Genomic DNA, 57,671 nt, shown 5'->3' with positions numbered 1-57,671 from the left:
TAATACAGCACCTTGATCAGCTGTTAATGTGCTACATGAATCAGCACTGCCACCTTGTAAATATGCTTGTAATGAACCTGGTTTTGCAGGGCGAGAACTATAGCCACAATCACCGTTACCACTTCCGCCACCGGTGTTACTACCTTCACCAAAATTGACTGTTAGATCGTACCAACCTGTACCCGAGTAACGCGTTACTTTTACATAATAAGTACCCGTTGATTGCGCGTTATAACTGCCTGTTTCTGGTACATTACTGGTCGCTCCTTCGGCTAGGGCCGAACCCGTTTCTTGATATAATGCCCAGTCAAAGTCATCACGAGTATGATGGTCAAGATTAACTTCAATAGGTCCGGTTTGCGTTAGTTCGAATCTAAACCAATCAGTATCATTTCGACTCAACGAGCCTGCAATGGTGGTATTACTACAAAGTGGGGAATTTGCATTGCTTTCAGTGTCGTTTGATTCAACTTCGTTTGTTAAACAAGCATTACTTGCAAACGAAAAAAACATGCACGCGGCTAGTGATCCATTAAGAATTGAGAGTTTTCTTTTCATTATTGTTACCTGAATTTTAATTACATAGAAGCCTTCCTACTGCGAGGCATTATTGCTTTTAAATTATTCAGGTTTTTTTATTCGTCGAACCATTCACTTAAATGATAGTCGACAGAACATTCTTGAGGAGCACTAGGAGTGATAATAAATAGTTTGTTCATTTATGCCTCCTAAGTGATTATTGGTGTGTTTCAGCATTGTTGCTGAATGTTCAATATTACAGTTAGGTGTTTAGTTTGCAACTATTTATTAACTTTTATTTTACTTTTGTTCCAGGCTTTTGTTTTTATTGATTTATAAACATGTTTCATCGTTTATAGACTCTATTTGCTGTTCTTGAGCCAGTAATGCTAATTTTTCACGTTCAGCTTTAGACACATAAGCAGGTTTATTACTTTTATGTAATTTTGCATTTGCGCGCTTATCTTTGTTATTAAACTTTGTAATGATCTTTTTTCTGCGATTCATGATTAACCCCGTAATTTTAAGGTGCGCATTATACAGGCATCTTTAGTAAAGCTGTTAGATAAATATAGTGGCGGTTTTACGCTCTGTCGCAAAGCGTTGTTTGTTATTAAACAAGGGCGTTATAATTATGGTTCTTGGTTGTTAATTAAATGGGATTTGTTTTGAAAAAGTTAGCTTTAGCTAGTATCGCTTTATTGGCCTTTAATACTCATGCACAATTAAATAAAATTAATGACAGCGTGGCTGATTACGCTGTAAATACATACCAAAGTGCGCAAGTACATACACTCACAAATTTGGTGTCTTTTCCAACGGTTAATAAAAGTGATGTTAGCGCACCACAAAATCCCGACTTTATTGGCTTTAAAGCGTTACTAAAAATGAAAGCGGCTGAGCTTGGTTTTGATTATCAAGATTTAGGTTACACCGTACTTATTGGTATGGGGCAACAAACTGAAAAGGTAACCATAGTAACTCATGGCGATGTACAACCTGCTAATGCCAGCAAATGGAAGCAAAGCCCATTTGTTATTGACACCTCAGAGGCGGGTAAGTTGGTTGGTCGAGGTACCGAAGACGACAAAGGCGCTATTGCGACTGCAATGTACGCCATGAAGGCGATAAAAGATAAAGGCATAGCGCTTGATAATCGTATTGAATTAATGATTTACCTAGCGGAGGAGTCTGACTGGGGGCCGTTAACTGAGTTTATGAAAACTTATCAGCAACCAAAGTATGCGGTAACCATTGATGCCTCTTACCCTGTAGTGGTTGCTGAAAAAGGCTGGAGCTTAATTGCGCCAACATTTGATGCAACATCACCACAAACAGGTGTGTATGTCAGTGATGTAACCGGCGGCGCATTTGCCAGTCAAATCCCTGAAGATGCCAGCCTATTATTACATAACGCCAACGAAACATTAATTAATCAATTAAAAGCAAAAGCTAACACACTTAAGCAAGTTGAATTTAATTTTACAGAGCAAAATAACGCGCTGGCCATAAGTGTTAAAGGCATGTCGGCTCACTCATCTGAACCGGAATCAGGCGTTAACGCCATTGCTTATTTAGCTGAAATATTTAAAGACGTTGAGCTTGAAAACAACAGTGATGGCCAGCTCATTGATTTTGTTAATCAGCTTATTGGTTTAGATATTCACGGTAAACAGTTTGGCGAAATTGCTTATGAACATGACTTTATGGGGCCAATGACCGTAGCGCCTACGGTTATTGAACGTGAGGGTAATGCGCTTACTTTAGCGGTCAATGCTCGCCGTCCGGTTGGTAAAGATGAGACGTTACTTAAACAACAAATTGATACTGCGCTTGCTAATTGGCAAACGGCTAATCAGGTTACGTTAGCTAACATTAAAACCACCATTGGCACGCCCATGCTTTTAGATAGCGCACCCCATGCGCAAAAGCTACTTGATATTTTTAAGCATTATACGGGTGATAAAAACGCTGATTTTGTTTCAATAGGGGGCGGTACAAATGCCAAGCTATTTGATAATGCCGTGTCGTTTGGCCCATCTATGCCGGGCAAACGCTACACCGGGCACTCAGAACATGAGTTTATTACCCTTGAGCAATTAGCACTTAATTTACGTATGTATACCGCAATGATGATAGAGCTGGGGAATATGTAATTTTGGATATATAACCTATATCTAATACGAAAAAACCGCCGTAACGGCGGTTTTTTTATAGCAACGGTGTGCTATTGAAAATCAACTTCTGGCAAGCATTCAAACCCTGGTTTTGCAAATAAGTAACCTTGCATTAGCTCAATACCTGCGTGTTTTAACCACTGATATTCTTCAACGGTTTCAATGCCTTCAGCCAGAGCTGTAACATTTAGCGCGCTAAACATGTTTAAACAGTGAGTTACGATTGCCTGGCGATTTTTATCTTTGTCGATATCTCTGATCAGCGCCATATCAAGCTTGATAATATCAGTTTGAAAATCGGCTAATAGGTTTAATCCAGAATAGCCTGAACCAAAGTCATCGGTGGCTGTTTTAAAGCCTAATTCTTGGTAATAGCTCACAACACGTTTTACATGTGCGCTGTCTTCTATTTTTTCGACTTCTGTAAATTCAAACATAATATTTGTTGTAGGGAAGTTATACTTTTTAGCGGCTTCTAGGGTGGTACGAATACAACGCTCTGGCTTGTAGATAGCGTTTGGTAAAAAGTTAATACTAAGCATCGAATCTACACCTAGCTTTGATGCAAGTGCAATCGCTTTAATTCTGCATAACTGATCAAACGTATAGCGGTTAGTATCGTTAACACGAGAAATAATAGAGTAGGCCGATTCATTATTTAAACCACGGACAAGTGCTTCATATCCAAAAATAGTATTATTTTGACAATTTACAATAGGCTGAAATGCCATGGTAAAGTCAAAATCTAGTTCATTCGAATCAACGCAATTGCTACAAGATACTTTTTCGCAATTTAGTGATTTATCATTCATTCATCGTACCCTTTGTTTTAACCTACAAAATAAGGTGTGGTTAAGCCTGCCCTTAATCCTAACAAAGTATTGATATTTTACATAATCTATTTAACTGTTTTTGTTTAACCTTTTTGTAACTCACTGCGATTAAACAGTGCCTTTATTTCTATGATTAATGAAAAAGTAGCAATAAGGTTATGGCTTTTTTACATGCGCATAACCTTACTTTTCATGAGCTTTAAGCGCTTTGCGCCTAGCTTAATACACTCGGTATTTACTTAAGTGTGGCGTTAAGCGAAATCTCAGTATTTAATAATTTTGAGATAGGGCAGCCTTTTTTGGTTTGTTCGCACAATGCTTGAAATTGCTCATTTGAAATATCTGCAATGGTTGCATTTACTTCAAGGGCAATGTGCGTCACGGCAAAGCCATCATCCACTTCATCTAAACTAACCACTGCTTCGGTGTTTATGTTCTCAGCGGTAAAGCCCGCTTCACCAAGTGCCAGCGATAAAGCCATACCAAAACAGGCACTATGTGCTGCACCCACTAATTCCTCTGGGTTTGATCCTGGCTTATCTTCAAAGCGGGTATTAAACCCATACGGCTGGTTATCTAATGCGCCACTTTGCGTTGAGATATAACCTTTCCCTTTTTTAATATCACCAGACCATGTTGAACTTGCAGATTTTTTAATCGTCATTATGTTCTCCTTGTTGAGGGTGTAGGCTTTTTAGGTTAATTAGTCATACCGTGTAGTGTTTGCAATACGTTGTAAACACTACACGGTAAAACAGCTAAAAAGCGTTATTTACATAGATAGTTGCAAAATAGAAGCCAAATAATTTAATAAACAAGGTCCACGTTATGTTTGGGATTATTTATTATCCCGAATTTAGGTTATATCAGCTATTTGCAGGTGATAAGGCGGGGCGCTTTCACGGTTTTGAAACGCTAAAATAGCGTTGTTTTTAATTATTCCGTGTTCAATATTGATAGCGCGGCGAATGGTTTCGTCTTTTTGCCATTGCTCTGGGCCGGCTAAAACAGTTGGCAAGTATACAATGAGCGCGGCAGAAATAGAGCGCGTTGCACTTTCCCATAAGTAGCTAGGGGTATGATCAACCGCGTAATAATCCGTGGTTTTATAGCTAAACATTGGGTGTTTAAATGTTGTTGGCTTTGCAAAAAAGAATCCCATTCCTTCATCACAGCTTACATCTATTATAAGGCTATTGGGTTTTAAGCAATCGGCTTCAGATTCAATCACAAAATTGACGGGGTTTGCGGTTTCTTGGTAGGTGCCATTAACAATAATGTCAGCTTCGCTAATAAGCTCAGTAAGCGGACGCTGCGACCCATCGTGCTCAACCACTATCATACGAGCTTCGCCTTCAATGCCTGGGCGTACTTTAACATAATGACAATCAAGTACTTCTTCACGCACTTCATGATCGGGGCGCTGTATACAAATTGTAATATCTCTAAAACCATGAGCTTTTAATGCATAAATAGCGCCTCGGCTAACAGCGCCAAAACTAAAAATAATGGTTTTACGTTGATTACCGTAATGGCCATCAATGCCTTTTAGTTGCAGAGCATGTAACACCGCACAATAACCAGCCATTTCATTGTTTTTATAAAAAGTATGACGGCCCACATTCCCCTGTGGTGACCATACAAACATGTCTTCAAAGGCAATAAGAGTAAGCTTTCTATCAAGGGCAGCTTGGGTAATTGCTTGTTGTTGTACGCAATGTACATAGCCCCAAATTGTGCCGCCTTCTTTAAGCTCTTGTAAATCAGCAAGCACTGGTTTGGCAATAATGACGGTGCCTAATTGGGTTAAAATATCACTGCGGGTGGCAATGCCGCCTGTCAGTGCTGCAATTTCTTCGTCGCTCATATTAAATGCCGCGCCATAACCTTGCTCAAAAATCATTTTTTTTCTGAGTTTTTCAGGTATACGCATTAAATGCGCAGGATGAATAGGGTAGCGTCTTTCATCTGTTTTACGTGATGTTCCAATTACGCCAATAGTTAATTCACTCATGCTATATCCTTGATTAAAGTATGCTGAGTTTATAAACGAATAATGCTACATCGCTAACAAACAAAGAGGGGTTTTACAGGCAAGCTCACGCCATGGCTGTAAAAATAATGCTTGGTAAAGGGTGTTCTTTTAATTAGCTGTGCTAGGTGTAATGAATGTTGAGCAGGCAGAGGGTAGAGTGTTAACTTGCATTGAATAACAAGTTGAAACGTTAACCACTATAACAGCTATGTAAGATATAAAGTGAGATTAAAGCGAATATGCGTGTATTGGTTTTTATAAGCGGCTATTTGCTGCGTTTGCACCGCTCTGAGCAATAAATAACGTTATCCCAATCTCGTTGCCACTTTTTACGCCACGCAAACGGCTTATTGCATACTGGACAAATTTTTTGCGGTAAGTTAAGTTTTTTGTGCGCCATAATTAGGTGTTCTCTTTATTGCTGTTACTGCGAGTTTTGCGTTTTACACGGGTGATTTTTTGAGTCGGAGCCACGTGTTTTTTAAGAATTTTACCTATGGCGCGTTTTACATCGGGCCGCTCTCGGTATTGCCATAGCCGTTCGCGGGCTTCTTTTGAGGCGGTGGTTAAATCAAGCATCGGCTCAGGGTAGTCTTCACCTAGTTTAAAGTCGTTAAATAGCGCTTCCATGGGCGTTTGCTCCCAAGGTTGATGTAAATATTCAATGGGGAGCTTTTCAAGTTCAGGGCACCATTTTTTTATAAACGCACCGGTTGGGTCTTGATCCTCCGATTGCTTTATTGGATTGTAATGACGAATGGTATTAATACCGGTGACAGAGGCTTGCATTTGAATTTGTGGGTAATGAATTCCCGGTTCAAAGTCTAAAAAGTAATTAGCCAGCGGAAAACTTGCCTGTTGCCAGCTGATGTTTAAATGATGCGTTACAAAGCTAACTAGCATAGCGCGCATTCTAAAATTAATATAACCGGTGGCTTTTAAACAGCGCATGCAGGCATCAATAATAGGAACACCAGTTTGCCCCTGTGCCCAGCGTTCAATATCGCTAGTAACCTGGGCGTCATCACGATACGGAAATGCATGGTAACCCGGATTTAGCGCTTTAAATTCCATGGTGCATTCGCTTTCAAACTTTTGCATAAAATGGCAATGCCAATGCAAGCGTGATACAAACGCGGCAAGTGGGCGCTTCCACCCTTTTTTATCAGCAGAAGTGCTATGGTATGCGTCAATCGCCATTTGATACACTTGCCTCAGGCTGATATTCCCCCACGCTAAATAGGGCGATAACCTAGAGCAATGTGTACGGCTTAAGCTTGGGCTGGATATTCCTTTTTGATAACCCTTACCGCGTTCAGCAAAAAAGCTTTGCATTACTTCACGGGCAAGTCGAGGGCCCCCGTGCTGAAAATGTTCATTATCTTGCGTGTAGGCGCTCGGCAGTATAGGTGTTTGATAACCAGTAAGAGCAAGTGGTTTTATTTGCTTCCAATTAGGTATAGCAATAGGTGCTTGCATGGTTTGTTGCCAGCGCTCGTTCCAATTACTGCGATTTCTTTTGCCACGTATCACAGCCCCCGTTGGCGACTCTAACCAGTTAATATGATGGTGTTGGCACCAGGCTTTAATTGCTATGTCACGCTCAAAGGTATTGTTTAGCCCTATTTCTTGGTGGCTAAAGAGGTTTGTGATTTCAAACTGCGAGTGAAGCGATTCAAGCAAGGTTTGCATATCTTCATTAAATATATATACGCGGCTGTTAAAGCGAGCCAACTGAGTGTTTAAGTCGCAAATAGATTGATATACAAAGCGCCAATGCCGCTCGTTGTAATGCGCATCATCAAGCAGTAAAGGTTCGAAATTATAAACTAAAAGGGTAGGCAGGCCGTTACTAAACGCATTTTTTAAAGGCTGATGATCGCTTAGGCGTAAGTCACGTTTAAACCAGACTATGTTTATTTTTATGCGCATGGATTCAATGTATTATTTAAAAATGCTATGAAGTAATTATTTAACTTGTACGCAGCGTAGCGATTTTCCGATTTAGTTTTTTAAGATTAAAAGTGAGAAACCATGTTTTTAAATTTAACCGATAATAGCAATCACTCTGTTTATAGCTACTTAGTGGGCGGTATAAGCCCAAGACCGATTGCGTGGGTAAGCACGTTAAATGAGGAGGGGGTTGCTAATATTGCGCCTTATTCGTTTTTTACTGTTGCTAGTTGTAACCCGCCGGTTTTAAGCGTAACGCAGGTAAACCCTCGCGATAATGCAAATAAAGATACGTTAAATAATTTACTCGCTACCAAAGAGTGCGTAGTTAATATTGTTAGCCATTCGCTTGTTAAACAAATGAACCAAAGCTGCGCTAACTATCCACGTGACGTGAGTGAGTTTGATGCTGCAAATATACAGCGTACCCCCAGCCAATTAGTCAGTGTGCCAAGTGCTGCTGCGTCAAAAGTGCGCTATGAATGTAAGTTGCGAGAGGTGATTACTATTTCAGATGAGCCAAGCGGTGGGCAAATGATGCTGTTAGATGTAGTGGGTATTTTTCTCGACGACACCGTTTTAGTGAACGGATATATTGATCCAACGCGTTTAGATGCGGTGGGTAAAATGGGCGGCGATTATTTTAGTACCACGAAAGACAAATTTGCATTAAAGCGCCCACAGTTATAAAGCAATGTTGGTAACCTATTATTCGGTTTGTGGTAAAAAGAATGCACTTATAGCACCTAAAAAACCAAGGGTACTATAAAGTAAAATTAGCTCAGCGGTTGATAAAAAAGCCTCGAGTAAACCTATACTACCCAGAAGTAGTAATAACACCCCAATTACCGTGTTACTTACCGATACATAATCGGTGCGTTTATTGCCCTCAGCCATATCAACAAGGTAAGTTTTTCGCCCTAAACGCACGCCTTGGTGTGCAACTGAGAGTAAAAAATACAATATAGGTATAACCCACCAATTTAGCAGTAGTGCGCTATACCAAGTGGCAATAACAAATACGGCTAAGCCATTAAATGTGACTAATATAGCGCTAAGCACTAACACACGCTGGCTGGATAAGTCACTGAGCCTGCCCCAAATAGGCGCCGAGACTAAACTAGCAAAGCCAGAAACGGCAATAAAAGTGGCAAGCAGAGAAAATTCAAAAGACTGTTTACTGGCTAAAACTATATAAAAAGGGGCGCTCAGAGCTGAGCATAAAAGTAGCGCACGGGTAACAACAAAATGGGCAAATTGTTTATCTTTATAAAGCAGCTTAAGTTTAGAAAACGCATGCAGCAAGCCATTTTCACCGCCATCGGTTGCCCCTTTATATTCATTTATTTGGCTGTAAAAAAAAGCCGCGATCACCCACATTATTGCACCGAGTGCTAAGGCTATAATGACGGTGTTTTGATCTTTTTGTTGTGAAAAAAACCACATGAGCAAGCCAAACGTTAAGGTGGCAAAACCGGCAATACTGGCAGCTAAGCCACTAATATTACCGCGCTGTTGCTTAGGAATAACTTTTCCAAGCACATCTTTTGCGGCCACCGAGTTAAACCCTCTAGCTAAGCTAAATAAAATTAATAAACCAATAATGGCGTAACCCGCAAGCTTGCCCTCAAGTGTAAACGCGACACCAACCATAGCCAAAATACATAAAGACTGCACAATAGCGCCAATAACCCACACCCATTTACGAATAGGCAATTGGCGGATAAAACCAGCAATGGCCAACTGCGGCAGTAGTGAACCCGACTCTCTAATAGGTACTAGCCAAGCAATAAAACTCGCTGGCACGTTTAAGCTTTGCATTAACCACGGCAGCGTTATTTTGGGGTTGAGTAGCGCATCAGCAAACTTACTAAACAGTTGGCTTAGCAGTAAAGTAATAAAATTACCGGGGACTTCTTGGCATGCGTTATCGTCAATGGCCTTACACGCGCGAGCATCTTCTTCGTTATTTAAGCGTTTATAAATTTGCTCTTTTGTTAGTTTTTTCACTCTATTTTACCGCTGTATAAGTACAAATATTTATATATATTAAGATGATATGGTTAACATATCTACTTTACTCATTGTTTTTAAGCTCATATGGCAACCACTTTAGAAGTTTTTTAAATAATATGTCTTGTGCAATGGGCTTAGAAATATAGTCGTTCATTCCAACCTGTAAGCACTTAGCTTTATCGCCCACCATAGCGTTTGCTGTCATAGCAATAATAGTAATTGGGGGATTTTTACTTCCAGCTTCATTTACTCTTATATGGGTTGTGGCTTGGTAACCATCCATCACTGGCATTTGGCAATCCATTAAAATGAGTGAGTACGGGTTATGGGAAGTTGTTTGTTTTAAATATTCGAGCGCGTGCTGGCCATTTTCTGCAATATCAATGCTATTAATTCCTATTTTTTTAAGCGTGGTAGAGGCGACGATTTGATTAATGTTGTTATCTTCAACCAGTAAAATACGAATGTTTTTGTCCCACACAATATCATCGCTCGACAAAGGCTGAGTGTCAGATAAATCCTCAGTAATGAGGCTGCTATTACTATGCTGTTTATCGCTAAAGCAGGTCGATAGCATCTTAAAAAGATTTTGTGTGATTATGGGCTTTGTAACAATGGCTGAAAACCGAGACGCTTGATATAAATCGCGCTGTTTATTTAGCTCACCCGTGGTCATTAAAACAACATGCGCAGCCATAAGATCTACTTCTTTATCAAGGGTTTTACTTAAGGTTAAAGCATCGCCGTCACTTAGCTGCATATCAATCATAATTAAATCAAAACAAAGGTTTTGTTTTTCGATATATTGCTGACATATTTGCACAGCCTGCTTTGCGGATGGGCTGATTACGGCTGTTGCTCCCCATTTAGTAAACTGCTTGTGTAAGATAGAAGATTGAGTTTGATTGCTGCACACAATTAAAATATTTAACGATGATATATCTACAGGGGGTAATACTTTTTGTGGGTTTTTACTGCGTTTTAGAACAACATTAAAGCTAAAGTTACTGCCCTTATTTTCTTTAGATTGTACCTGTATATCACCTTCCATTAGGTGGCATAACTTTTTAACAATCGCTAAGCCTAAGCCCGTGCCTCCATATTTTCGTGTTGTTGAAGAGTCAACTTGAGAGAATGATTTAAATAGCTTGGCTTGTTGGGCTGCAGAAATACCAATGCCAGAGTCTATTACTTGGCAGTTAAAACGCATTTGATTATTGTTAATCGGTGTGAGTTTAGCAATAACTTGCACTTCGCCTTTATGAGTAAATTTAAGCGCATTATTTACTAAGTTTGTTAAAATTTGTTTGAGGCGTCCGGCGTCACCAATGACAAAAGCGTATTCAAGATGCTCTATATCTAGCATTAACGGAATATTTTTACTGTGGGCATGAATTGCTATTGTTTCGATAAAATCGTCGAGCATGTTACAAAGGTTAAACTCTAACTCCTCAAGCTCAAGCTTACCGGCATCCACTTTTGAAAAGTCTAAAATATCGTTAATAATATTTAATAAGGAGTTTGCACTATTGAGTGCAATGCTTACCTGATGGTGTTGTTTTTCATTTAATGAGCTATCTAAAATCAAATTAAGCATGCCTAATACGCCATTCATAGGCGTGCGAATTTCATGACTCATTGCTGCTAAAAACTCGCTTTTGGCAATGTTAGCCTGTTCAGCCGCCGCTTTTGCTTCAATTAATAATTGATTCGCTGCTTTTTGCTCAGTGATATCTTGCTGAATTCCCACATAAGCTGTGAGCTGTTGCTGCTCGTTAAAAACAGGTGAGATTTGTAGGCTATTCCAAAAACCCGTGCCATCTTTTTTATAATTTAGTATTTCTATACGTTGAGTTTTTAATGTTTTTATTGCATTAGTAATAATATCTATTGCGTTCTTATCGGTGTTTGGCCCTTGAAGTAAGCTGCAATTTATTCCTAGCATTTCCTCTTTACTATAGCCTGTTATTTTTTCAAATTCAGAGTTTAAAAAGACTAAAGGAAAGCCTTGCACACTCGCATCGGCTATAGTAATACCCACATTACACGATTCGATTGCCTGCGCTAATAAATCATTTTGCTCTTTTGCTTGTTTTAATGCTTTTTGAGAACGTTTTTGCTCAGTAATGTCAGTTACAGAGCCTGCCATTCTAATTGCTTTATTATGCTCATTGCGCAGTGCCATCCCTTTTACTGTAAAATAACGATAAGCGCCTGATTTAGTTTTTAATCTATAATCGTAATTAAAGGGAGTGTTGCTAATTAAATGATTTGCTATTTGCTTTTTATGCTTGGTTATATCATCAGGGTGAAGTAACTTATAAAGTGCATCAGCACAGTGAGGCAAAGCGTTTTTATCGTTTTCGTCGTAGCCAAGCAATACGCTAATACGGGGAGAAAAATATACTTCATTTGTAACAATATCCCAATCCCAAATACCATCATTACTGCCCTTAACCGCCAGTTCGTAACGCGCTTCACTTTGCTTTATCGCTTCTCTTGAGGATTCTAAAAGCTTAAACGGGTTTAGTAGTAAGTGCCGACCAAATACAAACAGGAATAACGACGATAAAGCCATACTTACAATAATTGATATAGCAATATCGATTATGAAGCGAGTAGTTTTAGCAGCAATTAAATTGCTAGTAATGTAGTAGTTTAATGTTATATCTGTATTGCCAATGAGGTTTTGGTTAATACTGACATACTCGTCATCTTGATTTAAATTAGAATAATAAACCCATGGGCCTGCTAAAGTCAGTCCATGGCTTTCACGGTCAAAGTCGGTCGGTAGTAACTGGGTCATTGGCGTATTAAATTGCACCATAAGCACGCCCTCAGTAAAGTTATTATATTTTATAGGCACCGCAATGGTGAATAGGTCGGTATTGGTTGGCTTATTTAATATCACCGCCTTTTCTGTATGCTCTTCAAGTAAGCTATTTATCCATGGTTGCTCAATTATGCTCAGCTCGTTAAGCGAAGGGTCGTTACTAAAAACCACCTCTTTTAATACGTTTATAATCGTTATTTTTTCGGTGCTACCCATTATTTTATATTGAAAAAGGTAATCTTGGAGTAGCGCTTTTGAGGTGTCTGACCCCATTATGGCGTTAGATAAAATAGGTTGACGAGCAAGGTCATTAAGAATTTGTGTTCTTGTTTCTAAAAATAGTGTGAGGTAGCTGGTGGTGAGTTTAGATTCAATCTCAAGACTTTTACTTTGCAAATCATAAATAGCTGTATTTGCGCGATGACCAACAAACAGTAAAGAAATAGTCACTGATAATATTAAGCTCAATGCTAAAAAAGTATAAAAAGCATTATTTGTTGAGAGCTTAAGTTTTTTATTTATTAATGCTCGCATTACTCAACATTGCCTATTGGGTTTTCGATAATGTGTATTTTTCCATCTGGCTGATAATTTGCCATGCATAAATCGTCAAAACCAAGCGCTTCATGGGCATCAATATTATTAGCTGACCACACAGCAAAAGGACGTTGGTATTGTTTTATTAAGCCATTAACTGGCATGGTTAAGTTTTCAAGTGCATGTTTAATTTTTGCTCTGTTGTGCTCTGTATTATCGGTTAAAGTTATTTGTGATATGCCCTGTAACAATAGTTTTGTTAAGTCGTAGGCATGAATAAATCCAGCCGGAGAAATTAACTCAGTGGGTGCTACAGGGGTAGGCTTGAGGGATAAGCTTTGTGCTATAACATTTTTAGTTAAAGCGGTTTGCGGCGTTTTTAAAAATGAAAAACAGCTTTGTATAAAATGTAAGCTCAAGTTTGATTTTATGGCTTGCTCAACGTTGGCAAAAAAATCCCCACCCGTTATTCCCCAATGACTAACAATAGGAAGGCGTTCATTTTTGGCAAAACTTGCCATCGCATTTATAAATACAGCCCCCTCAATGGCATTTCCAACAAATAAAATACACTCTGCAGGTGTATTTTTTATTTGATGCAGCATTAATTTGGCGTTATTTATTTTTGTGTTCCAGTTAAACCATTTTACTTGTGGTTTTATATCACCAAAGGCCTTAAGCATGGTGTTGTTGTTTGATTTTCCCCATGGCGTGTCTTCTAAAAGTAAGAGCGGATTTTTGCAATTTAGAGTTTGCGTTGCAAATTGGGCCATTCTATAACCGGCTTTTGTATCATCTACCGAGAGCCTAAATACCCAGTTATCATCACTAGGGTAGCGCGTAATAGACCCTCCGGCAGCCCAAGGTAGTAATAGTAATAGTTTGTTTTTATTGATGAACTCTCTGTTTTTTATATAGGGCGGGGAGTGCAATCCACCAATAAAAACCAGTGCATTGGGGTCTTTTAGAAACTGCTGCATGTGCAATAAGCTGCGATTCGAATTACCTCGGTTGTCTTTTTCAATCAGTGTCAGCTGATAATCTTGTACGTTATTATTAATCTCAGCTAAAGCAGTCAGCACCCCCATCTTCATTGCATAGGCCGATTCGTAATGGTTTGAATAGTCTGAGTCATGGTAGAGCGTTAATGTTTTCAGATCTTCGCTGCGTGCACTTAAAGGAAGTGCTGCAATATAAAGTACACTTAAGAGGAGTACACAAACCAAAGATTGCATAATAAACTTTATGTTAGTAATTTTTATTAAAGTTAGTCTATTTTGGCGTGTTTTCCTGTTTTAAAAGGAAATTATTTAATTTTTTATAAAAATATAAAACTGAAATATGATTCAGTATTTTTTTATTAATGGACATAAAAAAGCCAGCTAAGCAGCTGGCTTATTGAACTTTTTTGACTTTTATTTAAAGTCTTGGGCCGTGTGGCGCTCTGCCATTTGCTCTTCTTCCGGGCCCCACGTACGATTAACGCGACGACCTCGTTTTACGCCTGGGCGTGCAGCCACTTGTTTAGCCCAACGAACCACATGGGTATAAGATGCAACATCTAAAAACTCTGCCGCGTCGTATAGGTCACCTAAAACCAGTGAGCCATACCACGGCCAAATAGCAATGTCGGCAATTGAATATTCACTGCCTGCCATGTATTCATTGTCACTTAAATGGCGGTTTAGTACATCAAGCTGGCGCTTAGTTTCCATGGTAAAGCGGTCAATCGGGTATTGCATTTTACTCGGTGCATAACTGTAAAAGTGGCCAAACCCACCGCCTAAGTAAGGTGCTGAGCCCATTTGCCAAAATAGCCAGTTACGACACTCTGTTTTGGCTTTGAGATCATTAGGAATAAAGGCATCAAATTTTTCGCCTAAGTATTGTAAAATAGCACCTGACTCAAATATGCGTGTTGGCGGTGTGGTTGAATGATCCATCAGCGCGGGTATTTTTGAGTTCGGGTTGATATCAACAAAGTCAGAGCCAAACTGATCGCCTTCACCAATATTAATTAAATACGCATCGTATTCGGCATCGGTTAAACCAAGCTCTAAAAGCTCTTCAAACATAATACTAACTTTTTGGCCATTGGGTGTTGCCAGCGAATAAAGCTGAAATGGATGTTCGCCAATCGGTAATGTTTTTTCATGAGTAGCGCCTGCAATGGGGCGATTTATACTAGCAAATTTACCACCACTTTCACTGTCCCATGTCCATACTTTAGGCGGGATGTATTCGTTGTTTTCACTCATAAATAACCTCTATTTTTATTAAACGCGTGTTTTAGTTGTTGCTTGCTGATTTTTTAATTTATCTGCTTTTGCTAGTTTATAACCTAAAAACAATCCACTTAATGCACCAAAAAAATGGCTCTCAAACGAGATATGAAAACGCTGCGGTAATACGCCCCAGATAAAGCCACTGTATAAAAAAGCTACGATAACAGCAATAAAAATCGATTTAAATGAACGTCTTACAATGCCATAGCATAAAATAAATCCCCATAATCCATAAATAACGCCACTTAAGCCGACATGAATATTACTGCGGGCAAACATCCAAACGAATAAGCCACCTACTAAAGCGGTGAATATAAATACACTATAAAAGCGCTGTACGCTGTACTGGCAAATTAACCAGCTTAATACAGCAAATGGCAACATATTACTGGCAAAATGCCACCAGCTACCGTGTAAAAAGGGAGCACAAAGAATACCAACCAACCCTTGAATACTTCTTGGATAAATACCTAAACCGTTTAAATTAATGCCAGGTAGGCTATTAATAAGCTGCAATACAAAACAAATAATAATAATGCTAAAAATAGCAAAACGGGTACTGGTAATAAGTGAAAGCGTGTTTGGTTTAGTGGCCATAGTGTGATCCTAATTTACCGAAAGTGTTGCCAGTATAGGAATTGTATAAGGTAATGAAAAGCAATTAAAAAAGCACAGCATAAAATGCTGTGCTGATTTGAGTTGTTGGCTGCTATTAACCTAGTTTAGTTAATAGCTTTTTAGCTGCAAGTTCTGAGCTTGCTGGGTTTTGACCGGTGATCAATAAACCATCTTCAAGAGCAAGCACGCCCCAATCGTCGGTTTTTTGGTAATCGCCACCTTTTTTGATAAGTTCGTCTTCAACTAAAAATGGAACAATGTCAGTAAGTTGTACAGCAGCTTCTTCGCTGTTAGTAAAGCCCGTTACTTTTTTACCGGCGACTAATGCATTGCCATCAGCGTCTTTAACATTTAAAAATACCGCACTTGCATGACACACGCCAGCGACTGGCTTTTGCTCTTTAATAAAGCTTTCAATGAGCGATACAGAATCGGTGTTATCGACTAAATCCCATAAAGGGCCGTGACCACCAGGGTAGAATACGGCGTCGTAATCAGAAGAGTTTACTTCGCTTAAAACTTTGGTATTTGCCATCAGTGTTTGTGCACCACTGTCTGCATCGTAACGTTTGGTTGCCTCAGTTTGAAAATCAGCAAGTGTACTAGTTGGGTCAATCGGTGGCTGACCGCCGTTTGGAGAAGCCAATGTTACTTCAATACCTGCATCAACAAATGCGTAATAAGGGGCTGCAAATTCTTCTACCCAAAAACCAGTTTTTTCGCCTGTGTTACCAAGCTCTGCATGTGATGTAAGAACCATTAGTATTTTTTTAGCCATGTAAGGTATTCCTTATGATGATTTAAATTAATTAATCTTGCTTGGTAAATACTATATGCACTAAGAGAGCTTTAAACAACGATGATAAATTTAACTTAATTGATTCAATAATTGATACAATAAGAGGGTTGAAGTTAAAACCGCATTGGAGCACCTATGAAAGTCTCGTTTGAACAGTTAAAAAGCATGGTGGTATTTGCACAAATTGTAGAGCAGGGCAGCTTAACTGCAGCGGCAAAACAATTAGGGCTGACCCGTGCCGTAGCGAGTTATCACTTAAAAAAATTAGAAACACAGCTCGAAGTGACGCTACTTAACCGTTCTACCCGCACTATGGCGTTAACCGAAGCCGGAATGGCCTATTATGAGCGTTGCCGTGTTATTACAGAGCAAGCTAATGCCGCTAATCAGCAAATAGAAAATATAAAAAGTGAACCTCAAGGGCTATTAAAAATAAGTTGCCCAGTAAATGTAGGGATGCAGTTAATTGTACCGGCAATAAATACCTTTAAACGTCAGTACCCTAAAATTGATATAGATTTACAGCTAACTGATGATGTGGTGGATATTATTAAGCACGGGTTTGATTTTGCAATTAGAGGGGTTGCACTGCGCGATTCGAACTTACAAGCCACTAAGCTCACCACTATGAGTACCTGTATTTGTGGTGCGCCCGATTATTTTGCGCATTTTGGTAAACCCACCACACCCGATGAGTTGGCAAAGCATCAATGGGTGGTTTATCAATTAGGCAGTAAAACGCTGACCTTACAAAAAGAAGGAAAAAAGGTCGATATTACAATGCAAGGTAGTTTAAGCACCAATAACGCTGCTGCACGCACTGCGTTTGTAGAGGCGGGGCATGGTATTGGTCGTATTCCACTTTATGATGCATGGCCAAAAGTACAAGCGGGTTTGCTACAAATTATACTCGATGATTATAAAAGCAAAGACATTGAGCTTTATGGGGTGTTCCCGCCTGGGGCGGCGGGCTCTAAAAAACTGCGTTTGTTTATTGATTATTTAAAAGCGTATTTTGTAAAGCAACATACCGCATTAGGTATGCTTAAATAATAGCGCTTAAAGCACTCGGTTAAACAAAGCAACGGCTTGTTGATACATGGTGATAGCAAGTGCTGCATCGTACCGCTCGCCTTCATCACGCATAAAGGCATGTTGCGCGTTCACTTCTTGCCATTGGTAATTAATACCCGTACTAACCGCTTGTTGATAAATTTTGTCGCGACCTTGTTGTGGCACATGAGGGTCTTGTTTTCCCCAAATAAAGTGGATTTCACCTTGTATATCGGCCATACGTTCAAATGAATTATTCCCTTTTTGTGCGGGAAGTGTATCGCTATGAATATCAGTGGCATATAAGCAAAAAGCAGCTTTTATTGCTGGGTTTAATGCGGCCCTATACGCTAAATGCCCACCAATACAAACACCCATTGCACCCACAGAGCCAGTACAGTAATCGTGTGTTTGCACAAAGTCGATTAACGCTTGGGTATCGCTGTCGTGGGATTCAAGCGGTTTTGCCCATTTATCGTTATTGCCTTTATCTTTACCCGCATCATCATAAGCACGCACTGTCCCGATAGGGTTAAGTTCATGAAATACTTCTGGCACAAGTACTACAAAGCCATGGCTTGCTAAAATAGCAGCGCTGCGAGCAATAGGCGCGGTTTGCTGAAAAATCTCAGAGTAAAAAATAATGGCTGGGAATTGCCCGTGAGCGTGTGGGCGATAAACTGTAGTGCGCATTAACCCCGTTGGGGTAGGCAAGTCAGCATGGTGGTGTTGGATGATCATAAAAGCGCTCAATTAAATAATATATAAAATATATGGTAACTGAGCGCGATAAAATAAACACGCCTTAAAGTCTAAATACTTGCAGGCATGTTATTACAGCTAGCATAGTAGCTTACGGTTGCAGGCCAATCGGAAAAGATACCCATTACACCTACGTCTTGCGCTAACACATCAACCACAGTGAACATATCGCCATCGTTATCTATAACATCACTAATTGACTGATAATAATAACCGCCGCCTTGATTTAGAGGGCCAGAGCGCTCAAGACTCCATGCAATGATATTAAGCCCCGCGGCTTTAGCGTCAATAGCGTACTGTGAGGGAACAATATTACTGTCGTTATCTATGCTTAATAGCATCCAAATGGGGGGTGCAATAATTTTAACGCCGTCGTTTACGAGCTCTGCCATACTTGGCTGCCATGTTGCTGCGTTGTTTGGATCAAACCCTGCATTGCTGTCGCGCCCATCTAAATAGACACTCTGCGCTGCAAATTCAGGATTAGTGTTAATCCAATATTCTACGTCGGCTAAATTAAATGATTGCGGATACACTCGCGAAGCGGGTACCTCCATTTGCGTGTATTCATCCAGCATTTTTTGTGCGTATTGTGTTTGGGTCATACCGTTAAAGGGCATACTCACTTGAGGGGATTTAAGCTCCGGGGTCATTTTTACTCCCAGCTCTTTAAAGAGTGCAATACTTTGTTTGTGGGTCATGAGTGTACCTGAGGTGGCGTATAAGTCAGTGCGCCAACTTGGTGTACCTTTCATGTAATCGCTAACATTGGTGGCACTGGTGTTTGCGCCATCCATCTTGCCCTCAAGGGTTAAAAATTCTGCCAAACTAATATCACTGGTACAACATTTAGCTGAAGCAGGCGTGCCACTGTTAGAGTTTGCTGGGGTAAATGGTTCACTGCATTTAGCAGCTAATGTTGGAATGGCTAAAATATTAGTGGTGGTGTGCAAGTCGCACTGAGAATGGCGACATACTAGCTCTTTATCATTGGTAAAGGTTACATCGCATTCGACAACACCTGCTCCCATACGAGCGGCTGCAATATAAGATTCTTTAGTGTGTTCGGGGTATTGCATTGGAGCACCGCGGTGACCAATTGAAAAATCAGTACGATAAAAAGGGCCTTCTTTGCACGATTCTAATTTTGTTTTTAGTGCGCTGCTAGCCATATCGTCAACTAGGTAGTCTGGGCGAGTACCTAGTTGAATATTAGTGCCTTGTGCTACTTCAACAATTTCAACGTCAGTGTTGGTAACAACCACTTCTTTTTCGACTATTTTTACATCGTCATCACAGCCAGTAAGTGAGCTTAATAATAAAAAAGTTGTTAGAAAAGGTATGCGCTTCATTATTTGTCCTTAAAAATAAAAGTGGACGCTACCTTACTAATTATTAATGACAATTTCACTACAGAGTGATTAATTTGCTGATTTAGTCATTATTTGGTTTACCACTAAGGCAACCAGCATCACTCCCCCCCCAATGCTTAATCTAAGTAGGTCTGCGTCTCTATTCCAAATAAGCACATTAACAATAATACCGGCAGGAATAAGCAAGTTGTTCATCACCGCCAGCGCACCAACATTAACAAGCGTCGCGCCTTTATTCCACATAAAGTACCCTAAACCGGATGCCACAATGCCTAAATAAATTAGTATGCCCCATTGAGTTGAGGTACTTGGTAATTTGTTAAGATCACCAAATAAGGCGTAACAGGCGCTTGCAACAATCAGTGCGCCAATAAAAAACCAACCAAATACGGTTTTATCATCGAGTTGTTTATTAAGCATTAATCGTTTGTAGGTTACTTGGCCGATGGCAAAACTAATATTAGCGCCTTGAACCAGTAATAATCCGACTAAAAAGTTACTGTCTAAGTTTTCATAACGAATGGTAATAGCACCTAATACGGCAATAAACGCAACGATAAAAAACTGCGGATTAAACTGTTTATTAAGCGCATCGTTTAAAAGCGTAATGTAAAGCGGGGTCATTACAGTAAATAACAGCACCTCTGGCACACTTAAAAACAAAAATGAGTGGTAATAAAAGCCATACATAACCCCCAGTTGCAGTGCGCCTATCAGCATGAGTTTACACGCAAGCGGGGTGGGGATTTTCTTTAAAAAAGGCAAAAATACTAACGCTGCTAAAGCAACACGAATTAACACACTAAACCATGCGTCAACTTGGCCTGCTAAATACACACCAATTAAACTAAACGAAAACGCCCAAAGAAGGGTAACTGCAAATAAATAGCCCATGGTGTTGCTTGCTCCAAATTAAAAACGCGAGTGTATACTACACCGACTAACAAAGGGAGGGCTCAGCTAACTGAGCCCAATAATTAACTTACTGCTGTGAGCTTACAAATTGTTTTGCTTGCGCTTTAAGGTCTTCCAGTGCGGCTTTATTATAGTAGCGGTTATGGCTGATCACCCCTTGTAATGATTGCGTGTTACGCACATCAATTAATGGATTGCGCTGTAAAATAATAATATCTGCCACTTTACCAACTTCTAAAGAGGTAAATTGCTGGGTTTTATTTAAAAATGTTGGCCCCGCCACAGTCGCACTTTGCAGTATCTGTTTTGGAGTTAGGCCATAGTCACTAAAAAGAGCTAATTCTTGATGAAGCGACAGCCCAGGGTAAATATAAGAATTTAAAAAGCCTGCATCGGTGCCCGCAATAATAGGCACACCCGCCTCTTGTGCCCAAGGTAGCAGTTGAGCGGTTTGAACAAAGCGTTGTTTGCGCTGTTTAATTTGTGCAGGGGTATCTTTATTTGCGCGATCAACGCGCCATTGATAGGTGTCTTTTAGGCCCTTAGCTAAGTAATTTAGAAACTCGTCCTGCTGGTGGTTATCTTCGTCAATATAAGCCGTAACTTGGCCGCCAATTAAGGTTGGCACAACCGCGGTGTTGTTTTTGGCTAATAGACGGTATTTTTGCATTGCGGTGTCTTTATCTATGTTATTCATCACAATGGGTAAGGCGCTGCGGTAACTCAGTTCACCGGTTTTTACTTTAGCTGAAATTTCATCTTCGTTTTTAGCTGCCGCCTTAAGTAAATATGTCATATGTTCTATCGCGTCTAAACCCGCGCTAGATACATCAGTCACTGATAACGAAAACGGAATATGCCCTGATATTTTGTAACCACGTTTTTTAACTTCTTTTACTGCCTGTAAATAAAGCGCAGGGGTTAATGCGCTGTCAGTAATTTTAATAAAGTCGACATTCATCGCGTCTAGTTTATCAATAGCAGCATGCATTTCTTGGGGTGTTTCCACTTCAAGGTCGCCCGGCCAAATAGAGCCTTTACCTTCAAGCTTAGGGCCTGAGGTGTAAATAGTGGGACCTATCAGTTCACCTTTGCTTATTTGCTCGCGCCAGCTTAGAACTGATTCACTTAAATCGGCGGCGGCATCGCGTACCGTTGTTACGCCGTAGGCCAAATATAAAGGCAGTAGCTGCTTATTTTCTTCAATTAATTGTTCGCCACCGCCAAAATGCACGTGCATATCCCAAAGGCCTGGCATAACAAAGCGCCCTTGTGCATCAATTTGCGTGGTGGCACTGTAGTTTAATTTAAGTGAGTTATCGCCGCGGGCAATAATTTTAGAGTCAGAAATGGCAATTGTTTGATTGGGGATCACCACTGCATTTTCGATATCAACAATATTCGCGTGGTTAATAATAATATCGGCATGTTGCTTTTCGTTAGCAAAACTCAATGTGCCTAGCAGCAATGAGAGAGGGAGGAGAAACGTGTATTTCATAAAGGCACCTTAATTTTTTATTAAGGTTAACATAGCCAAGTTATATTGTTTAAGTGTTTGAGTTAAATAGCGTTTTAAATAAGTTAAAAAAGCCCGCAAGCGGGCTTTTATTAACGATTGAAGTAATCGATTAGTCAACTAAACCACGGCGCTTAAGCAGGGCGTCAGTGGTTGGTTTTTGGCCTCTAAACTCAATGTAGCTTTGCATTAAGTCACGGCTATTACCTTTTGATAGGATCTCTTTACGGAACTTATCGCCATTTTCGCGCGTTAAGCCACCGTTGTTTTCCATGTGAGCAAACGCATCGGCTGCAAATACTTCAGTCCACAGGTAAGCGTAGTAACCCGCTGAGTAACCACCTGCAAACGTATGGCTAAAGTAGTTTGATTTATAACGCGGTGGAACAGGGTAGTAATCAATACCATGTGCCTTTAATGCGTCACTTTCAAACTGCTGTACGTCAGTTATTTTCTTATCAGAACCAAATGAATGCCATTCCATATCCAGTAGTGCTGCTGCTAAATATTCAGTGGTACCAAAACCTTGGTTGAACTTTTGCGACTCAAGTACTTTATCAAGTAGTGCTTGAGGAATTGGCTCTCCAGTTTTGTAATGTTTAGCGTAGTTAGCAAGTACCGTTGGTTCAATCATCCAATCTTCGTGTGCTTGTGATGGAAATTCAACAAAGTCACGTGCTGTTGCAGTACCTGCTAGGCTTGGGTATTTAACGTCAGAGAATAAACCGTGTGCCGCATGACCAAACTCGTGGAACATAGTTGATACTTCGTCAAAAGTCATGAGCGTTGGCTCGCCTTCAGCCGGCTTTGGAATGTTTTGTGCGTTGTAAATAACAGGTTTAGTGCCTTTTAAGCCGCTTTGGCTTACGTATGCACTCATCCATGCACCGCCACGCTTACCTTCACGTGCATATGGGTCCATGTAAAATAAACCAATGGCGCTGCCATCGGCGTTAAATACTTCAAATGCCATTACATCGTCGTGGTAAACCGGCAGGTCTTTACGCTCTTTAAAGGTAATACCGTAAAGTTTTTCCATAGCGAAGAACAGGCCGTTATGGATAACCGACTGCATTTCAAAATAAGGCTTAACTAAGGCTGGATCTAGGTCGTATTTTTCAGCGCGTACTTTTTCTGCGTAGAAAGACCAATCCCATGGTTTAAGTTCAAAGTTTTCACCCGAATCATTAATTACTTTTTGAATTGCTTGTGCTTCTGCTTTCGCTTTTTCAACGGCTTTTGGCGCTAAGTCATCTAAAATGCCGTACACGTTATCAGTAGTTTGCGCCATGCGTGAAGTCATTACATAAGAAGCCCAATCTTTAAAGCCTAACAGTTCTGCTTTTTGTGCGCGCAGGTTAGTTTCTTTAATAATGATAGGGCCATTTGTTTTAGCAGCACGATTGGTTGATGCTTTAAAAATTTGCTCACGTAGTTCACGATTTTCAAGGCTTGCTAAAATAGGTTGTTGCGTGGTGTTCACTAAGGTGATCATGTAGCCATCTTTGCCTGCTTTTTCAGCAGCGGCTGCAAGGCCTGCAATTTCACCTTCAGATAAACCCGCTAATTTGCTTTTATCTGTTACTAAAATGACATCTTCTTTAAACGATTTTAATACGTTTTGAGAAAACTCAGTTGATAGTTTTGCAAGCTCAGCGTTGATTTCACGCATTTTTGCTTTTTCAGCATCGTTTAATTTTGCACCGGCTTTTACAAACTGTTTGTAGTAAAAATCGACTAGGCGTTGATCTTCAGCGCTTAACTTATCTTTATTGTCGTATACCGTTTGTACACGTTTAAACAATGCACCATTTAAATAAATGTCATCAGAGTGAGCCGAGAAAACTGGCGCCATTTTTTTATCAATACGTTGGTATTCATCGTTTGAAATAAGGCCTGATAGATTATAAAACGCAGCTGATGCGCGGTTTAGTAGCTCGCCTGCCAGCTCCATTTCAACTAAGGTGTTTTCAAAAGTGGCTGGCGCTGGGTTGTTGGCAATTGCCAGTATTTCTGCATTGTGCTGTGCAATACCTGCATCAAATGCGGCTTCGTATTCAGTCGTACCAAACTTATCAAACTCAGGTGCCATGTATTGAAGTGGACTTGGTTTGAACAATACATTGCTTGCGTTAATGTCTTGAACTTGCGCTGCGGTTTCTTGTGTTGTTTCTTTAGTGCTCTCAGAAGAGCAGGCAGATAATAAAAGTGCACTAGCAATCGTAGTGGCAATCAGTGTTTTACGCATAATAACTCCATAGAAAAAATAGCCGAAATAGGCTTAGTGAGTCGAAAACACAGTTAACTTACCAAATTTTGACTTATATACAACAAAGTTTATCGATTTAAAGCAGGATTTAAACGCAAATTAGATTGCAAAAACAGCTTTAGTAGATAAAAGCAGCAGTAAACAGCCCAAATTACCCCAAGGTCAATGCAAGCATGCCGACACGAGACAATCACGGTTGTTTTACCGTCATTATTTTAAACAGACTGTTACTTATTTAATTTAACCACATGCTAGACTCACTCAATTATTAGCATTTACTGATTTACTAACTGCTAGCTTATTTTTATATGGAATAATCATGAATATAGAACAAATTAACGACATACTAGGTTTTGTGCTGTTTAGTTATAACGACGTACATATTACGGTTGCTAAAGTCATTCAAGTCCCACTGATTTTATTTACTATGTGGTTTGTGGTTACACGTATTGGTAAATTGATTAAGAAGTCATTACTTGCTCGAAAAATGAGCCCAGATGCAGTGCATTTATTCACGCGTTTTTATTTTATTTTAAGTATTGCGATTTTACTTTTTACCTCACTTGAGGTGCTCAACATTCCACTAACTGCATTTGCCTTTGTATCGGGTGCGATTGCCATTGGTGTGGGGTTCGGTGCACAAAATATTATTAATAACTTTATTAGCGGTTGGATATTAATGTGGGAGCGGCCAATCCGTATTGGCGATTTTCTAGAAGTTGGCACTGCAAAAGGGGTGGTTGAAACTATTAACACTCGCTCTACCCGCATTCGCAGAAACGACGGGGTGCATATGTTGATCCCTAATAGCCAGTTATTAGAAAACACTGTAACCAACTGGACGCTTATTGACGGTAATGCACGCTCATCTGTGAGCGTAGGCGTAGCTTATGGCTCTGATGTATTACTGGTTAAAAAGTTAATTCAGCAAGTATTAGATGAGCATGAGGCAATATTGGCAACGCCTCAATCAACCGTATTGTTTGATGATTTTGCAGATAGCTCGCTGGTCTTTAATGCTATTTTTTGGGTGTGCGCTGAATCTGAAACTCGCTTAAGACAAGTGCGCAGTGATATTCGCTTTAGTATTTATGAAGTGTTTGAACAACACGATGTGGTGATTGCATTCCCGCAGCGAGATATTCATATTGATGGTGAAATTGCACTGACGCGTTCATTAGTGAAAAAGTAGTATTTAAAAAAGTGCCGCGTTATTTTGCTATATTTTTTAACAATTCATTGTAAGGACATATGTCCGCTTTTTGGTTGTTTAGTTGCGAAAAGTACACTAAAAGTCGGGATAGTGCGCTTAAGTGTTAAAAATAAGTTTATATTTTTAACACTCAGCATGCGGTAAATTAATTACAGCATGGTATAATCTCGCGCATTCAGTCAGCCTTATTTATGCCGTTTTTGTACTCTCGGTAATAAGGTCCGCGCCGCATAGAGCAAGTCGCGAAAAATTGACTGAATCCGTAATTATTTAATTGCGCAACACATCAACCGTTGAACAAGAGTGCACTAAAAAGGTTAACCCCGACATGAAAGCAATGAAAAGATCTACGTTAGCAACCCTTATCAATGCAACGTTGTTCTCTGCCGTAGCAGGTACTTCAATTTCAGCCCTAGCTGCTGAGCAAGAAACTACTGCTAAGAAGAACCAACTAGAAGTTATTCAAGTAACTGCTCGTAAACGAGTAGAAAACGCTCAAGAAGTACCTGTTGCTGTTTCAGCCCTACAAGGCGACAGTTTAGATGCTTACAGCTCAGCTGGTATGGATATTCGTTTTATGAATGCGAAAATCCCAAGTTTATCTATTGAATCTTCATTTGGTCGTTCATTCCCACGCTTTTATGTACGTGGTTTAGGTAACACTGATTTCGATTTGAATGCTTCACAGCCTGTGTCACTTGTGGTTGATGAAATTGTACAAGAAAATGCTATTTTAAAAGGTTTTCCTGTATTTGACGTAGCCCGTGTTGAAGTGCTTCGTGGCCCACAAGGTACGTTGTTCGGCCGTAATACGCCTGCTGGTCTAGTTAAATTTGATACCGTTAAACCAAGTCAAGAATTTGAAGGTTATGGCTCTGTATCATACGGTAGCCGTGGCGCAGTTGATTTTGAAGGCGCAGTTGGTGGTTCATTAACAGACCGTTTATCAACGCGTGTTTCAGTACTTTGGCAAGACAAAGACGATTACATTGATAATCGTGCACCGGGCTTTGAACAAAAAGATGCCTTAGGTGGTTACACTGAACAAGCTGCACGTATTCAATTTTTATATGAAGGTGACGATTTCACTGGATTATTTAACTACCATGTCCGTGATTTAGATGGCTCTCCAATTGCCTTTCGTGCCAATACTATCAAGCCTGGCACTAATGACTTAGTTGATGATTTTGAAAATGATGTGGTTTACCACGATGCCGCATCGCGTGCGACGCAACAAGTGGAATCACAAGGTGCAAGCCTTAAACTTGAGTGGGACTTAGCTAACCACACAGTAACTTCAATCTCTGGTTGGGAAAGTGCAGAAATTTACTCTCGTGCTGACATTGATGGTGGTTACGGTGGATTCTCTATCAATGATGTTCCAGTAGCTATGGGTCCTGGTTTTATTCCTTTTTCTTCAGAAAGTGCTGATGGTATTCCAGACCAAGACCAATACACGCAAGAGTTACGTTTATCAAGCAACTTTGCTGGCGATGTAAATTACCAGGTGGGTGTTTTTTACTTCGACGAAGCATTAACGATTGAAAACTTTAGCTATGATACGGCTAATAATGGCGTATTAAATGGGTTTGTTAGCCAACAGCAAGACACTAAAGCATGGGCTGTGTTTGGCTCAGTTGATTACACCATTACTGATGATTTAAAAGTAACCGCGGGCCTTCGTTATTCAGACGATGAGAAAGAGTTCTCAGCAAATCGTACGCTTAGCCCTGTAGGTGGTGCTGCTACTTACATTGAAAAAAATGTAAGCGATGATCACGTAAGCTGGGATTTATCGGCTAACTACAAAGTCAATGATGACGTAAACTGGTATGGCCGCATTGCTAACAGTTTCCGTGCACCGAGTCTTCAAGGTCGTATCTTATTTGGTGATGAAGTAACCGTTGCTGATTCAGAGACTGTTACTTCGTTTGAAACAGGTATTAAATCTGATGTGTTAGATGGCCAAGGCCGTGTTAACGCAACGGTATTTTATTACACCATGGACGACCAACAGCTAACGGCTGTAGGTGGTGGTGCTAACTTTAACCGCTTATTAAATGCTGATAAAACAACTGGCTACGGTTTCGAAATTGATTCTGAGTGGGTGTTAACGGATGAGCTAAATGCCACGTTTAACTTAAGCTACAACAAAACCGAGCTTAAAGACAAAGATTTAGCCGTTGCTGTGTGTGCACAATGTACTGTTACTGATCCTACGTTCCAAGTACCAGGTGCATTTGGTCCTGAAGACCGTGCTATTTTAGATGGTAACAGCTTACCGCATGCTCCAGAGTGGATCTCTAACATCACACTTCGTTACACTAAAGAACTCGCTGAAGGTGAATTCTTCACTTACGCTGATGTGTCGTACCGTAGTGAAATTGACTTTTTCTTATATGAATCAGTTGAGTTTGAAGGTAAGCCACTAACAGAAGTAGGCCTACGTGCTGGTTATGCATGGGCACAAGGCGACTACGAATATGAAGTATCAGCATTCGTGCGTAACCTATTTGACGAGCAACAAGCGATTGGTGGTGTTGATTTCAACAACAACACAGCAATGGTTAACGAAGAGCGTTACATTGGTGCTGAATTTAAAGTTAACTTTTTCTAATCGAAAAATTTAACGTTAAATTGTAATTATTGATAAAAGCCTGCCTAGTGCAGGCTTTTTTATTTTTGTAGAGCTGCTAAAGTAGCGCTCATATGTTTATTAAAGAGAAAAAATAATGGCTGGATTTTGGAATTACCGTGTAATTTTTTGTGAAGCAACCAAAGATGAAGCGGCGCAATATCAAATACATGAAGTGGAATATAACCTAAATGGTAAAGTAACTAACTGGTCAGAAACGGGGGCAGCGCCGTTTGGTACTTCGTTAGATGAACTAAAAGATGATGCTGAGCGCTTAAAAACAGCATTTGAAAAACCCGTACTTAAAGTGATGCGCAAAGCCCGTGGTTACGAGTTAGTTGATGTAAATACCGGTGAAGACGCTTATGCTGAGCCGCCAGCAGGCTTGACTGAGTAACACACATTAATGAAAGGTGCTTAGGCACCTTTTTTAATATTCAGGGCATAGGCTAAACAGCTAAACAGCTAAACAACAAGGAGAAAGTATGTCTATTGAAGCGGTATTATTTGATATGGATGGCACGTTAGTTGATTCTGAAAGTGTGCATTATATCTGTTGGAGCCAATTACTTGCGCCTTTTGGTGTGCGTTATGACGAAGATGATTTTTGCCAGTGCTTTTCTGGGCGCCCCACGATTGACGCTGCAAAGGAAATAAAACAAACCCATAACTTGTCTGTGAGTAGTCGCTATTTAGCGGATGAAAAATACCGTTTGTTTAGCAAATTCGTTCAAACCAATTTACCGCCTTTAATGCCTTATGCTGCAGATATTTTATTCGCGGTTAAAGAGCAAGGCTTAAAAATGGCGTTAGTAACAGGCAGCGCACGCCATGAAGCTGAGCCAATACTAAAAGGATTAGGGTTTTATGATTTATTTGATACGGTGGTTACAAAAGACGATGTAACCAATCCAAAGCCTGCCGGTGATCCCTATTTATTAGCACTTAAAAATATGCAGGTCGCTGCAAAAAATGCGATTGCTGTTGAAGATACCTTCACTGGTGTAACAGCAGCAAACAATGCAGCCTTAGCCGTTGTAGCGATTGCTAATAAGCACACTGAGCAGCACGACTTCAGTAAAGCAACACAGCAAATGCATAACCTTGAAGAATTTTGGCAATGGCTTCAATCTCAACTATAGTTTAAGCCATATTTAAATTTGCAAGGATGCAGTTATGGTTACTATTCAAAGATACCTATTTATTTTTTTTACGCTTTTTAGTGCGAGTTTATTAGCGCAATTGCCGCAGGTGCAACTCGCTGATGTTTATGATGAAACTAAGCATAACGATATTCGCCAATATTTGGTGAGTGAAAAGTTTGACGGCGTTAGAGCAATATGGACGGGGAAACAATTTGTTACCCGCCAAGGTAATTCAATTAATCCTCCTAAGTGGTTTACCGCCCCTTTGCCTGATGTTTGGTTAGACGGTGAGTTATGGACCAAACGAGGTCAATTTTCTGTTCTCAGTGGTATTGTTAGAACAAAAATACCCAACGACTTACTCTGGCAAACAGTGACTTATCAAGTATTTGATATGCCAGATACAAGCACGCCTTTTCATCGTCGCTATCAAAATTACCTGTCACTCATTACTAAGTTAAATAGCTCACATATCAAGGCGGTTAAGCAATATCAATTTAGCGACAATCAGCAACTAAGTGATTACTTTAATGAGGTCACCAAACAAGGCGGAGAGGGCGTTATGCTTCATTTAGCAGAGGCTAAGCATACGAGTGGTCGCTCTAGTGCATTATTAAAACTCAAACCTTATTTGGATGCTGAAGCGCTAGTTATTGAATATTTACCAGGTAAAGGTAAATACACAGGTATGCTCGGGGCATTGCGAGTGCAAACTAAGCAAGGCGTAACCTTTTCTATTGGCACGGGCTTTAGTGATGAAGAACGCAAGCGTCCGCCAGCCATTGGTTCAACAATCACTTATCGATACCACGGATACACTAAAAATGGTTTACCGCGTTTTGCTAGCTTTTTGCGAGAAAGACCCGAAAAATAAAGAGTGTAGGCCAATTCAGTATATATTTTTTAGCAATTATGCTAAATTGCGCGGCCTTTTTGGTAATGTTTGGTGATCTATGTTTGTTGGTTTTGATTATGGTAGTTCTAATTGTGCTATGGGTATTTTAAACGAAGAGCGTGTTCAGCTCATCCCTTTAGAGCAAGGCAAACATTATCTTCCATCAACTTTATACACACATCATAGCGCCTTAGTCGTTGATTTTGTTGCGCAGCATTTGCAGGGCTCAGAGCATGAGCATGCCTATAAAACCGCGCGCCAACCCTTGCTTAATACGCTCCCGCGAATTAAATCAGACCTAGACTTACAAGCCAGCGACGACACTCTATTTATTGGCCGTGAGGCAATTAGTGAATATGTACAATTTCCTGAAGAGGGTTATTTTGTAAAATCCCCTAAATCATTTTTTGGCGCAACGGGCTTAAAGCAAGGGCAAATCAATTTTTTTGAAGATATTGCCACAGCAATGATTTTAAAAATAAAACAACGTGCTGAATTATCGTTAGGGTATACGCTGAGCCAAACTGTTATTGGGCGCCCAGTGAATTTTCAAGCGGTCGGTGGTGAGCAGTCAAACCAACAAGCCGTGGGTATTTTAACACGCGCAGCAAACCGGGCGGGCTTTAAAGATGTTGAGTTTTTATATGAGCCACTCGCGGCTGGGATTGATTATGAAAGTGATTTAACGCAAGACCAAAAAGTATTGGTGATTGATATTGGCGGTGGTACCAGTGACTGCTCATTTGTACAAATGGGGCCAAGTTTTAGGAATAAGCAACAACGAGATGCAGACTTTTTAGCGCATAGCGGAAAGCGAGTAGGCGGAAACGATTTAGATATTGCTTTGAGCTACCATGGTTTAATGCCGTTACTCGGGCTTGGCAGTGCGTTTAAATCAGGTTTACCACTACCTAATCAACCATTTTGGCAAGCTTGTAAAATTAACGATGTGAATTTACAGAGCCAGTTTTATAGTGCCCAGCATTATCGTGAACTCAGTGCGCAGTTACGCGATGTCAGCGCTCCTGAACTTTATAAACGACTTATTCACTTACAGCAAAATAAGCAAGGTCACCAATTAGTTCAACAAGCTGAAGCGGCTAAAATTGCATTAACATCCGCAAATAGTTTTAATTGTGATTTAGCCTTTTTAGATAATTCATTAAGCAAAGATATTTCAGTCGCTGATTTAGCGCTTGCTGTTGACGATAGCATTAGTCAGATTGTTACCTTGGCTAAACAGGCAATTACTGATGCGAATACCACTCCCGATGTGATTTACTTAACGGGAGGAAGTGCACAGTCTCCATTAATTAAAGCGGCGTTGAGTGAACATTTAGGCAACATAAAAATGGTGAACGGTGATCACTTTGGTAGTGTAACTGCTGGCCTTACTAAATGGGCCAGCATGCTTTATAAGTAAGCTACTATAGAGATATTTGTCGGGTTGCGAGGTACTTTTCGTAATCTGGCAGTGTTCGCTCAAGCTCTATATCCATTAGTGGTGAGCTAAGTAGCATATCGGCACTCACTTCATTACACGCCACAGGAATATTCCACACAGCAGCTAAACGGAGAAGAGCTTTAACATCAGGATCATGAGGTTGCGAGGCTAAAGGGTCCCAAAAAAAGACTAATACATGTATTTCATGCTCCGCTATTTTCGCCCCGAGTTGTTGATCGCCGCCCATAGGGCCACTTAATAATTGAATAACATCAAGCCCTGTTGTTTTCTCAATTAAATGCCCAGTAGTCCCTGTGCCATATAAAGTGTGTTTACTTAGAGTGGCCTTATGTTTTTCGCACCATAACTTAAGCGCGGCTTTTTTGCCGTCATGTGCTACTAAGGCTATATTTTTTTGCGCAGGTAGAGATTGTATTTTTTGATCCATGCTGATTCTTATTAGTTAGAGTAATAAATTGATAGCCAAGGCAATAAATACAATGCCTGTGAACCTATCAATCCAAAGCTGGCTATTTGGGTGATTTCTAAAAAATTGAGCTATTTTATCGCCGAAATAAATATACGTGCAGTCAATCGGAAAAGCAAAGATTGGATAAAGTAGCCCAAAAAATGCCAGCTGAAAGGTTGCAGATGACAAGCTAGGGTCAACAAATTGTGGGATAAAAGCAATAAAAAACAAAGCCACCTTAGGATTAAGCACTTCTGTCATCATGGCTTGAAACATGACATTTTTGTTTTTATTGGTTGTAACATGCGGTTTATCGCTTTGCTCACAAGATGGTGGCATAAACGTGCCTTTAAGCATCATAAAACCTAAGTAACATAAATAGGCTGCACCTGCATATTGTACGCTGGCATAGGCTGTTTCAGAGGCTTTTAAAATAGCACTTAAACCAATAACTGCAAAAAATGTATGTACTACGCCACCTAAGGCAAAGCCAAAAGCACTTTGCATACCTGCTTTTCGCCCGTTAGCAAATGTTTGTGCCATTAAAAACGCGTTTGATGGCCCAGGCGCAACGGCCATTAAAAAGCTGGCGAGTAAAAATGAGAGCAAAAAGTCAGGGTTGATCATTAAATAGTACGAAAAAGAAGTGGTAAGTGATTTTATCAAGCAATGAGAAAAATAAAAAGCGGGCATATTGCCCGCTAAGTTGAGGATACTAAATTGTTATAAAACTAGCCGTTATGCTTTTAAACATAACGAAGTGCTAAATTTATTAAAAACTAACGGTGATATTATTTGAACACACCGTAGTGCTCAGCGCTTCACATACTTGATATGTATAGGTGCCGCCACCTTTAGTATTAATGCTGTCGGTGTAGACATTATTATTTGCAGTGGTAATGACTTTGCTACCATTGCGGTAGATATCAACTTGGCTTGTTGCTGCGCCATTCCAACTTAAATCAACAAATTTAGTGCCTTTTGATTTGTGACCTGAAGCGCTAAGAGAGATATCATCTACGCCTGGCTCGGGATCAACGCCACCCGTGCCGCCACCCGCACAGCCGTTTGCTGTAAGGTAAGCATCAGCGTCTGCCGCTTTTACAATACCATAGCCAAAGTAATCATCACGACCAGCAGCCCCTTGATCTTGCGCTGTTGCTTTTAACGCATCGCGAATTTCTGTGCCTGTACAGTCTCTATGGTTAGACCATACTAGCGCAGCAATACCTGAAACTGCAGGCGTTGCCATTGACGTTCCACTCATAAAACCATAATCAGTTGCGCCAATATTAATTGTCACGTTTGTACTAGCAACTAATGCGCTACGATCTTCAAATGCAGCGCCTACAGCAGGAATTGAAGTATCGTTGGTATCACCTAGTGTTGCGTATAACATGCCGGCTTCATTGTTGATAATAACCGCACCTAAACCGCCTGAGTTTTCACAGTTAGCAACTTTGTCATAAAATGAAATAACACCACGATCAATCATACATACTTTACCAGCGGCACCTGGATCAACGGTTTCGCCGGTCCCCATAAAGTAGGCACTCGCCGTGACTTGACCTGCATTTTCCATTGCTGATGAATTATATGCTGTGCCATCGGCTGACATACTCGCTGCTGTAGCCATACCTGCAGGGTAGGTTGATAGCGTATCAACACCACCGGCAGTTACTTCTACACAAATGGTTTCATCGTTTGTTGCACGTTTACCACGACCTGATGAACAACTTGGGAATTGTGAAAAATCAGCAATTTGATTATTGGCATCATTAGCACCAACCATCATAACTGACGGGTAGCCTGCAGGATAAGAACGTACGTTATTACCATCATTACCCGCGGCAGCAACAACAAGGCCGCCTGCATTAGTAAAGTTAGCAAACGCATTTGATTCTGTACTGTTTGAGCCGCCGCCCCCTAAGCTCATACTAATAATGTTCGCACCTGCTTGAGAACATAAATCTGCTGCTTGAGCCAAGTCAGATGAGTAACCCCAGCCTGATTCGTTAAATACTTTAATAATGTGCATTGCCACACCCGGTGCCATACCTACCACACCAAGGTTGTTGTCTGCAGCACCAATTGTACCGGCTACGTGAGTACCATGTGGGCCGCCATTATCAAACCAATTACCGGTGCCACTGTCGTTATCACCGGTGATGTTGCCCCAAATAAAGTCAGGGTTTGAGCTATCTAAGCCGGAATCGATAACACAGACTTTCATGCCTGCATTGGCATCAAAAGTTACTTGATCAACCTGTGATTGATAAACGGCATAAGGCGTAATTTGCTGCTGCATTGCATCGCCTACATCATCGTTAAATAATGACATAGGTACACGCTTATGATCTTCTTCAATGAGTTTAATATGTGGGTTGTTGAGTAGGCCTTTTAAGCTACTTAAATCTTGACCAGTAAATTTTGCGGCAATAAATCCATTACCATCTACTTTAATCTCACCACCTAGTTTTTTAGTAAGCGCTTTAACAACACCTTTTTTATTATTATCAACTTGAATGATGAAGCGATCGTTTGCAGCATGGGCAGTTCCGGCTGCAAAAATACCAGTAAGAACTAATGCTAAGGCGAGTTTATTCTTTTTCATATTATAATATCCTAGAATTAATTGGTTAACTTTCTGTTAACTTAAACCAACATTAAAATAATAAAAAGCAAAAAACAAGGTGTTTTATCTATAAAAACGAAACTATTTAACTGAAAATTAATTATTTTTAAACAAAAAATATATGTTTTGTTTGGATTAGGGGCGGCTAATCAAGTAGCACCTGAATTAGCCAAAATGAGAGAAGTATTGAAAATGCGTTAGTGGCTAAGCATATTTAGCATAACGAAACAGTAAATAACAAAAAGGAATTAATAATAGAAAGTGCGTACCAATAAGCTCTGGGGTTGATAAGTTTAAGTATTGAGTAATAAAAACCAATAAGCTTGCTCCACTCATTTGCATTGCTCCTAAAAGAGCAGAGGCGGTGCCAGCTTGTTTAGGAAATAAACTCAAAGCACGCCCAGCGGCAGAGCCAAGTGTTAAAGCAAAACCAAATGCTGCAATGAACATAGGGATCATTAATGCCAATGGCGTTTTATATTGGCTTAATAACAACATAAGTAAGCCGGCACTCACTAGCACTAAAAGGCCTATTTTTAAGGCTCTTTTAGGTTGGCGTTTAATGTAAATAGGCATAATAAAACTAGCAAGAATACTAAGCACCGCATTGAGCGAGAACCAAAAGGTAAAGTCGGCTACGCTGCCACCTAATTCCGTAATGAGCCAACCAGGAGCCAGTGTTACAAACACCAATATGGCTGACATAGTGACCATACATAACAAGCTATTAAATAAAAATAATGGAGTTGAAATGATGGGGAAAAAGCGTCTTAAATCTAAAATATGCCCCTGGTAATGACTGTCTGCTGGTCGTGTTTCCCTAAACAAGAATAAGGTGACAATAAACCCCAGTAATGCAAAACCGGTTAAAAATAGAAAGTTCATTTGCCAACCAAACTGTACGGTTAGCCAAGCACCTAAAATGGGCGCTAATGCTGGAATAAAGCAAACGATACCGTTTAGATAGGTAATTATTTGGCCACTGCGTTCACTACCAAACTTATCTCTTACTATTGCAAAAGCGACAACAAAGGTAGCGCACGCGCCTAACCCTTGAATAGCACGAGCAAACATCAGTACTAAAAAGCTAGGAGCATAATATGCACCCAATGCCGCCAGTCCATACAAAGCGACCCCAGTTAAGGCAACGGGCTTTCTGCCAAAACGATCAGCGAGTGGACCTGCAATTAATTGCCCTAAACCAACAGTAAGCATAAAAATAGCCACCGTTTGCTGTACTTGCTTTTCGCTCACTGAGAATTGCTCTGCGATAGTGGGAAAGGCAGGCAGGTAAATATCAATGCCCATCGGACAAAAAATGACGAGTAACGCTAAGATAAGTAATAAAGTAAAATTGGGTTTAGCGGGCTGTGTATGCATCAGGTCTCCTTTTGTCGGTATTTTAAGTGGCGACTGATGAAAAAGAAAGGGCTTATGGCCGATGTATCAGCCAACTTACCTACTTTTAACCTTATTATGATTATTTTTGTTTAAGTATCACACTTCTTTAAACTGATCCGATGTGTTAATTTGCTTTTTAAGCAAAGACAATGGAAAAATAATAATGAGTAATGAGTCTGCATTAATAAAAACATGGCATAAATTTAAAAAATGGCCATACGGTAACTGGCTTTTCAGCAAAGCCGTGTGTTTCAAGGCACCTTATTTTGGCTCTATGAAACCCACTATTTTAGATTTAAAAGCAGGGCACTGTAGTGCTGTGGTTAAAAACACACGTCGTGTACATAATCACATTGGGACAATTCATGCGATTGCTCAATGTAATTTGGCTGAGCTGTGTGCTGGAGTGATGGTGGATGCGACGGTACCGCATAAAACACACCGCTGGATACCTAAGGGTATGACAGTACAATATTTAGCTAAGGTAGACACAGACGTTACTGCGATTGCTGAAATTGAGTTACCACATCAATGGATTGATAAAGAAGATTTAGTGGTGCCGGTAAAGCTTTATAATACCCGAAATGAGTTGGTTTTTACTGCAGATATAACCATGTACATCACAAACAAGAAGTAATTGCTAAATTATAGTTTTATAAAAATGATTAAAAACAATGGTTTAGTTTATTGACTAAACCATTTTTTTGTTCAGGTTTAACTTTTTGCAGTAGACGACTTGTTTACAAACGAAAGGCCACTGTCTTCATTATCAACAATGGCTTTTACATCGTTAACCGGTTTTGGTTTATCTTTAGCATGCTCAATGACTTCTTTTTCAAAGCGCTGCTTTAAACTACCTTCAATAATCGCACCGGCTTCTATGCTTAGTGTGTCATGAAAAATATCGCCAAGGACATGGGCATTATTTTCGATCTTCACTTCGCTTGCATTTAAAGAGCCTATGATTTTACCTTTAACAACAACGCTGCTAGCCTCAACAACGCCTTCAACAACACCGGAGGAGCCGATAACTAAATGCTCAGCTTTAATATCACCGTCAATACGTCCATCAAGTTGCACTTCACCTTGGCTAACTAAAGAGCCCGTAATACGCACATCGTTAGAAATAATTGAGGGAGTATGACTCACTCGCTTGATTGATGAGTCCGTTTTTGCTTGTTTATTTTTACCAAACACGAGAAAGCGCCTTTGTTATTTTTAGTGGATTGACATGCTTGTCGTCTATTAATACTTCATAGTGTAAATGAGTACTTGTACTTCTTCCGGTACTGCCCATTAAACCAATGACATCGTGCTTTGCAACAACTTGGCCTTTTTTAACATTAATTTTGTTTAAGTGACCAAAGCGCGTTACAACGCCATTTTTATGTTCTAATTCAATAAAGTTACCATAACCACCATTGCGGCCAGCTCGGCGCACCGTTGCATCGGCAGGGGCAAAAATTTCTGTTTTATGCCATCCAGCTAAATCAACGCCTTTATGAAATGCGCGTCTTTTATTCATGGGATCTTTTCGAAGCCCAAAGTTGCTCGAAATATAATATTTTGCGGCAGGTAAGGGTAATGTGTTCGGCAAGGCGGTTAAAAAGTTTTCTAGCTGATTTAAAACAAGCAACTTATCGGCAATTGCTAAAAATGTATTGGGTATTTTACTTTCATCAAGTATGTCCAGCGGGCCACCTTGCGCCGTTGTTTGTGCCGCTAAGGCGAGGTGCTGTGCAAGTGCATTTTCGAGACCTGTGTCTTGCAATATTTCTAAAATAGCGTCGTGGCGTTGATTAATTTGCGCAGCTAATAAGGTAAAATTAGTATCGTATTGTTCATTTAGTAAAGTATAGCGCTGCTCAAAACTGGTGGCGTTATTGTGGGCCTGTTTGTTTTGTGACTTGTCATCTTCGAGCGGTTCATGGAATTCGCTCTCGCTCTCATTTATAGGGGAGGAGTCAAGCTCACCCTCTAATTTAATGGCGTCTTTGCTAATAGAAGCAGGCAATGATTCAATCATACCTTGTAATAAAGCTTGTTTTTGTTCTAGTTCAGCTAACTGTTCTTGTTGTAATGCATAGCGTTGCTGCTGCTGCTTTACTTTTTGTTGCCACTGCGCTTGCTTATCAAGTTGAGTTTGTTCGATATGAGATATTTGGTGTGTTTGCATATACACACGAATACTAGAGACACTCATCCACACAATAGCGGTGATAATAATAGCGAGTACAGAAACTTGTAACCATGGTGCCAAAACCACATGCTTTACTTCGCCATTTTGGCGAATAAGCAGCTGGCGAGCTGGGAAGTTTTTATGAAAAAAAGATTTTATGAATACAGACATGTCACATATTTACTGGCTATTAACGGATTCAAGATAGCAATTTCAACTAAAAAAGCCAGAAAAAAATTGTAACTATGGCTTAATTAATAAAAAAGGGCGGCTTATTCGGCCACCCTTTTTTACTAGTTTATTGATTTTACAATTATTTTGCTGGCAATACCGTACTCTCCACGCAGCCGAAGCCAATACGTGCAAAACCTTCTTTTTCACACCAGCCACGCATTATCACGTTGTCGCCGTCTTCCAAGAAGCTACGCTGTTCGCCGTTGCTTAAGGTGATTTTTTCTTTACCACCACGAGAAAGCTCAAGTAATGAACCTGCTTCTTCATGAGTTGGGCCTGATTGCGTTCCAGAGCCCAGCATGTCGCCTGGCATAAAGTTACAACCGTTTACCGTATGGTGAGTCACCATTTGTGCCACAGTCCAGTATGAATGCTTAAAGCTAGATTTAGACACTTGTGTTGGGTTGTAGCCTTCATCACGCATTTTTTGCGTTTGAATTTTAACATCCATTTGAATATCAAATGCGCCTTGATCACGGTTAGCCGTTGATTCTAAATATTCCAATGGTTGCGGATCATTTTCATCACGCGTCCAGCTTGTTCTAAATGGTGCAAGTGCTTCGGTAGTTACAATCCATGGTGACACGGTTGATGCAAAGTTTTTTGCTAAAAATGGACCAAGCGGTTGGTATTCCCATGCTTGTAAATCACGTGCTGACCAATCGTTGAAAACACAAAAGCCAAACACATGTTTTTCAGCATTTTCAATGGCAATAGCATCACCCAGCTCATTACCCTTACCCAAGTAAATACCCAGTTCAAGCTCGTAATCAAGACGCTTACACGGACCAAATGAAGGTACTTCTGCGTCTGGCGCTTTAGTTTGTCCTTTAGGGCGATGGAACTGCTGACCAGATACGCCAATAGATGACGAACGACCGTGATAACCAATCGGTACCCACTTGTAATTCGGTAGCAGTGGGTTATCAGGGCGGAATAAACTACCTACGGCCGTAGCATGATAAATCGAGGTGTAAAAGTCGGTGTAATCGCCAATGCGACACGGCAGAGCAAATTCAATCTCGCTTTGCGCAATAAGTGCGTGTGTAAGTTGTTCTTGATGCTCAGAACCTTCACGTAATGCTTTCGATAATGCTAAACGTAGGGCTGACCAATATTGCTCACCCAGACCCATAAACTCATTTAGTGTAGGATTACTTGCTGCAGCAATGGCGACTTGAGCATCGCCACTAAAAATAGCGAGTTCATTTACTTTTGCTAAATCAATAACCTGATCGCCAATGGCAACCGCGCCACGGAAAGCTTCGTTGCTATTTTTGCGACGTACTTCGGCAAAAGGTAGATTTTGGATAGGGAAGTCACATTGTGCATCATTTGCTGATGCAACCCAGCTAGTTAAATTTATATCATGGGTTTCGTTAATTAAACTCATTACATTTCCTTTGGTTTAGTTGGTCGCGCATATCAATTTATTAAATAAGAACATAGCACCAGCAAGTTTTAAATATCTACTAGTTATATGGTGATGAAAAGCGCGATTTAAACACGCAAAGAGAGATAAGCTCTCTTAGTTACGATTAAACGACAAAAAGCAGCGAAATACGCTGCTTTTTAGAGTCATAATTTTAATTATAAAACGCCGCGGCGTTCTTGATCTCGCTCGATTGATTCGAACAGCGCTTGGAAGTTACCTTCACCAAAGCCACCATCGTCAACACGTTGAATCATCTCAATGAAGATAGGGCCAAATAAGTTTTTAGAGAAAATTTGCAATAAGTAGCAATCTTCGCTTTGGCTATCAACCAGGATTTGATGCTCACGAATCTTTTCTTTGTCTTCTTTAACCCATGGTACACGGTCAAAAATAGTATCGTAGTACTCAGGGATAATATCTAAAGTGGCGATAGTTGATTTATCTAACTTATCAAGTGAGCTCACTAAGTCGTCGGTTAAAAAGGCTAAATGCTGTACACCTGGGCCATTGTATTCGCCTAGGTATTCATCAATTTGGTTATTGTCGTTACCTTTACCTTCATTGATTGGAATAGAGAAAGTGCCACAAGGTGATTTTAATGCATAAGAGAGTAAGGCTGTTTTTTGGCCTTTAATATCAAAGTAGCGCACTTCGGTAAAACCAAACACGTCTTTATAAAAGTTAGCCCATGTTTCCATTGTGCCTTTATAAACGTTATTGGTTAAGTGGTCGATACGTAAGAACCCTTTATCATTAACGACGTTTTGCTCAGCTAAATCTTCAAAGTCGTTTGCGTAGATAGAGCCTTTATCGCCAAACTGTTCAATAAAGTATATTAAGCTGTCGCCAATGCCGTAAATAGCAGGGTACGGTAAGTCTTTATTTGCTGCATCAGTAGCTGGCTTAGCGCCACGTTCAACCGCTGCTTCAAACGCCGCTTGAGCGTTCTCTACGCGCCAACCCATAGAACAAATTGCTGGGCCATGATTTTTAGCAAATTCAGCTGAAAAACCATCGCGTTCATTATTTAGTAAAAAATGAATATCGTTTTGGTTGTAATAAACAATGTCTTTACCTTTGAATTTTTTTAACTTTGAAAAACCAAAATCGGTAAACACTTTATCCATGTAATCGGCATCGGGTGTTGCGTACTCGGTAAATTCAATACCAACCAAACCTAAAGGGTTATTTACTTCACTCATTATAATTACTCCCGCAATTAAGCACTGCGATTATTAGTTATCGTATTGCCTGCATGATTAACCAGATTGGTGTTTTGGGGAAGAGGGTGTTGTTATTTAGTAAATAGCGCGTGTGTAAATTTTACGAGACGGTTATCAAAGTATGTTGTTTATTTACATACGAGCAGGTGAAAGTAAAAATTAGGTAGCGAGATGAAAGTGCAGGTTTTCTTGTTAAATTATTGATTGTTAATAGTTTAATTTAATTTATTTATATGTGTTTTTAGTTTTTTTGCGCTAAAAAAAGTGCGGTTTTTGTATTTTATTATTTACACTTTTAATGAGTTTGGTTAGCTGCGATATATATAAAAACAAAGAGTATTGATGCTTTGCTGCTATGAACTCGTTTTGCACAGTGATGAGGTATAAATAATAAACGGCTGAATGTAAAAATTGTGTGGTTTAATCTAGCGGCCATAAAAATACCCCCTGCAGTTAACTACAGGAGGTATTTGATATCATTTATCAAAGCTCATAATTATGCGTGTGATAAATCTAAATTATTGTGTTGGTGCGGTTTGTTCTAAACCTTGTTTTTCCCATATTTTAGCTTTAAAACTCATCAGTACTAAGATGATACCTACACCGATACTAAATAAGGCAATTTGTAGGTAAAGGTTCGGGATTTCTTCAACATTGTTAGGATCAAAGTTACCAGCAAGTAATCCTGAAATAACGTTACCGATAGAATATGTAAGTACGAATACCCCCATCATTTGACCAGTAAAGCGGCGAGGCGATAACTTACTTACAGCACTCAATGCAACTGGGCTTAAACAAAGCTCACCCACTGTGTGTAAGAAATACGTAGTAACAAGCCAATAAGGTGCTACTTTTAAGCCTTCAGCGGCATAGTGTGCTGCCATAAACATTACTAAAAAGCCTGAAGCCATAATAACGAGGCCCAACGCACATTTTACGCTGTAAGTAGGCGAGACCATTTTTTTAGATAAATTAATCCAAAAAGCGGCAAAGAATGGCGATAGCGCAATAATGAACAATGAATTTAGAGATTGGAACCAAGTCGTTGGAATTTCAAATGTGCCAACCAGACGGTCTGTATAGTCACGAGCAAACAGATTTAATGAAGAACCGGCTTGTTCAAAGCCAGACCAAAAACAGGCTGAAGCGACACAGACTAAAAATAGCGCCCACATTCTTTGTTTTTCAGCATTGGTTAGTTTGCCTTTGAAGTATATAAGGCCAAAGTAAACGAAAAAGATAACAGTAAATATAACTGCGGTGTACCCTGCAACAATCGATGGGTTAATGACAATAGCACCCGTCATCGCAGCAGCGGTAACACCGGCGGTCGCGATAACAAATGCAGCAATACCACCCCATGCGCGCGAAGTACCTTTAGGGCTTAATGGGTTAGCAGGTAATGCGCTGTGATCTGGTAAGTTTTTAAGTGTACGCTTGTATTGAATTAAACCAATACCCATACCGACAGCCGCGGCACCAAATGCCCAGTGCCAACCTACGTTTTCCATAAAGTAACCACACACGTAGTAACCAATTAAAGAACCTAAGTTAATACCCATGTAGTAAATAGCGAAACCACCATCACGGCGCTCATCTTCGTCAGTATAAAGCTGACCAACCATGGCACTGATATTAGGTTTTAGTAAACCAGTACCTGTTGCAACAAAGATCAAACCAATGAAAAATGAATATTCATGTGGCACGGCTAAAATAATATGGCCACACATGATAATAATACCGCCATACCATACTGCTTTTTGACCACCAAACAATCTATCTGCTAACCAACCACCAGGTAAACCTAAAAAGTATACTGAACCTGTGTATAAGCCATAAATTGCAGCAGCAGAAGCAACGGTAAACCCTAGGCCTTCTTGTTGTAAACTTGCTGTCATAAATAATACGAGCATCGCTCGCATACCGTAGTAACTCATTCGTTCCCACATTTCTGTGAAAAACAGGGTTGAAAGTCCTTTAGGGTGACCAAACCAGCCACTGTCAGAATTTGAACTCATATTTACTTCCTAATTCATTATTGTTTTGATGACCTTGTGGTTTTTTATTTAGCTAAATTTTTACTCATAAAAAGTATAATAAATGCTCGATCATCAGTGTTTTTTATGCAGCTAAGGTAATGGTTTGCTAAACGCAGCTATACGTTTAGGTAAGCGTCACACCCTTATCCTAGTTACAATTGCGCCTAAGTATACATAGACCTTTGTGCGAGGGGAAGCGTTGAGCGCGCTATCATACATCGGTTATGTAATTGTTAAATACCAGTGTGTGAACCCCTATTTGCTGCAGTAAACACCTAAACTTATCAAAAAATATCTTTAACATCATAGGTAACATTGTCATACCAACGTTATCTTTAACACTGTTTAAATACAGCTTGAAAAATAAATAAAAGCTTTGTTTTACGGGTAGTTACAGCTACTAAATTTTTAATAATAGTTAACCTTTACTACTTTAATTTAATAATCACCACTTAGATTAAACATGAGCGAATATTGGCGTATGGACAGTAATGATTCGCTCATTGCAGCATATAATTTATACAAGGCCAGCTAGACTAAATTGAGTTGCAATAACCCCGACTTTTAGTGAACAGCCAAGCTTGAATTCGTTAAGTGCTTGAAAAAGCCCTCTAGTTAGTAAAAAAACATTTTTTCGTCCAAATTTCTTTACAATAAACTATGCTCGTAAACAGAGTTAGCGTATTATTCACGCCAACTAGTTTTTCCTTACCTGAGGGTGTATGCGTTTAGATATTCACTGTGCAGACCGAGTTGGTATTGCTCAAGAGATTCTTAATATTTTAGTTAGCTACAATGTTGACTTAAAAGGGATTGAAGTCGACTCAGTAAATTGTCGTATGTATGTGAGTTTTCCTGAGATTGAATTTGAACAATTTCAAAAAATCATGCCGTCTATTCGCTTAATCGATGGTGTACATGATGTACGCACAACCGCGTTTTTACCGTCTGAACGTGAGCACAACGAACTTAACACCTTATTAAGAGCACTTCCTGATGGCGTTATATCTATTGATGCTAAAGGGTGGGTGCGCCTGTGTAACGACGCAGCCTGCAAAGATTTACAATTAACAGAAAAAGAAGTCACCGGTGCTAATATTAATAATTTGCTCAAAGGCTTTAACTTTACCCGTTGGTTAGAGGGCAAAGAAGTACTGGGGCAAACCACGCGTGTTGAAGTAGCAGGTGAAGATTTTATTGCTGATATTCTGCCTATTGCGGTCCCTCAAGGCAGTGAAGGTGATGTGTTAGCGGGCGCGGTAATTAATATAAAATCGCAAAGTCGTTTAGGCCAGCAAGTGAGTGCTTTTAGGCGTTATGGCCAAGAAAGCTTTGCGACTATTCATAACTTTAGCACGGCGATGCGCCGTGTGGTTCGCGAAGCGCGAAAAATGGCGCAACTTGAAGCTCCCATTCTTATTACGGGTGAAACGGGGACGGGTAAAGAGTTGCTAGCACGAGCTTGTCACTATGCATCTAACCGCTCAGTAAAACCATTTATTGCTTTATCGTGTGCCTCGTTACCAGATGATGTTGCTGAGTCCGAACTATTCGGTTATGCCGGGTATGAAGAAAACGCAGCGCCTAAACGTGGTGTACTCGAACAAGCGGATGGTGGAACGGTATTTTTAGATGAAGTAGGTGAAATGTCGACGCAGCTACAAACTAAATTGCTACGTTTTTTACAAGACGGTACATTTAGAAAAGTTGGCGACGAAAACGAAGTTAAAGTGAACGTGCGTATTATTGCTGCCACGCAAAAAGATTTACCAGCAATGGTTCAAGAGGGCGTATTTAGAGAAGATTTATACTACCGAATTAATGTATTAACACTGGAAATTGCGCCGCTTAGAGATCGTAAAGCGGATGTTGGGCCACTTGCTGAACACTTTATTCAAAAATATGCGCAGCAAAATGGCCATACAGTCCCCGAGTTATCTGAAGAATGTTTAACGTTTTTACAAGATTACCCATGGCCTGGCAATGTACGCCAATTAGAAAACGCGATTTACCGTGCGGTATCGTTGTTAGAAGACAGTGAACTGCGCGTTGAACATTTACAGTTACCTACGTTTACCCATGATTTAGGCTATTTAGAGTCTGATTTTGAGGGCTCGCTTGATCAAGCGGTTAAGCGTTTTGAAGCCACCTTACTGCGTAAGCTTTATCCTGCCTATCCTAGCTCTCGTCAGTTAGCTAAACGCTTGGGACTGAGTCATACTGCTGTGGCTAATAAATTGCGTGATTACGGCATTAACCGCAAAACGGTTAAAGTTTAAAGATAGATACCCAAACATCCTCATTTAGTGATTGATTCCTTGGTTCAAAAACAACCAAAGGAGTCAATCGCTATGATACACTGATAAAAACTCAACTGGTAAGACCTCTACTGTGAACTTATATTTTAGACTGCTGCTGTTATTTTTTAAAATTAAACGTAATCGTGACTATCAATCGTTGTTAGATACGGTTGATATAGACTACAAAGCATTACCAAGTGACTGCGATATTAATTTGCATTTAACCAATTCGCGCTATTTAGCGATGATGGACTTGTCGCGTACCTGGATGACTGAACGGGTTGGTTTGCTTAAGCAAATAATGAAACGTCGTTGGTTCCCTATTGTTAATGCGACAGCCATTACCTACATCCGCGATATTAAGCCAATGCAACGTTTTACCATTAGTACGCGTTTGGTTGGCTGGGATCATAAATACTTTTACATTGAACAAAAGTTTCATTCAGAGCGTGGCTTACATGCCATTGCTTATGTGCGCGGCGTGTTTAAAAGTAAGAAAGGGGTGGTCAGTGTTGAGCATATGCTCGAGGTTGCAGGCTTTGACGGGGTTGCCCCCATTTTACCGGCTGAAATAATTCACTGGAAAGAAATGCTTGAGCAAAAAAAAGTAAATAACTTACCTCGCTAAACACAGGCAAAAAAAAAGGCCTAACGGCCTTTTTAACACACACATAAACGTTATTAAAACGAGTATTTAAGACCAAACATGGCAACAACAGGGTCAAGTGACACGGTTGATGTTAATGCTTTTGCGCCATTAGCATAAACAGTCGCATCAGTATCAATATCCATGATAGATACCATAGCGTGTAGGCCCCATTTTTCATCAATCTTGTAGTTAGCACCTACTTGAGCAACAAAACCAAATGAATCATCTAGTTTTACTTCTACATCGTTAGTTCCTAACGTTGCTTTAAGTGCTGCAGAAGGCTGTTCGTCAAAGAACGTCGTATAGTTAATTCCCACACCTACAAACGGACGAAGTGCATAGCTGCTATCTAAAAAGTGGTATTGTGCAACCAGTGATGGTGGTAAATGTTTAATATCAGCAATTTTATTACCAGCTAAACCACCAGTACCTTCTACATCATGAGAAAACGGAGTTGCTGCAATAAGCTCTAATACCCATTGGTCGTTAAATGCGTAATCTACAGTAATACCTAACTGAGTATCTGAGTCGCCTTTTAAGCCTAGAGTAGGTGCTTCGTTAATTTTTGAACCATCGTTATCTGGATTAACATTAATTGCGCCAACATTAACACTAAAGTTAGCGTGTGCTGCAGGAGAAAGAGCCAGTAAAGAAGTAAGTATTGCAATGCTTAGTTTAGTTTTCATGTTGTTCTCCGTGAACTACTGTGTGACTATTTGTTGATTGAGGCTATTATTGCTCGAGGTTAAAAATAAAAACCTGTTCTAGATCAAAGTTTCAAAAGCGGATGAGTAAAGAGCCTCTATTTATTGATTTAGATTAAACTTTTACTTAATTAGTGCTTAAAAATTATTGACTGATCACTTAAATACAAGCCGCAAACGAAGTATTCATAATATAATCAGCTAGTTTTGTTAAACTAAGGCTATGTTCACGGTTTAATAAAAGTAAGCGACCTCATGACTCCCTCTGGTCAACTATTTCTTCAAGGCTCCATTGCTAAAGCGCTGTTGAAATTAGGTATTCCTATTATCCTCATTAATATATTGCAGTCGGCTTATCAGCTTACGGATGCATTTTGGGTTGGGCGATTAGGAGCAACTCAAGTCGCTGCAGTGTCTATTAGTACCCCGATCACTTTTTTAGTCATTGCTATAGGCTCTGGGCTTGCAATGGCCGGTGCTATTTTATCGGCGCAATACATGGGGGCAGGTCAGCAAGATAAAGTGAACCATGTTGCAGCGCAAACGGTGTTAATGGTTGCATTTACCGCCTTAGTGTTAGGGCTCTTAGGTTATGTACTTTCCCCATACTTTTTAAAACTGCTAGGCGTTGAGCCGGCGGTTTACAGTGATGCACTTAAGTTTATGCATGTGTCCTTTATTGGCGTTATTTTTGTGTTTATTTACGCCATGTTCCAATCGCTAATGCGGGGCATTGGGCAAACTAAAGTACCTTTAATCATAGTTAGCACCACCGTGTTACTTAATTTTATACTCGACCCGCTATTTATTTTTGGTTACGGCCGCTTTGAAGGGCTTGGCGTTATGGGCGCTGCGCTGGCGACTTTGGTTACACAAAGTTTAGCGGCGCTGGCGGGCATTATTATATTTTTACGCGGTCGCCATGGCATTCAATTACAGCTAAAAAGCTTCTATCCCGATTGGCAATATATGAAACGGGCTTTTTTCTTAGGAGCGCCTGGTTCTATTGAATTATCAACACGTGCTTTTGGCTTGATCATCATGTCATTTTTAGTGGCAAGCTTTGGAACCGTTACCATTGCGGCTTATGGCGTGGGCTCTAATATTTTGCAAATGGTGATGATCCCTGCCATGGGTTTATCAATGGCGGTATCAACCTTGGTGGGGCAAAATATGGGCGCCGGCAATATTAAACGGGCTGAGCAAATAACGAAGCTTGCCAGTATGTGGGGATTAATAGGCCTTTCTTTTGTTGGGGGCATTGCTTACTTGTATGCTGATACGCTGGTGGCATTTTTTATTCCCGAAGATAACAGTGTAATAAATAAAGGCGCGCAGTTTGTTCAAGTGATGTGTTTAAGCTGGGGGGGAATTGGTGTTCAGCTTTGTATTGTTGCTGCTTTTCGTGCCTCTGGGAATATGCTTAATGCCATGATTATCGCGTTATTATCACAATGCGTGGTGCAGTTTCCTGCCGCTTATATTCTTTCTAATCACACTTTCCTTGGCGATCAGGGAATATGGTATTCGTTTGCAATTACGAACATAACCATCGCACTGATAGCGTTCGCTTGGTTTATGCGTGGCGCATGGAAAAAAACCAGATTAACCAAAGAAGATAAACACATTGTGCAGGTGACACGAGAAACATTAATAGAAGAGGGCACACGTTAGCCTGTAATTTCATAATGCGGTCATAAAAAGTCGTTGTAATAAATACACTGCTAAAACGAGGTGTGTTTATTATGACAAAAGCTATCAACAAAAAAGTACCCGCGCCGTACTTAACTATTCCACAGTTAAAAACGCTCAGTCACTTACAAACGCTGATCCGTTTTAAGTCAATTACGCCTAATTCCGCAGGTGGTGTTGAGTGGCTGGCACATCAGCTAACTGATTTAGGTTTTAGCATTGAGCAGTTTAGTGCCCATAATGTCACTAATTTAATTGCTAAAATATCTTTTGGAGCAGGTCCTGTGGTGGCATTTTCTGGTCATATTGATGTGGTCCCTGCTGCGCAAGGTGGCTGGTTAGCTGATCCGTTTGATGGAAAAATAATTAATGATGCGATTTATGGGCGTGGTGCCGCTGATATGAAAGGGGGCATTGCAGCCATGCTCAGTGCAACGCAGTCGCTAATACATAGTGCGCAGCAAAAGCAGGGCACCTTGTATTGGTTGATCACCTCTGATGAAGAAGGTGAGGCAGAGCATGGCTCAGTGTTGATTGCGAAACGCCTAGCACAACAAGGTGTTGTACTTGATGGCTGTATTGTTGGTGAGCCTACAAGTCATTTGCAAGTGGGCGACACCATAAAAAATGGCCGACGTGGCGCGCTGTCAGCGCGTTTAACTATTCAAGGAAAAGCAGGACACGTGGCCTATCCTGAAAATACCATCAATGCTGCGCATATCAGCGCTGAAGTAGTGAATAGATTAACCCAAATTGATTGGCTTTTAGATGAGCCAAGCTCAAAAACAAGCTTGCAAGTAACCGGTATTAATATTGATAACGTGCTTGATAATTTAGTGCCTGCTCAATGTAATATTACGTTTAATATTCGCTACAGCCATGGGTATAAAAGTACAGATGTGAAACAGCTGGTACTTACTGCACTGAATGATTTAAACGAATATTTAACGGTGCAATGGGAGCGTCCATGTGAACCTTATTATACAAGCCATCGGTCAGAGCGCTGCTTACTCGCCCAGCTAGAGCAGGCAATATTTAACGTGACCGGAAGCTATCCGGTACTTAGTACCAGCGGCGGGACTTCAGATGGGCGGTTTTTTGCAAGTAAAAACACGCAAGTGATAGAGTGCGGGGTTTTAAATCAGACCATTCATCAAGTTAATGAACATGTACCCATTAGCGACTTGTTACAAATAGAGAAAATATACACCCAACTATTAATACATATATTTAGCCCATCTAATAATGAGGAGATTAGATAAATATTAAATTGCCTAAGTTTAAGTATTTAAGTTTAAGCGCCCAAGCTTAGGCGCTTAAGTTAATATTTTAACGGCAAAGCTTAGTTTAGTGAGGCGGTGTCTTGCGCTCCCAAATAGCGTTTTGCTTTACTCGGTTTTACTTTCTCAAGGTCGACCAATACCAATCCATCAATACAATTATTAAATTGCGGATCAATACTAAAACTTAAAAACGTTACCCCATTTGGCTCACATAGCTCGGTGTATTGTTTAAATAGTGTGGGTACATGGGTGCCCATATTAGCCAGTATGTGTTTAAGTTCTACAAAGTCTTCTTTGATGTTGTTACCCATAAACAAATTAGTGCATTGAATCTGCTGCTCACGGGTATGACGAAAAGCATTGTTAGGCGTTGCGAGTGACTTTTCAGAGCCATAATAGTGCTGATAATAATGTACCAGTAAGGATTTTGCTTGCTCTGGCAGTGCGTTTGACACACTCACGGCACCAAATAAGTAACGATACTGAGGGTAGCGGTTAATAAAGGCACCAATGCCATACCATAAATAGTCGAGGCTTTTTCTTCCCCAGTATTTGGGTTGTACAAAACTACGGCCTAATTCTATGCCTTGCTTGAAGTATGGCGTCATCTCTTGGGTATAATTAAATAAGCTATCGGTATAAAGCCCACGTTGAGAGTGCTGTTCAATCACATCCTGCGCGCAGGCTAATCTGTAAGCGCCAACTAGTTCGAGTGATTGTGCATCCCATAAGACTAAGTGTTGATAATGCATGTCGTATTTGTCTATATCACGGCGATTGCCACTGCCTTCACCTACTGCACGAAAGGCAATTTCCCGTAAGCGGCCAAGTTCACGAAATAACGGTGAGCTGCCTTGGTATTGGTATAAATAAATAACCATGCCATCACTGGTTTTACCTAAATGTTCACAGCTTTCGATGGCTTTTTTTAATTCTTTTTTACACTCTGGTGAGGCAATAGGGGCATGAGTTTTTAGTGGCAGTGTTTTTTTAGTGGTTAAACGGTACAGCTGTTTTCGTATAAGCTCGACCACTTCCTTGTCTTTTAAATCGGGTATTAAATAAGATTCAGGAGCAATGGAGGCGCCTATTTCAAATTCGAGCGATTTTTGGCGCTGTTTAAACATTTCTTTGACTAGTAATAAACTGGCAAGCGGTTTATATAGCATAGAGGCACCGTAAAAAAGCGGGCTGTTTCTGGCTTTTATATGTATGGGTAAAATTGGGCTATTGGCTTTTTTAGCGATACGTAAAAACCCGCTGTTCCATTTACAGTCTTTGATCCCTGTTGGTCGAAGTCGAGAAACTTCACCCGCAGGGAAAATAAGTAATGCTCCTTCATTTTTTAAATGCTGGTGGATATTACTAAGCTCTTGTTTTTTACTTTGCCCCGACAAATTATCAACGGGTAGTAATAATGAATGCATTGCATCAACGGTCATTAGCATTCGGTTAGCCACGACTTTTAAATCGGCACGCACCGTCGATAACACATTAATTAATGCAAGCGCATCTAAGGATCCAATTGGATGATTAGCAATAATGACAATTTTCCCTTCACTGGGAATATTTTCTATTTGTTTTGCTTTGTATCGAGTGTCAAAATCAAGTTCATCAAGTACTTGCTCGACAAATTCTATTCCTTGAAGATGGGGATAAGTTGTTGCAAAGTTTGTAAACTCTTGTTCATGTAATAAGTAGCTAAGGCTCTTTTTTACCAGTTTTTTTATTTTAAATGAGTTAGTTAACTGTGGTAAGTTAGTCGCAATTACTTTATCTACACTGATCATACGCACCTCTTTTTTATACTAGGCTAAAGCCAATATGTTTAGCTTAGAGTGCGGATATGACAATACGCAGTCAGTTGTGTGACTTTTTAAAACCGTTTACATACTATTGAATTGAACCATATCAGTACTATTATTCAGGGTTACTTCTTAAGGAATCATCATGTCAGTTTTGGTGGCTATAACAGGCCGGGACAACACAAAATTAATAGCAAAAATGCAATCACGATTGCCTAGTATTCGAATTGAAGAACTTGATGATTGCCAAAATTTAGAGAGTGTAGAGTTCGTTTTAGCGTGGAATGCGCCTGCATCACTGTGGCCCACGTTACCAAACCTAAAGGCTGTGTCATCATTTGGCGCTGGCGTTGATAGCATTGATTTAAGTTTATTACCTGCGGATGTAGAGGTCGTGCGTATTGTTGATAAACAGTTAGCCAACGATATGGCTGAATACGTACTTACCCATGTATTAGCACAAAAATTGCGATTAAAAGAATATGCAATAAAGCAACAGCAAAGTATATGGAAACCTAAAAGAGCGCATAAACATAATCAAGTAAGCATTTTAGGGTTTGGCGAACTAGGTCAAGCATGTGCACATAGGCTGGTTAATAACGGTTTTAACGTAAATGCTTGGAGCCGAAGCCCTAAAACATCAAACATTGCGACACTCTATCATGGTGATGACGGCTTAACACAGATGCTTGCGCAAACCGATTATTTAGTATGTTTATTACCGCTTACCAGCAGTACCCAAGGCATTATTAATAAACAGTTACTTGAGCAACTGCCTGAACATGCTGTGGTGATTAATGTGGCCAGAGGTGGGCATATAGTAGAAGCTGATTTACTTGATGCACTTAACAATACACGTATACGCGCAGCAACGCTTGATGTGTTTGCCAGTGAACCACTACCAAGCGAACACCCTTATTGGTTGCATCCAGGTATTACTTTAACACCGCACTGTGCTGCGTTGTCAGATCTGGATAGTGTTATTGAACAAATAGCAGAAAACATTTTGCGTTTAAAAGCGAAACAGCCATTAATAAATTGCATTGATAAGCAGCAAGGTTATTAATTGGCAGTTGTTGGCCTTCAAGGATTAAAATTTGTTTAATTTTTAACAGAAACAGCTTGTTAACATTTGTAATTTTTATTATTGTTAAAAACAGTTCTAACAATAATAAAAAAATAGGATGAATTATGAAACCCAATCAAGGGGGCGCAAAAATTAGCATCGTGGTTGTATCTATCATTATATTAGGAATATCTGCCTGGTTTAATCAAGCCAATGCGGCAGCGCTGCTGATCTGACCCTTATTTTCACAGCAAGATTTAGCTACGCTTGCTGTGTATTTCTCTGTTTTGATGCTTTTTATCATCACTTTTCTTCAATAAAACATACGTCGCACCACTTCCTCCATGCTGCCTAAGTGCAGTATGAAACGCTAAAACGCATGGAATTGTTTGTAACCACTGATTTACGTAACTTTTTAATATCCCTGGCTTGGTTTTATTTTTAATACCTATGCCATGGCGAACGAGTACCATTCTTATATTGCGCTGATGGCAGTCTTGAACAAAGGCTAATAATGATGCGTGTGCATTTTTTAAAAGTTGTCCATGTAAATCAAGCGTCGCATCAAGCTGATATTTCGCTAATCTTACATTTTTAAAAACCGCGCTTTGTACGCCCTCTTTTTTAAAGCTTAATATGGCAAGTGGATCGAGTAATTCAAGTGGTTCATCCAACGGATTGAACTGTTCAGAGACTAAATCTGATTGTGCTGCTTTATTTTTTTCTTGCTGGGCGATGACCGCTTTATGGTTTTTAGGTGGTAAGGTCACAGTGTCATGCGTTATGGGGGTAACATCTTCCATAGAAGATAAGAATAAATCGAAATCTGACAATGGCATGGGCTTATCTCAAATTAGGCAAGGGTCTGTTGACCTTTGCGGATTAAAATTTGTTCAAGCTAGGGGCGGTTTAATCGCGGCGCGAGGTTTGTAACCTAGTGGGCTAAGTAAAAACCGAGCAACAAAGAGTAAATCGCCCCTAGGTAGAACCCAAAGGGCAGCGCCTGTTTGGCATTGATGCTGCGTTATCACCTATCTATGGGGAATAACCACACCACATAGGCTCTGCCTTGCCTAAATACCAAACAGACTGCTGCAAATTTAACCTTGAAAGGTCAACAGACCCTATTACGAGATAAATTTTAACTTAGTTCAAACTAAGACCCAAGATCTTTAAAGCTGCAGCAAAAAAAAGCCCAGAAAAACTGGGCTATAAAATATTCTAAGGGGAAGTAATTAATGCTGAGATACGCTAAATTGCCCAAACGTATAAACTTTGAACAAGTAAAATGTGTTGATCAACACTAAACTCATATTTGAAATAATACTCGACGACATAAGATCTAAGCTAAATGATAGGAATAACAAACCACACGCACTAATCGCAGCAACGCGAAGCAGTGTCAGTTGGTTGATAAAGAATGCACCTAAACCTAGTGCAAGTAGTAATGTATTTAAAAGCCAATCTAGCTCGTTTAGCATGGTCGTTTCAATAGTTCAGTTGTTGAAAAAAGGAGCGCCATTATGTTGATCTTTTGCACAGCTTTCAACCAAGTAATTTTAAATTTTCAGATTAGTTTTTTTAATGATAAAAGTAGGTCATTAATACCGAAAATAATCCCTCTTCAGCAATAACATGATATTTTTGGCAGCTTTGTGGTTGCTGAAGATCTACACAGAGGTATAGTGTTCTGCGATGCTTATCTAGTCTAGGGTGCAGCGTTGAATCCAGTAGCTTTGGTTTATTGGCAAATAGCCCTGGCCAATAAATACTTTTGCTAACCATGGCTGATTTTTTATAGGTGAGTAAACTAGGCTTTGGCGCTAAAACAAATATAAGTAATAATATCGTGAAAATAAAAAATGCGGTTAGTTTGGCGCCACGTTTTACACTTACTGCGCGCGGGTTTGATTGTGAGCCAAGGTTTGCAGGCTTGTTACTAAGTATTGGTTTAACATAGGCCGCTTTATTTTTTTTGCGACGACTCTTTTTTGTGTTTTTCGACATAAAGCAAATCTGGCCTTTTTGGCTTAGCTCTCTATAATAAAGTAAATATTTGTATTTTAAGCAAATCACCAATTTCGCAGACACGGCTTTTAGCCTATAAGGATTATATATGAATACGCAGCTATCTATTTTAATAGTTGATGATGTTAGCACGGTGCGTAGCTTTCTAAGTCAAACATTGATGCATTTAGGGATAGAGAATGTAAAAGAAGCGTCTACGGCCGCGCAGTGCATAAGTGAATGCCGTGCAGCAAACTTTAACATTATATTTTTAGATATAGAGCTACCTGACGGCGATGGTAAAGAGCTTATTGCGCAGATAAATGAGTTATCACCAGAGACAAACGTGGTGATGGTGTCGGCGCATTCAGGCGTTGAAAATGTGAAGGATGCAATAGATAGAGGGGCAAAAGGATTTGTAGTTAAGCCATTTTCTCCGAAGAAAATTGCGGCGATGCTGAAAAAGTTTTATCCAGAGCTCGATAACGTTTAAAAAGCGTATTTATTTTGGGCAAAAAAAAAACCGGCAAAAGCCGGTTTTTTTAATCTTGCAAAAACAAATTATAGCGCTTTAATTTTAGCAGCTAAACGGCTCTTATGACGAGCAGCTTTGTTTTTGTGGATTAGACCCTTAGTTGCGTAACGGTCTAGGATAGGTGTAGCAACAGAAAAAGCTTGCTGTGCAGCTTCTTTATCGCCAGCTTCAATAGCTACGATTACTTTTTTGAAGTAAGTACGCATCATTGAACGACGGCTTGCGTTGTGCTGACGGTTTTTTTCGCTTGTGATAGCGCGTTTTTTTGCAGACTTGATGTTAGCCAAGGTTTGCTCCTAACAATCTTAAATAAAGCTTAAATTAAAGGCCGTGGAATATGCCTGTTTTTATCATGAATGTCAATTTAATTTTAACAATCCAAGAAAAACTGCTCCTTATAACGAACATCAATTTGCCGCTTTAGCAGTTAATGCCGCTATTGTAACAAAGCAAGGGGTTCGAGCCTAGTGCTTTAAAGCGATTTATAAAAAAGACTATGGCATAATTAACTTAATTGCTGATTTTTAATATGGATTTATAGTGTCAAAAGGTTTGTTTCGTTCCGGGATGATTGTAAGTGCAATGACAATGATCTCGCGTATTTTAGGGCTAGTGCGTGATGCTGTTGTTGCTAACTTGTTGGGGGCAGGGGCTGCTGCCGATGTGTTTTTATTTGCAAACCGTATTCCAAATTTTTTACGCCGTTTATTTGCTGAAGGGGCTTTTGCACAGGCGTTTGTACCTGTATTAAGTGAAATCAAAGAACAACAAGGCGATGATAAAGTCAGAATGTTTGTTGCGCAGGCGGCAGGTACACTCGGCACAATTTTACTACTCGTTACGCTTTTTGGTGTTGTTGCATCCCCCGTTATCGCCGCTTTATTTGGTACTGGTTGGTTTATTGATTGGTGGCAAGGTGGCCCTGACGCAGAAAAGTTTGAGCTTGCTAGTTCACTATTAAAGCTGACCTTTCCTTATTTATTTTTTGTAAGCTTAGTGGCGCTTAGTGGCGCAGTAATGAATGTGTACAACCGTTTTGCAGTTGCCGCATTTACTCCTGTATTACTTAATGTTTCTATTATTGGTTGTGCCATTTTATTGCATGACCAATTTTCTGTTGGTGCATATGCATTAGCAATAGGCGTATTTTTAGGGGGCGTGGTACAGCTATTATTTCAACTGCCGTTTTTATATAAAGCAAAAATGTTGGCCCGCCCGCGATGGGGTTGGCAAGACGAAAATGTTAAAAAAGTGCGTAAATTAATGCTCCCAGCGTTATTTGGTGTATCAATTAGTCAAATTAACTTATTACTCGATACGGTAATAGCTTCATTATTGATGACAGGCTCTATCGCTTGGCTGTATTACTCAGATAGACTGATTGAATTCCCACTTGGTTTATTTGGTATTGGTATTGCGACGGTTATTTTACCTGCGCTATCAAAATTACACAGCAGTAAAAAAAGTAGCGACTTTCAACATACCCTAGATTGGGGAGTGCGATTTGTGATTTTTTTAGGGCTCCCTGCCATGATAGGGTTGATGATTATAAGCCCGCTGATTATTACTGTGCTGTTTGATCACGGCGCGTTTAAAGAGGCTGGTATTGATCACGTTAAGGCTGTGAGCTTAGGGGTGGTTGCCTACTCGGTGGGATTAGTCAGCTTTATGTTAATTAAAGTGTTGGCGCCTGGGTTTTATTCTCGCCAAGATACGAAAACACCGGTGCGTATTGGTATTGTCACTTTGGTGCTTAACATGGTGTTTAATATTATGCTGGCGCCCTTTATTGGCTATTTAGGCTTAGCTCTGGCAACCTCTATGTCGGCTAGTTGTAATGCCTACTTACTGTACCGACAGCTTAAAAAAGAGAATGTTTATCAGTTTTCCAGCATGAGTGGCTACTTCACTTTGAAGTGTTTGCTGGCGAGTGTGACGATGGGCGCACTAGTGTGGTTTACCAGTAGACACTATGATTGGGCTAGCTGGCACTTTAGTGAACAAGTTATGTTGTTGGTTGTGTTATTAATTATTGCGGTTGTTAGTTACTTTTTTATGTTGTTTTTGATGGGCGTTAGACTAAATACGATAAAAAGTGTAGCAATTACTGAATCAAATTAAAAAAAAGATTATAATCGGACACTCTGCGACCCAAGGTCGCATTTTATCGCTCGCTGAAAAAGGCATTAG

General features: G+C 40.0%; 50 protein-coding genes (1 of these 50 running past the window's edge). 17 read left to right on the top strand and 33 right to left on the bottom strand.

Going from position 1 to position 57,671, the window contains the following annotated elements; all coding sequences use genetic code 11:
- On the bottom strand, positions 1-558 hold the beginning of the coding sequence (locus tag BM380_RS09250; protein ID WP_090494074.1) for a pre-peptidase C-terminal domain-containing protein. The gene continues 843 nt to the left of window position 1, outside the view; only the first 558 of its 1,401 coding nucleotides appear in the window; the start codon lies at positions 556-558; the stop codon falls past the left edge of the window.
- Positions 559-852: 294 nt separating this feature from the next.
- A complete protein-coding gene (locus BM380_RS09245) occupies positions 853-1,026 on the bottom strand; it encodes a DUF2986 domain-containing protein (protein WP_013464421.1) in 174 nt (57 codons plus the stop codon).
- Positions 1,027-1,187: 161 nt separating this feature from the next.
- Here BM380_RS09245 and BM380_RS09240 point away from each other — a divergent pair, with 161 nt between their 5' ends.
- On the top strand, positions 1,188-2,675 hold the full coding sequence (locus tag BM380_RS09240) for a dipeptidase (RefSeq protein ID WP_090494242.1): 1,488 nt from the start codon (positions 1,188-1,190) through the stop codon (positions 2,673-2,675).
- Between the two features lie 71 nt (positions 2,676-2,746).
- On the opposite strand, the gene BM380_RS09235 is transcribed toward BM380_RS09240, so the two are convergent.
- The 5 genes from BM380_RS09235 to BM380_RS09215 all read right to left on the bottom strand — a co-directional run bounded on the left by BM380_RS09235 (position 2,747) and on the right by BM380_RS09215 (position 7,496).
- Positions 2,747-3,508, bottom strand: coding sequence for an EAL domain-containing protein (locus tag BM380_RS09235; RefSeq protein WP_058154340.1), 762 nt, complete (start codon positions 3,506-3,508; stop codon positions 2,747-2,749).
- A gap of 256 nt (positions 3,509-3,764) precedes the next feature.
- Positions 3,765-4,193: an OsmC family protein gene (locus BM380_RS09230; RefSeq protein ID WP_013464424.1), complete on the bottom strand. Its 429-nt coding sequence runs from the start codon at positions 4,191-4,193 to the stop codon at positions 3,765-3,767.
- A 192-nt stretch (positions 4,194-4,385) separates the two neighbouring features.
- Positions 4,386-5,543: a N(5)-(carboxyethyl)ornithine synthase gene (locus tag BM380_RS09225; RefSeq protein WP_090494072.1), complete on the bottom strand. Its 1,158-nt coding sequence runs from the start codon at positions 5,541-5,543 to the stop codon at positions 4,386-4,388.
- Positions 5,544-5,829: 286 nt separating this feature from the next.
- Positions 5,830-5,964, bottom strand: coding sequence for a DUF2256 domain-containing protein (locus BM380_RS09220; protein ID WP_010391223.1), 135 nt, complete (start codon positions 5,962-5,964; stop codon positions 5,830-5,832).
- Positions 5,965-5,966: 2 nt separating this feature from the next.
- Positions 5,967-7,496, bottom strand: coding sequence for a cryptochrome/deoxyribodipyrimidine photo-lyase family protein (locus tag BM380_RS09215; RefSeq protein ID WP_090494070.1), 1,530 nt, complete (start codon positions 7,494-7,496; stop codon positions 5,967-5,969).
- A gap of 102 nt (positions 7,497-7,598) precedes the next feature.
- Here BM380_RS09215 and BM380_RS09210 point away from each other — a divergent pair, with 102 nt between their 5' ends.
- Positions 7,599-8,207 carry a flavin reductase family protein gene (locus BM380_RS09210; protein WP_090494068.1) on the top strand — a complete coding sequence of 203 codons (609 nt, stop codon included), beginning with the start codon at positions 7,599-7,601 and terminating at the stop codon, positions 8,205-8,207.
- Positions 8,208-8,225: 18 nt separating this feature from the next.
- Here BM380_RS09210 and BM380_RS09205 read toward each other — a convergent pair whose 3' ends face one another.
- The 6 genes from BM380_RS09205 to BM380_RS09180 form a co-directional block, all read right to left on the bottom strand.
- Complete coding sequence (locus BM380_RS09205; RefSeq protein WP_090494066.1) at positions 8,226-9,527, bottom strand: MFS transporter; 1,302 nt, start codon at positions 9,525-9,527, stop codon at positions 8,226-8,228.
- 67 nt (positions 9,528-9,594) lie between these two features.
- Positions 9,595-12,900, bottom strand: coding sequence for a PAS domain S-box protein (locus tag BM380_RS09200; protein WP_090494065.1), 3,306 nt, complete (start codon positions 12,898-12,900; stop codon positions 9,595-9,597).
- Positions 12,900-14,138 (bottom strand): ABC transporter substrate-binding protein, encoded by a 1,239-nt coding sequence (locus BM380_RS09195; RefSeq protein ID WP_090494063.1) that lies wholly within the window; start codon positions 14,136-14,138, stop codon positions 12,900-12,902. Before BM380_RS09195 ends, BM380_RS09200 begins: the two co-directional genes overlap by 1 nt.
- Positions 14,139-14,318: 180 nt before the next feature.
- Positions 14,319-15,161: a glutathione-dependent disulfide-bond oxidoreductase gene (gene yghU / locus BM380_RS09190; protein WP_090494062.1), complete on the bottom strand. Its 843-nt coding sequence runs from the start codon at positions 15,159-15,161 to the stop codon at positions 14,319-14,321.
- Between the two features lie 18 nt (positions 15,162-15,179).
- Complete coding sequence (locus BM380_RS09185) at positions 15,180-15,785, bottom strand: rhomboid family intramembrane serine protease (protein WP_090494060.1); 606 nt, start codon at positions 15,783-15,785, stop codon at positions 15,180-15,182.
- Positions 15,786-15,900: 115 nt separating this feature from the next.
- Entirely contained in the window at positions 15,901-16,584 is a 684-nt protein-coding gene (locus tag BM380_RS09180; RefSeq protein ID WP_024602858.1) for a type 1 glutamine amidotransferase domain-containing protein, read from the bottom strand.
- Between the two features lie 156 nt (positions 16,585-16,740).
- On the opposite strand from BM380_RS09180, the gene BM380_RS09175 reads away from it, so the two are divergent.
- Positions 16,741-17,658, top strand: coding sequence for a LysR family transcriptional regulator (locus tag BM380_RS09175; RefSeq protein WP_033103835.1), 918 nt, complete (start codon positions 16,741-16,743; stop codon positions 17,656-17,658).
- 6 nt (positions 17,659-17,664) lie between these two features.
- Here the strand turns inward: BM380_RS09175 and BM380_RS09170 are convergent, their stop codons facing one another.
- The 5 genes from BM380_RS09170 to BM380_RS09150 all read right to left on the bottom strand — a co-directional run bounded on the left by BM380_RS09170 (position 17,665) and on the right by BM380_RS09150 (position 24,472).
- Entirely contained in the window at positions 17,665-18,399 is a 735-nt protein-coding gene (locus BM380_RS09170) for a dienelactone hydrolase family protein (protein WP_090494058.1), read from the bottom strand.
- A 71-nt stretch (positions 18,400-18,470) separates the two neighbouring features.
- Positions 18,471-19,772 (bottom strand): glycerophosphodiester phosphodiesterase family protein, encoded by a 1,302-nt coding sequence (locus tag BM380_RS09165; protein ID WP_090494056.1) that lies wholly within the window; start codon positions 19,770-19,772, stop codon positions 18,471-18,473.
- Positions 19,773-19,841: 69 nt separating this feature from the next.
- Positions 19,842-20,687 carry a carboxylate/amino acid/amine transporter gene (locus tag BM380_RS09160; protein WP_024602854.1) on the bottom strand — a complete coding sequence of 282 codons (846 nt, stop codon included), beginning with the start codon at positions 20,685-20,687 and terminating at the stop codon, positions 19,842-19,844.
- Between the two features lie 88 nt (positions 20,688-20,775).
- On the bottom strand, positions 20,776-22,206 hold the full coding sequence (locus BM380_RS09155; protein WP_090494054.1) for an amidohydrolase family protein: 1,431 nt from the start codon (positions 22,204-22,206) through the stop codon (positions 20,776-20,778).
- 130 nt (positions 22,207-22,336) lie between these two features.
- The gene (locus tag BM380_RS09150; protein WP_036956833.1) at positions 22,337-24,472 is read right to left on the bottom strand and encodes a M3 family metallopeptidase; all 2,136 of its coding nucleotides are present in this window, start codon (positions 24,470-24,472) and stop codon (positions 22,337-22,339) included.
- Between the two features lie 340 nt (positions 24,473-24,812).
- Between BM380_RS09150 and BM380_RS09145 the strand changes: the two genes are divergently transcribed.
- From BM380_RS09145 to yegD, 6 genes are all read left to right on the top strand, one after another.
- Entirely contained in the window at positions 24,813-25,685 is an 873-nt protein-coding gene (locus BM380_RS09145; RefSeq protein ID WP_090494052.1) for a mechanosensitive ion channel family protein, read from the top strand.
- A 349-nt stretch (positions 25,686-26,034) separates the two neighbouring features.
- Positions 26,035-28,323, top strand: a complete 2,289-nt coding sequence (locus BM380_RS09140) for a TonB-dependent receptor (RefSeq protein WP_028835403.1) — start codon at positions 26,035-26,037, stop codon at positions 28,321-28,323.
- 115 nt (positions 28,324-28,438) lie between these two features.
- Positions 28,439-28,738 carry a hypothetical protein gene (locus tag BM380_RS09135; protein WP_016899420.1) on the top strand — a complete coding sequence of 100 codons (300 nt, stop codon included), beginning with the start codon at positions 28,439-28,441 and terminating at the stop codon, positions 28,736-28,738.
- Positions 28,739-28,826: 88 nt separating this feature from the next.
- Positions 28,827-29,483: an HAD family hydrolase gene (locus BM380_RS09130; protein ID WP_090494050.1), complete on the top strand. Its 657-nt coding sequence runs from the start codon at positions 28,827-28,829 to the stop codon at positions 29,481-29,483.
- 34 nt (positions 29,484-29,517) lie between these two features.
- Positions 29,518-30,360 (top strand): DNA ligase, encoded by an 843-nt coding sequence (locus tag BM380_RS09125; RefSeq protein WP_090494048.1) that lies wholly within the window; start codon positions 29,518-29,520, stop codon positions 30,358-30,360.
- 79 nt (positions 30,361-30,439) lie between these two features.
- Positions 30,440-31,804, top strand: coding sequence for a molecular chaperone (gene yegD, locus BM380_RS09120; protein WP_090494047.1), 1,365 nt, complete (start codon positions 30,440-30,442; stop codon positions 31,802-31,804).
- A 4-nt stretch (positions 31,805-31,808) separates the two neighbouring features.
- Here yegD and BM380_RS09115 read toward each other — a convergent pair whose 3' ends face one another.
- From BM380_RS09115 to BM380_RS09100, 4 genes are all read right to left on the bottom strand, one after another.
- Positions 31,809-32,273, bottom strand: a complete 465-nt coding sequence (locus BM380_RS09115) for a methylglyoxal synthase (protein WP_013464445.1) — start codon at positions 32,271-32,273, stop codon at positions 31,809-31,811.
- A 15-nt stretch (positions 32,274-32,288) separates the two neighbouring features.
- On the bottom strand, positions 32,289-32,921 hold the full coding sequence (locus BM380_RS09110; protein WP_033103913.1) for a LysE family translocator: 633 nt from the start codon (positions 32,919-32,921) through the stop codon (positions 32,289-32,291).
- A gap of 145 nt (positions 32,922-33,066) precedes the next feature.
- Positions 33,067-34,908, bottom strand: a complete 1,842-nt coding sequence (locus BM380_RS09105; protein WP_090494045.1) for a S8 family serine peptidase — start codon at positions 34,906-34,908, stop codon at positions 33,067-33,069.
- 225 nt (positions 34,909-35,133) lie between these two features.
- On the bottom strand, positions 35,134-36,309 hold the full coding sequence (locus tag BM380_RS09100) for a multidrug effflux MFS transporter (RefSeq protein ID WP_013464448.1): 1,176 nt from the start codon (positions 36,307-36,309) through the stop codon (positions 35,134-35,136).
- 184 nt (positions 36,310-36,493) lie between these two features.
- Between BM380_RS09100 and BM380_RS09095 the strand changes: the two genes are divergently transcribed.
- Entirely contained in the window at positions 36,494-36,967 is a 474-nt protein-coding gene (locus BM380_RS09095) for a hotdog fold domain-containing protein (RefSeq protein WP_090494043.1), read from the top strand.
- A gap of 77 nt (positions 36,968-37,044) precedes the next feature.
- Here BM380_RS09095 and BM380_RS09090 read toward each other — a convergent pair whose 3' ends face one another.
- The 5 genes from BM380_RS09090 to BM380_RS09070 form a co-directional block, all read right to left on the bottom strand.
- A complete protein-coding gene (locus BM380_RS09090; protein ID WP_013464451.1) occupies positions 37,045-37,527 on the bottom strand; it encodes a bactofilin family protein in 483 nt (160 codons plus the stop codon).
- Positions 37,517-38,680: a M23 family metallopeptidase gene (locus BM380_RS09085; protein WP_090494040.1), complete on the bottom strand. Its 1,164-nt coding sequence runs from the start codon at positions 38,678-38,680 to the stop codon at positions 37,517-37,519. The genes BM380_RS09090 and BM380_RS09085 overlap by 11 nt, the downstream gene beginning before the upstream one ends.
- A 142-nt stretch (positions 38,681-38,822) precedes the next feature.
- Positions 38,823-40,136 (bottom strand): fumarylacetoacetase, encoded by a 1,314-nt coding sequence (gene fahA, locus BM380_RS09080; RefSeq protein ID WP_013464453.1) that lies wholly within the window; start codon positions 40,134-40,136, stop codon positions 38,823-38,825.
- 197 nt (positions 40,137-40,333) lie between these two features.
- On the bottom strand, positions 40,334-41,380 hold the full coding sequence (gene hppD, locus BM380_RS09075) for a 4-hydroxyphenylpyruvate dioxygenase (RefSeq protein ID WP_016899429.1): 1,047 nt from the start codon (positions 41,378-41,380) through the stop codon (positions 40,334-40,336).
- Positions 41,381-41,919: 539 nt separating this feature from the next.
- Entirely contained in the window at positions 41,920-43,419 is a 1,500-nt protein-coding gene (locus tag BM380_RS09070; protein WP_090494038.1) for a peptide MFS transporter, read from the bottom strand.
- A 743-nt stretch (positions 43,420-44,162) separates the two neighbouring features.
- Between BM380_RS09070 and tyrR the strand changes: the two genes are divergently transcribed.
- Entirely contained in the window at positions 44,163-45,719 is a 1,557-nt protein-coding gene (gene tyrR / locus BM380_RS09065; protein WP_013464456.1) for a transcriptional regulator TyrR, read from the top strand.
- 112 nt (positions 45,720-45,831) lie between these two features.
- A complete protein-coding gene (locus BM380_RS09060) occupies positions 45,832-46,368 on the top strand; it encodes a thioesterase family protein (RefSeq protein WP_016899430.1) in 537 nt (178 codons plus the stop codon).
- Positions 46,369-46,421: 53 nt separating this feature from the next.
- Here BM380_RS09060 and BM380_RS09055 read toward each other — a convergent pair whose 3' ends face one another.
- Positions 46,422-47,075 carry an OmpW/AlkL family protein gene (locus BM380_RS09055; protein ID WP_013464458.1) on the bottom strand — a complete coding sequence of 218 codons (654 nt, stop codon included), beginning with the start codon at positions 47,073-47,075 and terminating at the stop codon, positions 46,422-46,424.
- A 273-nt stretch (positions 47,076-47,348) separates the two neighbouring features.
- On the opposite strand from BM380_RS09055, the gene BM380_RS09050 reads away from it, so the two are divergent.
- Positions 47,349-48,767, top strand: coding sequence for an MATE family efflux transporter (locus BM380_RS09050; RefSeq protein ID WP_090494036.1), 1,419 nt, complete (start codon positions 47,349-47,351; stop codon positions 48,765-48,767).
- A gap of 71 nt (positions 48,768-48,838) precedes the next feature.
- Positions 48,839-50,047 carry a succinyl-diaminopimelate desuccinylase gene (gene dapE / locus BM380_RS09045; protein WP_090494034.1) on the top strand — a complete coding sequence of 403 codons (1,209 nt, stop codon included), beginning with the start codon at positions 48,839-48,841 and terminating at the stop codon, positions 50,045-50,047.
- An 80-nt stretch (positions 50,048-50,127) separates the two neighbouring features.
- Here dapE and BM380_RS09040 read toward each other — a convergent pair whose 3' ends face one another.
- Entirely contained in the window at positions 50,128-51,858 is a 1,731-nt protein-coding gene (locus BM380_RS09040; RefSeq protein WP_033103847.1) for a bifunctional ornithine lipid synthase OlsF, read from the bottom strand.
- 160 nt (positions 51,859-52,018) lie between these two features.
- On the opposite strand from BM380_RS09040, the gene BM380_RS09035 reads away from it, so the two are divergent.
- The gene (locus tag BM380_RS09035; RefSeq protein ID WP_024602837.1) at positions 52,019-52,939 is read left to right on the top strand and encodes a 2-hydroxyacid dehydrogenase; all 921 of its coding nucleotides are present in this window, start codon (positions 52,019-52,021) and stop codon (positions 52,937-52,939) included.
- A gap of 257 nt (positions 52,940-53,196) precedes the next feature.
- Here BM380_RS09035 and smrA read toward each other — a convergent pair whose 3' ends face one another.
- The 3 genes from smrA to BM380_RS09020 all read right to left on the bottom strand — a co-directional run bounded on the left by smrA (position 53,197) and on the right by BM380_RS09020 (position 54,946).
- Entirely contained in the window at positions 53,197-53,778 is a 582-nt protein-coding gene (gene smrA, locus BM380_RS09030) for a DNA endonuclease SmrA (RefSeq protein WP_028835393.1), read from the bottom strand.
- Between the two features lie 396 nt (positions 53,779-54,174).
- Positions 54,175-54,420 (bottom strand): hypothetical protein, encoded by a 246-nt coding sequence (locus tag BM380_RS09025; RefSeq protein WP_013464466.1) that lies wholly within the window; start codon positions 54,418-54,420, stop codon positions 54,175-54,177.
- A gap of 100 nt (positions 54,421-54,520) precedes the next feature.
- Positions 54,521-54,946 (bottom strand): hypothetical protein, encoded by a 426-nt coding sequence (locus BM380_RS09020; RefSeq protein WP_254772063.1) that lies wholly within the window; start codon positions 54,944-54,946, stop codon positions 54,521-54,523.
- Between the two features lie 109 nt (positions 54,947-55,055).
- Between BM380_RS09020 and BM380_RS09015 the strand changes: the two genes are divergently transcribed.
- Positions 55,056-55,439, top strand: coding sequence for a response regulator (locus BM380_RS09015; RefSeq protein ID WP_008114419.1), 384 nt, complete (start codon positions 55,056-55,058; stop codon positions 55,437-55,439).
- Positions 55,440-55,507: 68 nt separating this feature from the next.
- Here the strand turns inward: BM380_RS09015 and rpsT are convergent, their stop codons facing one another.
- Positions 55,508-55,768: a 30S ribosomal protein S20 gene (rpsT, locus tag BM380_RS09010; protein ID WP_008114420.1), complete on the bottom strand. Its 261-nt coding sequence runs from the start codon at positions 55,766-55,768 to the stop codon at positions 55,508-55,510.
- Positions 55,769-56,021: 253 nt separating this feature from the next.
- On the opposite strand from rpsT, the gene murJ reads away from it, so the two are divergent.
- Positions 56,022-57,602: a murein biosynthesis integral membrane protein MurJ gene (murJ, locus tag BM380_RS09005; protein ID WP_302847035.1), complete on the top strand. Its 1,581-nt coding sequence runs from the start codon at positions 56,022-56,024 to the stop codon at positions 57,600-57,602.
- Positions 57,603-57,671: the final 69 nt, after the last annotated feature.

It is taken from the genome of Pseudoalteromonas sp. DSM 26666 (assembly GCF_900116475.1).
Lineage (GTDB): Bacteria > Pseudomonadota > Gammaproteobacteria > Enterobacterales > Alteromonadaceae > Pseudoalteromonas > Pseudoalteromonas tetraodonis.
Note: the sequence above shows the minus strand (reverse complement) of the source record. Positions and strands in the feature narration are given on the sequence as shown.

Excerpts from the sequence above, each read along its gene's own strand:
- BM380_RS09220 (WP_010391223.1), bottom strand. The coding sequence starts at position 5,964 with ATGGCGCACAAAAAACTTAACTTACCGCAAAAAATTTGTCCAGTATGC.
- BM380_RS09140 (WP_028835403.1), top strand. The coding sequence starts at position 26,035 with ATGAAAGCAATGAAAAGATCTACGTTAGCAACCCTTATCAATGCAACG.
- BM380_RS09215 (WP_090494070.1), bottom strand. The coding sequence starts at position 7,496 with ATGCGCATAAAAATAAACATAGTCTGGTTTAAACGTGACTTACGCCTA.
- BM380_RS09210 (WP_090494068.1), top strand. The coding sequence starts at position 7,599 with ATGTTTTTAAATTTAACCGATAATAGCAATCACTCTGTTTATAGCTAC.
- dapE (WP_090494034.1), top strand. The coding sequence starts at position 48,839 with ATGACAAAAGCTATCAACAAAAAAGTACCCGCGCCGTACTTAACTATT.
- fahA (WP_013464453.1), bottom strand. The coding sequence starts at position 40,136 with ATGAGTTTAATTAACGAAACCCATGATATAAATTTAACTAGCTGGGTT.
- BM380_RS09200 (WP_090494065.1), bottom strand. The coding sequence starts at position 12,900 with ATGCGAGCATTAATAAATAAAAAACTTAAGCTCTCAACAAATAATGCT.
- BM380_RS09230 (WP_013464424.1), bottom strand. The coding sequence starts at position 4,193 with ATGACGATTAAAAAATCTGCAAGTTCAACATGGTCTGGTGATATTAAA.
- BM380_RS09180 (WP_024602858.1), bottom strand. The coding sequence starts at position 16,584 with ATGGCTAAAAAAATACTAATGGTTCTTACATCACATGCAGAGCTTGGT.
- BM380_RS09095 (WP_090494043.1), top strand. The coding sequence starts at position 36,494 with ATGAGTAATGAGTCTGCATTAATAAAAACATGGCATAAATTTAAAAAA.
- tyrR (WP_013464456.1), top strand. The coding sequence starts at position 44,163 with ATGCGTTTAGATATTCACTGTGCAGACCGAGTTGGTATTGCTCAAGAG.
- BM380_RS09105 (WP_090494045.1), bottom strand. The coding sequence starts at position 34,908 with ATGAAAAAGAATAAACTCGCCTTAGCATTAGTTCTTACTGGTATTTTT.
- smrA (WP_028835393.1), bottom strand. The coding sequence starts at position 53,778 with ATGCCATTGTCAGATTTCGATTTATTCTTATCTTCTATGGAAGATGTT.
- BM380_RS09070 (WP_090494038.1), bottom strand. The coding sequence starts at position 43,419 with ATGAGTTCAAATTCTGACAGTGGCTGGTTTGGTCACCCTAAAGGACTT.
- BM380_RS09025 (WP_013464466.1), bottom strand. The coding sequence starts at position 54,420 with ATGCTAAACGAGCTAGATTGGCTTTTAAATACATTACTACTTGCACTA.
- BM380_RS09145 (WP_090494052.1), top strand. The coding sequence starts at position 24,813 with ATGAATATAGAACAAATTAACGACATACTAGGTTTTGTGCTGTTTAGT.
- BM380_RS09040 (WP_033103847.1), bottom strand. The coding sequence starts at position 51,858 with ATGATCAGTGTAGATAAAGTAATTGCGACTAACTTACCACAGTTAACT.
- BM380_RS09100 (WP_013464448.1), bottom strand. The coding sequence starts at position 36,309 with ATGCATACACAGCCCGCTAAACCCAATTTTACTTTATTACTTATCTTA.
- yghU (WP_090494062.1), bottom strand. The coding sequence starts at position 15,161 with ATGAGTGAAAACAACGAATACATCCCGCCTAAAGTATGGACATGGGAC.
- BM380_RS09125 (WP_090494048.1), top strand. The coding sequence starts at position 29,518 with ATGGTTACTATTCAAAGATACCTATTTATTTTTTTTACGCTTTTTAGT.
- BM380_RS09170 (WP_090494058.1), bottom strand. The coding sequence starts at position 18,399 with ATGATCATCCAACACCACCATGCTGACTTGCCTACCCCAACGGGGTTA.
- BM380_RS09085 (WP_090494040.1), bottom strand. The coding sequence starts at position 38,680 with ATGTCTGTATTCATAAAATCTTTTTTTCATAAAAACTTCCCAGCTCGC.
- BM380_RS09050 (WP_090494036.1), top strand. The coding sequence starts at position 47,349 with ATGACTCCCTCTGGTCAACTATTTCTTCAAGGCTCCATTGCTAAAGCG.
- BM380_RS09155 (WP_090494054.1), bottom strand. The coding sequence starts at position 22,206 with ATGAAATACACGTTTCTCCTCCCTCTCTCATTGCTGCTAGGCACATTG.
- BM380_RS09130 (WP_090494050.1), top strand. The coding sequence starts at position 28,827 with ATGTCTATTGAAGCGGTATTATTTGATATGGATGGCACGTTAGTTGAT.
- BM380_RS09015 (WP_008114419.1), top strand. The coding sequence starts at position 55,056 with ATGAATACGCAGCTATCTATTTTAATAGTTGATGATGTTAGCACGGTG.
- BM380_RS09055 (WP_013464458.1), bottom strand. The coding sequence starts at position 47,075 with ATGAAAACTAAACTAAGCATTGCAATACTTACTTCTTTACTGGCTCTT.
- BM380_RS09175 (WP_033103835.1), top strand. The coding sequence starts at position 16,741 with ATGAAAGTCTCGTTTGAACAGTTAAAAAGCATGGTGGTATTTGCACAA.
- BM380_RS09195 (WP_090494063.1), bottom strand. The coding sequence starts at position 14,138 with ATGCAATCTTTGGTTTGTGTACTCCTCTTAAGTGTACTTTATATTGCA.
- BM380_RS09135 (WP_016899420.1), top strand. The coding sequence starts at position 28,439 with ATGGCTGGATTTTGGAATTACCGTGTAATTTTTTGTGAAGCAACCAAA.
- BM380_RS09110 (WP_033103913.1), bottom strand. The coding sequence starts at position 32,921 with ATGATCAACCCTGACTTTTTGCTCTCATTTTTACTCGCCAGCTTTTTA.
- BM380_RS09235 (WP_058154340.1), bottom strand. The coding sequence starts at position 3,508 with ATGAATGATAAATCACTAAATTGCGAAAAAGTATCTTGTAGCAATTGC.
- BM380_RS09150 (WP_036956833.1), bottom strand. The coding sequence starts at position 24,472 with ATGCGTAAAACACTGATTGCCACTACGATTGCTAGTGCACTTTTATTA.
- BM380_RS09225 (WP_090494072.1), bottom strand. The coding sequence starts at position 5,543 with ATGAGTGAATTAACTATTGGCGTAATTGGAACATCACGTAAAACAGAT.
- BM380_RS09245 (WP_013464421.1), bottom strand. The coding sequence starts at position 1,026 with ATGAATCGCAGAAAAAAGATCATTACAAAGTTTAATAACAAAGATAAG.
- hppD (WP_016899429.1), bottom strand. The coding sequence starts at position 41,380 with ATGAGTGAAGTAAATAACCCTTTAGGTTTGGTTGGTATTGAATTTACC.
- BM380_RS09020 (WP_254772063.1), bottom strand. The coding sequence starts at position 54,946 with ATGTCGAAAAACACAAAAAAGAGTCGTCGCAAAAAAAATAAAGCGGCC.
- yegD (WP_090494047.1), top strand. The coding sequence starts at position 30,440 with ATGTTTGTTGGTTTTGATTATGGTAGTTCTAATTGTGCTATGGGTATT.
- BM380_RS09185 (WP_090494060.1), bottom strand. The coding sequence starts at position 15,785 with ATGGCCACTAAACCAAACACGCTTTCACTTATTACCAGTACCCGTTTT.
- BM380_RS09165 (WP_090494056.1), bottom strand. The coding sequence starts at position 19,772 with ATGAAGCGCATACCTTTTCTAACAACTTTTTTATTATTAAGCTCACTT.
- BM380_RS09035 (WP_024602837.1), top strand. The coding sequence starts at position 52,019 with ATGTCAGTTTTGGTGGCTATAACAGGCCGGGACAACACAAAATTAATA.
- BM380_RS09115 (WP_013464445.1), bottom strand. The coding sequence starts at position 32,273 with ATGGATCAAAAAATACAATCTCTACCTGCGCAAAAAAATATAGCCTTA.
- BM380_RS09160 (WP_024602854.1), bottom strand. The coding sequence starts at position 20,687 with ATGGGCTATTTATTTGCAGTTACCCTTCTTTGGGCGTTTTCGTTTAGT.